General features: G+C 40.8%; 57 protein-coding genes, 1 tRNA gene, 1 other RNA gene and 1 pseudogene (2 of these 60 cut by a window edge). 31 read left to right on the top strand and 29 right to left on the bottom strand.

Going from position 1 to position 57,454, the window contains the following annotated elements:
* From mtnP to acs, 5 genes are all read right to left on the bottom strand, one after another.
* A protein-coding gene (mtnP, locus tag EHR06_RS15495; RefSeq protein ID WP_135757827.1) for an S-methyl-5'-thioadenosine phosphorylase crosses the window boundary here: on the bottom strand, positions 1-255 show its 5' end (the start). The gene continues 609 nt to the left of window position 1, outside the view; the window shows 255 of its 864 coding nt (coding positions 1-255); its start codon is at positions 253-255; its stop codon lies beyond the left edge, outside the window.
* 80 nt (positions 256-335) lie between these two features.
* Positions 336-1,925, bottom strand: a complete 1,590-nt coding sequence (locus EHR06_RS15490) for a methyl-accepting chemotaxis protein (RefSeq protein WP_135757826.1) — start codon at positions 1,923-1,925, stop codon at positions 336-338.
* 47 nt (positions 1,926-1,972) lie between these two features.
* On the bottom strand, positions 1,973-3,580 hold the full coding sequence (locus EHR06_RS15485; protein ID WP_135757825.1) for a methyl-accepting chemotaxis protein: 1,608 nt from the start codon (positions 3,578-3,580) through the stop codon (positions 1,973-1,975).
* Between the two features lie 59 nt (positions 3,581-3,639).
* Positions 3,640-4,437 (bottom strand): cobalamin-binding protein, encoded by a 798-nt coding sequence (locus EHR06_RS15480; protein ID WP_135757824.1) that lies wholly within the window; start codon positions 4,435-4,437, stop codon positions 3,640-3,642.
* Entirely contained in the window at positions 4,434-6,401 is a 1,968-nt protein-coding gene (acs, locus tag EHR06_RS15475) for an acetate--CoA ligase (RefSeq protein ID WP_135757823.1), read from the bottom strand. The genes EHR06_RS15480 and acs overlap by 4 nt, the downstream gene beginning before the upstream one ends.
* 154 nt (positions 6,402-6,555) lie before the next feature.
* Between acs and EHR06_RS15470 the strand changes: the two genes are divergently transcribed.
* Entirely contained in the window at positions 6,556-7,296 is a 741-nt protein-coding gene (locus tag EHR06_RS15470) for a lysophospholipid acyltransferase family protein (RefSeq protein WP_135757822.1), read from the top strand.
* On the opposite strand, the pseudogene folE reads toward EHR06_RS15470, so the two are convergent.
* Positions 7,253-7,816, bottom strand: a pseudogene (gene folE, locus EHR06_RS15465) (GTP cyclohydrolase I FolE); the annotation flags it as partial. The gene EHR06_RS15470 and the pseudogene folE sit on opposite strands and share 44 nt — an antisense overlap.
* A gap of 128 nt (positions 7,817-7,944) precedes the next feature.
* Between folE and EHR06_RS15460 the strand changes: the two are divergent.
* Positions 7,945-9,069 carry a glycosyltransferase family 4 protein gene (locus tag EHR06_RS15460; RefSeq protein WP_135757820.1) on the top strand — a complete coding sequence of 375 codons (1,125 nt, stop codon included), beginning with the start codon at positions 7,945-7,947 and terminating at the stop codon, positions 9,067-9,069.
* 1 nt (position 9,070) lies between these two features.
* Here EHR06_RS15460 and EHR06_RS15455 read toward each other — a convergent pair whose 3' ends face one another.
* From EHR06_RS15455 to rocD, 4 genes are all read right to left on the bottom strand, one after another.
* Entirely contained in the window at positions 9,071-9,262 is a 192-nt protein-coding gene (locus EHR06_RS15455) for a DUF1289 domain-containing protein (RefSeq protein WP_135757819.1), read from the bottom strand.
* A gap of 11 nt (positions 9,263-9,273) precedes the next feature.
* Positions 9,274-11,049, bottom strand: a complete 1,776-nt coding sequence (locus EHR06_RS15450) for a cation:proton antiporter (RefSeq protein ID WP_135757818.1) — start codon at positions 11,047-11,049, stop codon at positions 9,274-9,276.
* A 141-nt stretch (positions 11,050-11,190) separates the two neighbouring features.
* On the bottom strand, positions 11,191-11,520 hold the full coding sequence (locus tag EHR06_RS15445) for a hypothetical protein (RefSeq protein ID WP_135627835.1): 330 nt from the start codon (positions 11,518-11,520) through the stop codon (positions 11,191-11,193).
* Between the two features lie 26 nt (positions 11,521-11,546).
* On the bottom strand, positions 11,547-12,782 hold the full coding sequence (gene rocD / locus EHR06_RS15440) for an ornithine--oxo-acid transaminase (RefSeq protein ID WP_135757817.1): 1,236 nt from the start codon (positions 12,780-12,782) through the stop codon (positions 11,547-11,549).
* A 145-nt stretch (positions 12,783-12,927) separates the two neighbouring features.
* Between rocD and EHR06_RS15435 the strand changes: the two genes are divergently transcribed.
* From EHR06_RS15435 to EHR06_RS15420, 4 genes are all read left to right on the top strand, one after another.
* Positions 12,928-13,254, top strand: a complete 327-nt coding sequence (locus EHR06_RS15435) for a TRL-like family protein (protein WP_175284896.1) — start codon at positions 12,928-12,930, stop codon at positions 13,252-13,254.
* Positions 13,251-13,841 carry a hypothetical protein gene (locus tag EHR06_RS15430; RefSeq protein WP_135757815.1) on the top strand — a complete coding sequence of 197 codons (591 nt, stop codon included), beginning with the start codon at positions 13,251-13,253 and terminating at the stop codon, positions 13,839-13,841. The genes EHR06_RS15435 and EHR06_RS15430 overlap by 4 nt, the downstream gene beginning before the upstream one ends.
* On the top strand, positions 13,822-14,211 hold the full coding sequence (locus tag EHR06_RS15425) for a DUF423 domain-containing protein (protein WP_135757814.1): 390 nt from the start codon (positions 13,822-13,824) through the stop codon (positions 14,209-14,211). The genes EHR06_RS15430 and EHR06_RS15425 overlap by 20 nt, the downstream gene beginning before the upstream one ends.
* A gap of 133 nt (positions 14,212-14,344) precedes the next feature.
* Positions 14,345-15,160 carry a PhzF family phenazine biosynthesis protein gene (locus EHR06_RS15420; RefSeq protein WP_135757813.1) on the top strand — a complete coding sequence of 272 codons (816 nt, stop codon included), beginning with the start codon at positions 14,345-14,347 and terminating at the stop codon, positions 15,158-15,160.
* 5 nt (positions 15,161-15,165) lie between these two features.
* Here the strand turns inward: EHR06_RS15420 and EHR06_RS15415 are convergent, their stop codons facing one another.
* Complete coding sequence (locus EHR06_RS15415; protein ID WP_135757812.1) at positions 15,166-15,816, bottom strand: TetR/AcrR family transcriptional regulator; 651 nt, start codon at positions 15,814-15,816, stop codon at positions 15,166-15,168.
* Between the two features lie 121 nt (positions 15,817-15,937).
* On the opposite strand from EHR06_RS15415, the gene EHR06_RS15410 reads away from it, so the two are divergent.
* The 3 genes from EHR06_RS15410 (at position 15,938) to EHR06_RS15400 (ending at position 17,574) form a co-directional block, all read left to right on the top strand.
* Positions 15,938-16,363, top strand: a complete 426-nt coding sequence (locus tag EHR06_RS15410; RefSeq protein WP_135757811.1) for an ABA4-like family protein — start codon at positions 15,938-15,940, stop codon at positions 16,361-16,363.
* Complete coding sequence (locus tag EHR06_RS15405) at positions 16,350-17,159, top strand: hypothetical protein (RefSeq protein ID WP_135757810.1); 810 nt, start codon at positions 16,350-16,352, stop codon at positions 17,157-17,159. Before EHR06_RS15410 ends, EHR06_RS15405 begins: the two co-directional genes overlap by 14 nt.
* Positions 17,160-17,247: 88 nt before the next feature.
* Positions 17,248-17,574 carry a YnfA family protein gene (locus EHR06_RS15400; RefSeq protein ID WP_135757809.1) on the top strand — a complete coding sequence of 109 codons (327 nt, stop codon included), beginning with the start codon at positions 17,248-17,250 and terminating at the stop codon, positions 17,572-17,574.
* 13 nt (positions 17,575-17,587) lie between these two features.
* Here the strand turns inward: EHR06_RS15400 and EHR06_RS15395 are convergent, their stop codons facing one another.
* Both EHR06_RS15395 and EHR06_RS15390 read right to left on the bottom strand, forming a co-directional pair.
* A complete protein-coding gene (locus tag EHR06_RS15395; protein ID WP_135757808.1) occupies positions 17,588-17,932 on the bottom strand; it encodes a hypothetical protein in 345 nt (114 codons plus the stop codon).
* Positions 17,929-19,461, bottom strand: coding sequence for a carboxypeptidase M32 (locus tag EHR06_RS15390; protein ID WP_135757807.1), 1,533 nt, complete (start codon positions 19,459-19,461; stop codon positions 17,929-17,931). The genes EHR06_RS15395 and EHR06_RS15390 overlap by 4 nt, the downstream gene beginning before the upstream one ends.
* 64 nt (positions 19,462-19,525) lie before the next feature.
* Here EHR06_RS15390 and EHR06_RS15385 point away from each other — a divergent pair.
* Positions 19,526-19,597, top strand: a tRNA-Gly gene (locus EHR06_RS15385).
* A gap of 14 nt (positions 19,598-19,611) precedes the next feature.
* On the opposite strand, the gene EHR06_RS15380 is transcribed toward EHR06_RS15385, so the two are convergent.
* Positions 19,612-20,085, bottom strand: a complete 474-nt coding sequence (locus EHR06_RS15380; protein WP_208757809.1) for a ZIP family metal transporter — start codon at positions 20,083-20,085, stop codon at positions 19,612-19,614.
* 273 nt (positions 20,086-20,358) lie between these two features.
* Here EHR06_RS15380 and EHR06_RS15375 point away from each other — a divergent pair, with 273 nt between their 5' ends.
* The gene (locus EHR06_RS15375; RefSeq protein ID WP_135757806.1) at positions 20,359-20,979 is read left to right on the top strand and encodes a DUF6935 domain-containing protein; all 621 of its coding nucleotides are present in this window, start codon (positions 20,359-20,361) and stop codon (positions 20,977-20,979) included.
* Positions 20,980-21,031: 52 nt separating this feature from the next.
* On the opposite strand, the gene EHR06_RS15370 is transcribed toward EHR06_RS15375, so the two are convergent.
* Entirely contained in the window at positions 21,032-22,825 is a 1,794-nt protein-coding gene (locus EHR06_RS15370; RefSeq protein ID WP_135757805.1) for a monovalent cation:proton antiporter-2 (CPA2) family protein, read from the bottom strand.
* A 224-nt stretch (positions 22,826-23,049) separates the two neighbouring features.
* Between EHR06_RS15370 and EHR06_RS15365 the strand changes: the two genes are divergently transcribed.
* The 4 genes from EHR06_RS15365 (at position 23,050) to EHR06_RS15350 (ending at position 25,814) form a co-directional block, all read left to right on the top strand.
* Positions 23,050-24,354: a porin gene (locus tag EHR06_RS15365; protein ID WP_135757804.1), complete on the top strand. Its 1,305-nt coding sequence runs from the start codon at positions 23,050-23,052 to the stop codon at positions 24,352-24,354.
* A 96-nt stretch (positions 24,355-24,450) separates the two neighbouring features.
* A complete protein-coding gene (locus EHR06_RS15360) occupies positions 24,451-24,936 on the top strand; it encodes a glutathione peroxidase (protein ID WP_135757803.1) in 486 nt (161 codons plus the stop codon).
* A complete protein-coding gene (locus EHR06_RS15355) occupies positions 24,933-25,382 on the top strand; it encodes a MarR family winged helix-turn-helix transcriptional regulator (protein WP_135757802.1) in 450 nt (149 codons plus the stop codon). The genes EHR06_RS15360 and EHR06_RS15355 overlap by 4 nt, the downstream gene beginning before the upstream one ends.
* A gap of 69 nt (positions 25,383-25,451) precedes the next feature.
* Positions 25,452-25,814 (top strand): LIC13410 family lipoprotein, encoded by a 363-nt coding sequence (locus EHR06_RS15350; protein ID WP_100722467.1) that lies wholly within the window; start codon positions 25,452-25,454, stop codon positions 25,812-25,814.
* Positions 25,815-25,872: 58 nt separating this feature from the next.
* Here the strand turns inward: EHR06_RS15350 and EHR06_RS15345 are convergent, their stop codons facing one another.
* Positions 25,873-26,676 (bottom strand): LIC13411 family adhesin, encoded by an 804-nt coding sequence (locus EHR06_RS15345; protein WP_135757801.1) that lies wholly within the window; start codon positions 26,674-26,676, stop codon positions 25,873-25,875.
* A 131-nt stretch (positions 26,677-26,807) separates the two neighbouring features.
* On the opposite strand from EHR06_RS15345, the gene EHR06_RS15340 reads away from it, so the two are divergent.
* Entirely contained in the window at positions 26,808-29,228 is a 2,421-nt protein-coding gene (locus EHR06_RS15340) for a 1-acyl-sn-glycerol-3-phosphate acyltransferase (protein WP_135757800.1), read from the top strand.
* 18 nt (positions 29,229-29,246) lie between these two features.
* Here EHR06_RS15340 and purT read toward each other — a convergent pair whose 3' ends face one another.
* The 3 genes from purT to EHR06_RS15325 all read right to left on the bottom strand — a co-directional run bounded on the left by purT (position 29,247) and on the right by EHR06_RS15325 (position 32,704).
* Positions 29,247-30,410 (bottom strand): formate-dependent phosphoribosylglycinamide formyltransferase, encoded by a 1,164-nt coding sequence (gene purT, locus EHR06_RS15335; RefSeq protein WP_135757799.1) that lies wholly within the window; start codon positions 30,408-30,410, stop codon positions 29,247-29,249.
* A gap of 105 nt (positions 30,411-30,515) precedes the next feature.
* A complete protein-coding gene (locus EHR06_RS15330; RefSeq protein ID WP_135757798.1) occupies positions 30,516-31,628 on the bottom strand; it encodes a FecR family protein in 1,113 nt (370 codons plus the stop codon).
* 143 nt (positions 31,629-31,771) lie between these two features.
* Entirely contained in the window at positions 31,772-32,704 is a 933-nt protein-coding gene (locus EHR06_RS15325) for a glycosyl hydrolase family 18 protein (protein WP_135757797.1), read from the bottom strand.
* Between the two features lie 115 nt (positions 32,705-32,819).
* On the opposite strand from EHR06_RS15325, the gene EHR06_RS15320 reads away from it, so the two are divergent.
* Genes EHR06_RS15320 through EHR06_RS15295 form a run of 6 tightly spaced genes read left to right on the top strand, consistent with a single transcriptional unit; the run spans position 32,820 to position 38,210 of the window.
* A complete protein-coding gene (locus EHR06_RS15320) occupies positions 32,820-33,716 on the top strand; it encodes a fructosamine kinase family protein (protein WP_135758070.1) in 897 nt (298 codons plus the stop codon).
* Positions 33,717-33,776: 60 nt separating this feature from the next.
* Complete coding sequence (locus EHR06_RS15315) at positions 33,777-34,472, top strand: TetR/AcrR family transcriptional regulator (RefSeq protein ID WP_425269504.1); 696 nt, start codon at positions 33,777-33,779, stop codon at positions 34,470-34,472.
* A complete protein-coding gene (locus EHR06_RS15310) occupies positions 34,469-35,131 on the top strand; it encodes a rhomboid family intramembrane serine protease (protein ID WP_135757795.1) in 663 nt (220 codons plus the stop codon). Before EHR06_RS15315 ends, EHR06_RS15310 begins: the two co-directional genes overlap by 4 nt.
* Entirely contained in the window at positions 35,132-36,655 is a 1,524-nt protein-coding gene (locus EHR06_RS15305) for an alcohol dehydrogenase catalytic domain-containing protein (RefSeq protein WP_135757794.1), read from the top strand. It abuts the gene before it with no gap.
* A 50-nt stretch (positions 36,656-36,705) separates the two neighbouring features.
* Positions 36,706-37,173, top strand: a complete 468-nt coding sequence (locus EHR06_RS15300) for an NUDIX hydrolase (RefSeq protein WP_135757793.1) — start codon at positions 36,706-36,708, stop codon at positions 37,171-37,173.
* Positions 37,170-38,210: a hypothetical protein gene (locus EHR06_RS15295; protein WP_135757792.1), complete on the top strand. Its 1,041-nt coding sequence runs from the start codon at positions 37,170-37,172 to the stop codon at positions 38,208-38,210. Before EHR06_RS15300 ends, EHR06_RS15295 begins: the two co-directional genes overlap by 4 nt.
* Position 38,211: 1 nt before the next feature.
* On the opposite strand, the gene EHR06_RS15290 is transcribed toward EHR06_RS15295, so the two are convergent.
* Both EHR06_RS15290 and EHR06_RS15285 read right to left on the bottom strand, forming a co-directional pair.
* Entirely contained in the window at positions 38,212-39,312 is a 1,101-nt protein-coding gene (locus tag EHR06_RS15290) for a hypothetical protein (RefSeq protein WP_135757791.1), read from the bottom strand.
* Positions 39,313-39,335: 23 nt separating this feature from the next.
* On the bottom strand, positions 39,336-39,959 hold the full coding sequence (locus EHR06_RS15285; protein WP_135757790.1) for a hypothetical protein: 624 nt from the start codon (positions 39,957-39,959) through the stop codon (positions 39,336-39,338).
* Between the two features lie 40 nt (positions 39,960-39,999).
* On the opposite strand from EHR06_RS15285, the gene prfA reads away from it, so the two are divergent.
* Complete coding sequence (gene prfA, locus EHR06_RS15280) at positions 40,000-41,064, top strand: peptide chain release factor 1 (RefSeq protein ID WP_100704773.1); 1,065 nt, start codon at positions 40,000-40,002, stop codon at positions 41,062-41,064.
* Between the two features lie 77 nt (positions 41,065-41,141).
* On the top strand, positions 41,142-42,644 hold the full coding sequence (locus EHR06_RS15275; protein WP_135757789.1) for an aminotransferase class I/II-fold pyridoxal phosphate-dependent enzyme: 1,503 nt from the start codon (positions 41,142-41,144) through the stop codon (positions 42,642-42,644).
* Positions 42,645-42,688: 44 nt separating this feature from the next.
* Here EHR06_RS15275 and EHR06_RS15270 read toward each other — a convergent pair whose 3' ends face one another.
* Positions 42,689-43,582, bottom strand: coding sequence for a hypothetical protein (locus EHR06_RS15270; RefSeq protein WP_135757788.1), 894 nt, complete (start codon positions 43,580-43,582; stop codon positions 42,689-42,691).
* 165 nt (positions 43,583-43,747) lie between these two features.
* On the opposite strand from EHR06_RS15270, the gene EHR06_RS15265 reads away from it, so the two are divergent.
* Positions 43,748-44,677: an alpha/beta fold hydrolase gene (locus tag EHR06_RS15265; protein ID WP_244288621.1), complete on the top strand. Its 930-nt coding sequence runs from the start codon at positions 43,748-43,750 to the stop codon at positions 44,675-44,677.
* 9 nt (positions 44,678-44,686) lie between these two features.
* Here the strand turns inward: EHR06_RS15265 and EHR06_RS15260 are convergent, their stop codons facing one another.
* Complete coding sequence (locus EHR06_RS15260) at positions 44,687-45,313, bottom strand: TetR/AcrR family transcriptional regulator (protein ID WP_135757787.1); 627 nt, start codon at positions 45,311-45,313, stop codon at positions 44,687-44,689.
* Positions 45,314-45,358: 45 nt separating this feature from the next.
* Entirely contained in the window at positions 45,359-47,485 is a 2,127-nt protein-coding gene (locus EHR06_RS15255) for an MASE1 domain-containing protein (RefSeq protein WP_244288620.1), read from the bottom strand.
* 75 nt (positions 47,486-47,560) lie between these two features.
* On the opposite strand from EHR06_RS15255, the gene pabB reads away from it, so the two are divergent.
* The 5 genes from pabB to EHR06_RS15230 all read left to right on the top strand — a co-directional run bounded on the left by pabB (position 47,561) and on the right by EHR06_RS15230 (position 53,222).
* Positions 47,561-49,372 (top strand): aminodeoxychorismate synthase component I, encoded by a 1,812-nt coding sequence (gene pabB / locus EHR06_RS15250; protein WP_135757785.1) that lies wholly within the window; start codon positions 47,561-47,563, stop codon positions 49,370-49,372.
* On the top strand, positions 49,369-49,905 hold the full coding sequence (gene thpR / locus EHR06_RS15245) for an RNA 2',3'-cyclic phosphodiesterase (RefSeq protein ID WP_135757784.1): 537 nt from the start codon (positions 49,369-49,371) through the stop codon (positions 49,903-49,905). Before pabB ends, thpR begins: the two co-directional genes overlap by 4 nt.
* Before the next feature lie 33 nt (positions 49,906-49,938).
* A complete protein-coding gene (gene aat, locus EHR06_RS15240; RefSeq protein ID WP_167492312.1) occupies positions 49,939-50,598 on the top strand; it encodes a leucyl/phenylalanyl-tRNA--protein transferase in 660 nt (219 codons plus the stop codon).
* An 81-nt stretch (positions 50,599-50,679) separates the two neighbouring features.
* Positions 50,680-50,967, top strand: a complete 288-nt coding sequence (locus tag EHR06_RS15235; protein WP_100722490.1) for a hypothetical protein — start codon at positions 50,680-50,682, stop codon at positions 50,965-50,967.
* A gap of 197 nt (positions 50,968-51,164) precedes the next feature.
* Entirely contained in the window at positions 51,165-53,222 is a 2,058-nt protein-coding gene (locus EHR06_RS15230) for an AMP-dependent synthetase/ligase (RefSeq protein WP_135757782.1), read from the top strand.
* Between the two features lie 61 nt (positions 53,223-53,283).
* Here the strand turns inward: EHR06_RS15230 and EHR06_RS15225 are convergent, their stop codons facing one another.
* The gene (locus EHR06_RS15225) at positions 53,284-54,117 is read right to left on the bottom strand and encodes an MBL fold metallo-hydrolase (protein WP_135757781.1); all 834 of its coding nucleotides are present in this window, start codon (positions 54,115-54,117) and stop codon (positions 53,284-53,286) included.
* Positions 54,118-54,196: 79 nt separating this feature from the next.
* On the opposite strand from EHR06_RS15225, the gene ssrA reads away from it, so the two are divergent.
* Positions 54,197-54,543, top strand: a transfer-messenger RNA (tmRNA) gene (gene ssrA / locus EHR06_RS15220).
* Between the two features lie 77 nt (positions 54,544-54,620).
* Here ssrA and EHR06_RS15215 read toward each other — a convergent pair.
* The 4 genes from EHR06_RS15215 to EHR06_RS15200 all read right to left on the bottom strand — a co-directional run.
* A complete protein-coding gene (locus EHR06_RS15215; protein ID WP_135757780.1) occupies positions 54,621-55,562 on the bottom strand; it encodes an alpha/beta hydrolase in 942 nt (313 codons plus the stop codon).
* Positions 55,563-55,627: 65 nt separating this feature from the next.
* On the bottom strand, positions 55,628-56,512 hold the full coding sequence (locus EHR06_RS15210) for a patatin-like phospholipase family protein (RefSeq protein ID WP_135757779.1): 885 nt from the start codon (positions 56,510-56,512) through the stop codon (positions 55,628-55,630).
* 10 nt (positions 56,513-56,522) lie between these two features.
* Positions 56,523-56,897 (bottom strand): transmembrane 220 family protein, encoded by a 375-nt coding sequence (locus tag EHR06_RS15205; RefSeq protein WP_135757778.1) that lies wholly within the window; start codon positions 56,895-56,897, stop codon positions 56,523-56,525.
* Positions 56,898-56,955: 58 nt separating this feature from the next.
* Positions 56,956-57,454, bottom strand: the 3' end of a protein-coding gene (locus EHR06_RS15200) for an adenylate/guanylate cyclase domain-containing protein (RefSeq protein WP_135757777.1). It continues 1,445 nt past the right edge of the window; the window shows 499 of its 1,944 coding nt (coding positions 1,446-1,944); its start codon lies off the right edge, out of view; it ends in the stop codon at positions 56,956-56,958.

Raw genomic sequence — 57,454 nt, 5'->3', positions numbered from 1 at the left:
TACTATCTCTTCTACTCCTAAAATTTTAAGAGCACAAATATTCGCCTTCATTGGGACTTCGTGAGGCATGATAAAATGTCCCACACCATGGCGGGGTAAGAATGCGATCAGTTTGTCATGGATCTTTCCGATCTTGATCGTGTCGGAGGGTTTGCCCCAGGGAGTTTCCGGAAGAACTTCTTCTACAAGTTCCATTCCATCAAGGCTATAGAGACCCGTGCCTCCGATAACTGCAGCTTTTACTTTAGTCCCCATATCCTTCTCCTCTCAATCGGAATAAATTCCATATATCGAAATATGGGCTCGGTTGTAAAGAAGAAGGAAACGAAAAGGCCTTAGGAATTACCGCTCAATACTTTAAGTTCGGAGGCCTTTGTTTTGATCCGATCAATCTCAGAGTTTAAGTTGGCCGAATCTTCGTTAATTTCATTAATATCTTTTTCTAATTGGGACATGGTCCGTATCATTTCCTTTTGGCCCAAGGACTGTTCTTTTTCGGATTCATGGATCTCACTCGAAACTGATTTGATACTTTCCAATTCACTTAAGAATTTGCGGATAATATTTCTCTGTTCCAAATAAAGTTTATTCATCTGGACGATCCTGTCGGAAGTTTCTAAGATCTTAAATTTTTGTTTTTCAGTCAGATCTCCCGTTTCTGCAGAAGCGCTTTTTGCTTCTTGGATAAAACTCTGGGACTGTCTTACGATTGTGGAGATGGATTTTGCATTCTCTGAAGTGAAGTCCGCAAGTTTACTTACCTCGTTTGCTACTACTGCGAATCCTCTTCCTGCTTCTCCTGCTCTTGCCGCCTCGATAGATGCGTTTAATGCGAGAAGGTTCGTTTTATCCGCAATCTCTCCCATGATCTGGTTGATCTGATCCACTTTGTCGAATGAACCTGCGATGTCCGCCAGATAGGATTTTGTTTTTTCAGCGGCGATGGTAACATTCTCCATATCCGCTTTATTATCATTTGCGAATGTAGAAAGAGCCTCGCTGTAACCCGTGATATTTGAAACTATTTCTCCTAATTTTTTGGAATCATCCGCAAGTTCGCTTAAACTTGCATTCTGCGATTCAATAGATCTAGAAGTATTTGTAGAAGCAGCGGAAAGTTCTTCTAATACGGCGTTCACTTCTTCCAGGGCGGCTGCCTGGGATTCCATTTTCTCTCCGGTGCGATTGATGAATTCCGCGAATTTAACGATGGAATCTTCTAAACTAATCGCAGAATCTTTAATGATTCTTTGGTTCTCACTTAATTTTTCGAGTAGATCTTTGGAATCAGTATAGAGGCGGTTTCCTTCTACAGTTAACCTTAAGAACAATCTCATCAACTGAGCGAGTATCACACTCGCAACAAATATGAACGCAATTTTGATGATCTCGGTAGAGCCGCTTATATTATAGGGAAGTTTTGCTTCTTCTACATCCATCACGAATCCTACACCATTTTTAAGGGCGCATACAAGAGCAATTATTGCTCCCGCAGTGGAGAATGCTCCCACGATCAAAACGAAGATCCTTTCTCCTAAAAGACAGGAGTAGATCATGATATAAAAATAAATGAAGAATAATACCACGTTCTTCAAAGTTCCAGCCGCCACGTCCGGAGAAACGAAAGTATCCAAGATCAAGGTGGCGCTTAGAACATTCACATCGAATAACACGAAAAGTTTGTGGAATCCGATGGACATATTCCTTTTACGATTCACTACAAAATTGAAAATGCAGTAGATTCCCATGAAAGCAGTGCCGCCTGCATGGACCATAAATTGTAAGGGCTGGAAACTTTTATAAGCTCCCGCTAAGGAAATGATAAAAAGTATGACCAAACCTAATCGGATCCGATTGATCACAATAGCGCCATTCTTCCAGATCTGCAGGATCGTGGACTCTGTTTTTAGATGGGAAGTTTCCATCCATCAATAGACGGAATTTCCCGGACTAGACTAACGTTGTGTTAGGTTTATTCTGAAGAATGTCCACTCAATACTCTTAACTCGGAAGCCTGAGTATTGATCTTGTCGATCTCGGTGTTCAGTTTGTTGGATTCTTCACTGATCTCGTTTATGTCTTTTTCCAACTGGCTCATCGTCTTCATCAATTCGTTCTGACCCAAGGTTTGTTCCTTGGTGGATTCCAGAATATCAGTGGATGCGGATTTGATCGTATCCAATTCATTTAGAAAACTTTTAAGGATAAATTTTTGCTCCTTATAGAGCTCGTTCATTTGGACGATACGATCGGTGGTCTGGATCAGTTTGAATTTTTGTTTTTCAGTCAGATCTCCGGTTTCTGCGGAAGCAACCTTTGCCTCGTTGATAAAACTTTGGGATTGTTTTACGATAGAAGAAATGGACTTTGCGTTTTCGGAAGTGAAGTCCGCGAGCTTACTTACCTCGTTTGCCACTACGGCAAATCCTCTTCCTGCGACACCTGCTCTTGCTGCCTCGATAGATGCGTTCAATGCGAGAAGATTTGTTTTATCCGCGATCTCTCCCATGATCTGATTGATCTCGTCCACTCTGTTGAATGAATTTGCAATGTCTGCGAGATATGAATTCGTTTTTTCGGCCGCAATGGTAACATTCTCCATATCCGCTTTGTTCTCTTCCGCGAATACGGAAAGTGTTTCGCTGTATTCCGTAATATCTCCTATGATCCTGCCCAACTTTTGAGAATTAGAAGAGAGCCCCGAAATACTTTCGTTCTGAGTTTCAATCGATTGAGTATTATTGATGGAAGAAGCGGAAAGTTCTTCTAATACCGCGTTTACCTCTTCCAAAGCGGCGGCTTGGGATTCCATCTTTTCTCCGGTCCTTGCAATATAGCCTGCAAATTCTTTAATAGATGTTTCTAAGTTTTCTGCTGAGTTGCGAATGATATTTTGGTTATCTTTAATTTGAGTTAAGAATACCTGGGACTCTCCGAATAATCTGGAACCTTCTGCGGTTAGATTTTCGAATAATCTCATCAATTGGTACAAGATCACACTTGCAGTGATCATAAAACCGATCTTTACGATTTGAACCGAGAAGATCAAAGTGTCGGGATCTTTGGACTTGCTTGCATTTTCAGTCAGCACAAGCCCGCTTTTCCAGCCTACATAAAGTGCGATTGCGACTCCGATAGCTGTTAATAGACCGATTAGAAGTACGAACTTTTTTTCTCCTAGTAAGGAAGAATAGATCATTATATAAAAATAAATGAAGAATAGGATCATGTTTGCGAGAGTATCTCTTGCTACGACCGCATCTATACTACAGTCGGCAGCCATGATCGCGGAGAGAATGATCACGTCCAAAATCACCAGTGTCTTTTGGAATTTGATCCCGACCCTTCCTCCTCTCGCCAGGAAAAATTCGAAAATACAATACAGTGCCATCAAACCTGTTCCGACGGAATGAGCGATTACCTGAGTAGGGTGGTTTGTTTTAGAGACCCCGATCAATGTTAGGATAAAAAGAACTACTAGTCCTAAGCGGATCCGGTTGATAACGATAGCACCGTTCGTCCAGATTTTTGCTATAGATGATTCTTTAGAGATCGCGGAACTTACCATGGAATTCATCATTCACCTTCCGGCAGATTTGATTTTGATTTATTAAATTCGCCTAATATTATGTTCGGAACTTAAGAAAGAGAAGTTCTCACTTCTTCTAAGATCCGATCCATTACCAGGATACCTTCTTCAAATAAGGCAGGTCCCGGTTGTAAAATGATCGCAGGGTCCATTTCGAAAATTTTATCGTTTTTGACCGCAGGAATATCTTTCCATTCTTCTCTGGTGCGTACCCATTCGAAGTCCATAGGTTTTCCGCACCAGCTCCCGATGATCAGGTCAGGTTTTGTATCCGCTACTTCATGTAGACTTATGATCCTGTCTTTGGCCAAGGATTTTTCCTTCAAGTGGCCGAAACAATCTATTGCTCCTACGATCTCCAATAATTCGGAGACCCATCTGATCCCTGTGATGATCGGATGATCCCATTCTTGGAAAAACACTTTAAGTTTAGGTTTAGAAGAAGAACGTTCTTTGATCTCGTTTAATCTTTTTTTATAAGACTCCACGAGTTTAGAAACCTGTTCCGATTTTCCGATCAATGACCCCACCATCAAAATGGTTTGGAAAATTTCCTCCAAACTTCTTTGGTTGGTGATCAGAACATTCAGACCTTCTTTTATCAGATCATGAGAAAGTTGTGCCTGAATATCCGAGAAACCGACCACCAGATCAGGATTTAGCTCCTTGATCTTCTTTATGTTTCCGTTAATAAATGCGGAAACTCTAGGCTTTTCTTCTTTTGCCTGAGGAGGTCTTTCCGTATATGCGGAGATTCCTACGATACGATCTTCTTCTCCTAATAAATAGAGAAGTTCAGTAGTCTCTTCAGTTAAACATACGATTCTTTGCGGACCGATTTTATTCAACTGTGATACTTCTTCTTATCATCTATTAATTTTTCCACTACACTTGGATCTGCTAAGGTTGAAATATCTCCCAAACCTTCGAATTCACTTGATGCGATCTTGCGTAAGATCCTTCTCATAATTTTTCCGGATCTGGTTTTAGGAAGTCCAGGCGCCCAATGGATCACGTCAGGTCTTGCGATCTTTCCGATCATTTTTTCGACAGTAGCGATCAGTTCTTTTTTAAGAGAGTCATTCGTGGTCACACCTTCTTTCACTGTGACGTACGCATAAATTCCCTGACCCTTGATATCATGTGGAAATCCTACAACCGCTGCTTCCGCTACGGAAAGATTTTCCACAAGTGCGCTTTCCACTTCTGCGGAGCCGATCCTATGACCTGATACGTTGATCACATCGTCTACACGACCGGTGATCCAATAATATCCGTCCTTATCCCTTCTTGCTCCGTCTCCGGTAAAATAATAACCTTTATAAATGGAGAAGTAGGTATCGAAAAATCTTTTCGGGTCCTTAAACACTCCTCTCATCATAGAAGGCCAAGGAGATTTGATTGCAAGATTTCCCGAAACCTCTCCCTTAGAGTTGATCTCCTTTCCTTCATCATCTAAAAGAACAGGTTGTACTCCGAAGAACGGAAGAGTTGCAGACCCGGGTTTTTGAGCGATTGCACCAGGCAAAGGAGAGATCATGATCGCACCGGTTTCTGTCTGCCACCAAGTATCTACAACAGGGCATTTGGATTTTCCAACATGTTTAAAATACCATTCCCAGGCTTCGGGATTGATAGGTTCTCCTACGGATCCGATCAATCTAAGAGAGCTTAGGTTTCTTTTTTCGATAGGATCTGTTCCTTCTCTCATCAAAGAACGGATCGCTGTAGGTGCAGTATAAAATACTGTGACTCCATGTTTATCGATCACATCCCAGAATCTTCCCACATCAGGATATGTAGGAACTCCTTCAAACATGATAGAAGTAGCCCCGTTAGAAAGTGGACCGTACACTAGATAACTATGACCTGTTACCCAACCTATATCCGCGGTACACCAATATGTATCCGTAGGTTTAATATCGAAAACATAATGAAAGGTCATATTGACCCCTAGAAGATATCCTCCAGTAGTATGAAGAACTCCTTTCGGTTTTCCGGTAGAGCCCGAGGTATATAGAATGAACAAAGGATCTTCCGAATCCATTTGCTCCGGCTTACAATATGCAGGAAGATTTGGATCATTCATTAGATAATGCCACCAACGATCCCTTCCTTCTTTCCAATTCAGCTCCGTTTCTTGGCCGGTCCTTCTGATCACGATCACATTATTTACTTTTTCGGAAGATTGGTCCAAAGCAGTATCTACCGCTTTTTTTAGCTCCAGACTTTTGCCGCCTCTATAACCGCCGTCGGAAGTTATGATGAGTCTAGGTTTACAATCTTCTATCCTGCTTTGTAGAGCTTCCGGAGAAAAACCTCCGAACACCACCGAATGGATCGCACCGATCCGAGTACATGCAAGAATTGTAATGGCAAGTTCCGGGATCATAGGCAGATATACCATGACCACATCACCTTTTCTGATGCCTGAATTTTTCAGAACGTTTGCGAACTTATTCACTTCACGATACAGATCGTAATAAGTGTAAGTTTTGGATTCTTGAGGGTTGTCTCCTTCCCAAATGATCGCCGCCTTATTTTTTAAGGGGGTATCTATATAACGATCCAAACAATTATAAGAGACATTGATCTTGCCTCCCTCGAACCATTTTACTTTTGCATTCTTAAAATCGTGATCTAAAACCTTATTCCATTTTTTGAACCAGGTAAGCCGGGTAGAAGCTTCTCTGGCCCAGAACTTTTTAGGGTTCTCTATGGATTCTTTGTATAATGCCTTATAATCTTTGAGGTTGATATTTGCCGTTTTTTTGAAATCAGCGAACGGCTGGACGATTCTTTCTTTCGACATGGCTTATTCCTTCGCAATCGAATAAGAAACTTTTTAATTTCAGTATTGTCCACTCATTCTCCAACCTACTTATAAGAGAGTTTTTATATAAAATCCAGCCTGTTATGTAAAAAAAAGGAATGCTCCCCGACCGTATTACAGCAGGCTCGCCTCAATGTCGGAAAAATTGGATACTCGGGAAAGTTGGAAGCGTAGGTTCCTAGTATGGTTAGTGCCTACTCTGGTAGTTTTTTTACAAAGGATCATCGGACTCACCTCAAAAAAAGTGGAATTAGGAAAGGAACATTTTAACTCTCTTTATCCTCTAAAGAAGCCGTTTATCCTCTGCGTTTGGCATACGAATGTTCTCTACTCACCATATTTGAATAAAAATCGCAAATTAGCCGTTTTGATCTCTGAATCTAAGGACGGTGATTTTATCACCGGAGTAGTGCATAGATTCGGAAACGGTAGTATTCGTGGGAGTTCCTCTAAGGGCGGTTCAAAGGCTCTTAAGGCAATGATCGTTCACTTGAGAAAAAATCTTCCTGCAGCGTTCACTCCCGACGGACCTAGAGGTCCAGCTTGGATCGTTCAGCCTGGAGTGATCGCAGCAGCCCAAGTTTCTCAGGTCCCTATTTTGCCGTTTCATTATGAATGTACAAAACAATGGATTGCGGAGAAGTCTTGGGACAAACACAGGATCCCAAAACCTTTCACAACCTTTGTGATCTCTTACGGAGAGCCTATCATGATCCCTAGAGATCTAGATGAGGCAGGTTTCGAAAAAGAAAGATTGAGAGTGGAGAAAGCAATGCTCGAAAATAAAGATCGAGCAGAGCGGAAAGCGGAAGAACTTAGAGCTAAATCTTCTAGGTCGAACCGGTCCGAATTAGATCTAGAAACTCACTCCTAGTTACCATATTCGTTTTAAATTCTCCGAGCATACAAGAAGTGAAAAGTTCGGAGTTTTGTTTTTCAACTCCTCTCATCATCATACAAAGATGTTTCGCTTTGATGACTACCGCAACGCCCAAAGGATCCAGAACTTCCATAAGGGCATACGCTATTTGCTCGGTCATTCTTTCTTGGACCTGTAACCTTCTCGCAAAAACGTCCACGATACGAGGGATCTTGGAAATCCCTATGATCTTTTTATTCGGAATATAACCTACGTGAGCCTTTCCAAAAAAAGGAAGAAGATGATGTTCGCACAGAGAATACATTTCGATATCCCGGACAAGTACCATACCTTGGCTGTCCTCTTCGAAGATCGCTCCGTTTACTAAGGTATCAATATCGGCCCTATAACCGGAAGTCAGGAATTCATAAGCTTTTCGGACTCTTTTAGGAGTGTTTAAAAGTCCTTCTCTATTCGGATCTTCTCCGATCGCTTTTAATATACTCGTTACTTCGTTTTCCAAGTTGTCTCTCCGTTCTTCGCTTTGAAAATGTATGTAGTTAGACTCGTCTGGACAAGTCTTGGTAGTTTACTTCTCTTTTCAAGGGGAAAAGCGATTGGCTTGCCATTCCGACTTCATCCTATACGATGGTTTAATTTTCTATGAAGGCGAGAAGGATCAAAATCGGATTCGATGCAAGGATGATTGCCCATTCAGGGATCGGTTCCAGGATCAAAGGACTTTTGAATTGGCTGGGAGATATCGCCTCTAAAAAAGGGATCCGGATCGTTCTACTTGGAAATCCTGATCTTATTAAAAAGAATCTTTCCGCTAAGGTTTTAACTTCTTACGAAATTTTAGAATATAATGCAGGGATCTATTCTATCAAAGAATGGTTCGGAATTCCCGAGATGAAAGATTTCGACCTGTTGGATATCCCACATTTTAATGCTCCTTTAAAATTCTTAGATCTATGTGTTGTTACTATTCACGATATCATTCCATTCAGAATGAAGCAGTTCCATTCTTCTTTTTTGAAACAAGCTTACATGAAACTTGTGTTTTTGCTCATAAGAAAGAAGGCCAAAAAGATCATTACCGTTTCTGATTTTACTGCAAAAGATCTAACTGAAGTTTTTTCATTTTCCCAGTCTCAAATGAGAACCATCTATAACGGTTTAGATTCCAAGATATTTTCTCCTAAAAGTGATCCGGAAAAGAAGAAGTTCCTGAAACAGTATGGACTCAGACCTGGATATTTACTCAGCGTCGGTATCGGAAAGGAGCATAAGAATTTAGGATTCGTGCTTCAATCTCTCAAAAAACTTTGGTCCGAAAAAAAGATCAAAGCAGATTGGGTGATCGCAGGTTCCGGAGGAAAACTTCCTGACTATCTAGTGGAAGATGCAAAAGGTTGGGAAGATAGAATTAAATTAGTTCCATATTTGTCGGAACAAGAACTAGCAACTTTATATTCTGCAGCCAAGTTACTTATTTATCCTTCTTTGTACGAAGGATTTGGATTTCCACCTGTGGAAGCTCAGTCTTGCGGCTGCCCCGTATATTCTTCCAACTCGAGTGTTCTTCCTGAAATTTTAGAAGATACTGCATTCTTCTTTGATCCTAAAGATTCTAATTCTTTTGAAACAGGCTTAGTCCAATTATTGGATTCTCCCAAACTTCTAAGTTCTAAAACCAAAGCTGGTTTAAAAAATTCCAAAAGGTTCGATTGGAAGAAGTCCGCAACTGATATTGTGGAAGAATATTTGAAACTGGTTCAGAACTGATTTAAGGATTTTTGAAAGAAGGTTTTCCGAGGGAAATTTTTCTTTCTTCTATTTTGTGTCGGATCGTTTTTCTTTCGTCTTCCGTATACATGGTCCACCTGCCGATCTCTTCTAAGGTGCGGTAACAACCTTCGCAGAGACCGGTTTCATAGTCCATATTGCAAATCTTAATACATGGAGAACGAACAATCATCCTAAGAACTACTAGGTCTTTTTGACCTTCTTCTTATTCGACGCTGTTTTTTTAGGTTTTGCTTTTGCGGATTTTACGATTGTAGTGCTTCCGTTTTGATCTACCATTCCGGACAATTCGGTAAATAGAGAAAGTCCTGAAATTTTACCCGGAACGATTACGTGGGCCGCTCCGTTATTTCTAAGGACTTCCGCTTCTTTAGGATCGTCTGTGGTTAGAATGATCTTAGGTTGGTGATGTCTACAGATACTTTTTAAGGATTCCAGCAATCTACGGTTGGTAGTTCCTTTTAAGATCATATCGGAAACCGTACAAACGATATATCTTGCTTCTTCTATTCCTAGGTGATGAAGGCTTTCCGGATTTGCAAGATCTCCATAGGCCCAACGGATCCCTTTAGATTCCAGGGTTTGTCTATAGATCGGATTAAAATCCACTACCAACATTCTTTTGAGCCAAGAAGGTTTATCCTCTTCTATCCCATCGATCAAACCTTGCGCGATCCGGAAATATCCTAAGACTACGATATCTCTTTTTGTCTCACCGGTCACTTGGGACTCTAAAGGTTCTTTGTTTTCTCTCACTCCGAAAATAGATAAGAAGGAGATAATACCTCTAGCGATCGTATCATTAAACAGGATCACATAAGTGGAAATGATAGAAGCGATGATCATAGAAGTCAGAACGATCGCTTGTAGATCTTTTCCTATATGCTCCTTTTGCACTCCTAACGCCAGGATTACCAAAGAGAATTCCGAAATCTGCGCCAGGTTCAGGCCTGCAACAATCCCAGCTCTTAAACCTTTACCTGAGAAGAATACAGTTGGAGCAATGATCAAAACTCTGCTCACTAAAACGAATCCAACAGCTAGGAATGCGAGACCTAAGTCGCTCGCACTCGGGGCTTGGATCTTCATTCCAAGAGCTACGAAGAATAACGTAATGAAGAAGTCCCTGATCCCTGAAAGTTTACTGATCACATCCGCGCCATAAGGGAAGGCTGCGATACTCACACCTGCGATCAATGCTCCCATCTCTTTAGAAAGTTGGAGTTTTTCTGCGACACCGCATAAGAAGAAACACCAAGCGATGGAAGTGATTAAAACCAATTCAGGTTTGGAAGCTGCGAATAAAAAGATCCTAGATAGAATGAATCGACTGACAAGGAAGGAGAACACTACAAGAGCGATACCCTTGACCAAAGATCCAAGCACATTCAAGATCTGAGGATCTTGCAAATCAGGTTGGATCCCCATAAATAGAATGGCCCAAATATCCTGTAAGACCAAGACCCCGATCGTGAGCCGTCCCGCAACAGTGCTGATCTCAAACTTATCATGAAGAAGTTTGACTACGATCATTGTGGAACTGAGAGAGAGTGCGATCGCAAAGTAAAGAAGATCGAAATTGCCCGGTGCAGGAGGGAAGAATGTGCGGAATACAAACCAAGCCGCGGCGACACCCAAGAAGAATTGTAAAACTCCAAGAGCGAACATGGAGCGTCCCATTCTGGCTAATTCTTTCAGATCGATCTCTAAACCGATGATGAATAATAAAAGGATCAAACCGATCTCTGAGATCAGTTCTATACTTTCTTCGCTTTTAACGTAACCAATGGTCAGCTTTCCACCTACATAAGGTCCGAATAATGGGCCGATGATCAATCCTGCGATTACGTAACCTAAGACCAGAGGTTGTTTGAATGCTTTTGCGATGATTGCGAAGAAGGTCGCGAAAATAATACTAAGGGCGATATCAACTAATAAAGTAAGTGAATGATGTTCCATCTTTTCGGTATGAGTTCCCCTTAAATTAGTTTTGTCGGAAGGATATTACAAAAAGAAATTATTAAATGAATATAGTCCATTCACTTTTTATTACGGATTTTCGTATCCAGAGAATGAGGGAGCAATGCCCCGAGAGAAATTTCAGTCGTTGGACTTGAATAGATCCTTAACAGCGTCTTTTGCTTTGGATAAAGTATAATCTTCTCTATCGATCAGCACGAAATCTAAATTCTCTTTTTCTATTCTAGCCAAAACCTTGGCGATGTCGGCGGGAGATTTTAAGTTGGTAGCCAGGTATTTGAACTTGGTCCCGCATTCAGGACAAGACTTGTCCTTAGTGTAATTCAGCCCCAGATGTTTACATTTTCCGCAAGTTCCGTACAGATCGTCTATGATCATCAATTGGGAAGAAACTTCGCTGACGCTCAGTTTTTGCCAAACCCGGATGTACTTTTTGTCTTCAGCCGACATTCTTTTAAAAAAACGAATTCGAAAGATTAGTCAAGGGTTTTACGGATGGTTTGGAGAATGAGAGAAGTCGCCTCTTCCAATTCGGTTTTGGAAATACATAGAGGAGGAGCAAAACGGATCGTGTGATCGTGGGTTTGTTTTGCAAGAATTCCAGATTCTAATAATTTGTAGCAGATCTTTTTCGCTCTTGGTCCCGTTGCATCCGGAAAAAATTCCACTGCGTTTAACAATCCCTTTCCTCTGATCTCCTTCACTTTATCTGGATATTCGGATCTCAGAGCTTGCAGAGAAGAGCGGAATTCTGTCCCTCTTATATCCGAGTTCTCTGATAAATTTTCTTCTAATAAGACTTGGATCGCGGTTTTGGCGACTGCTGCAGCTAAAGGATTTCCTCCGAATGTGGAGCCATGAGTTCCGGGTTTTAGAGTAAGAATGATCTCATCAGAACTCAGTACCGCAGAAACAGGAAGAGTTCCTCCGGACAATGCTTTACCTAGAACAAGTAGATCCGGCTTTACATTTTCATGATCTGCGGCCAAAAGTTTTCCGGTTCTGCCAAGGCCGGTCTGCACTTCGTCCAAGATCAAAAGTACATTACGATCCGAACAAAGTTTACGTACTTCTTTTAGATAACCTTCTCTCGGAACGATTACACCTGCTTCTCCCTGGATCGGTTCCACCATGAATGCAGCTACATTAGGATCTTCTAATTCTTTTTTTAGGGCTTCCGTATCGTTAAATGGAATGATGGAAAATCCAGGAACAAAAGGACCGAAATCTCCTCTGCTTGTAGGATCAGTAGAAGCGGAAATTGCACCGATACTTCTCCCCCAAAAATTCCCGGAAGCAAAAACGATCTTAGCTTTATCAGCAGGGACTTTTTTGATTTGGTAAGCCCATCTTCTTGCGAGTTTGACGGAAGTTTCTGCCGCTTCTACTCCGGTGTTCATTGGGACCATTCTATCGAATCCGAATGTATCACATAAAAATTTTTCCATAGGACCTAGTTGGTCGTTATAGAAGGCTCTGGAAGTAAGAGTTAGTTTTTCGGATTGGGCCTTTAATGTTTCTATAATTTTAGGATGACAATGGCCTTGGTTCACTGCGCTGTATGCGGATAAAAAATCGAAATATCTTTTTCCATCCGTATCCCAAAGAAAGATACCTTTCCCTCTCTCCAGCACAACGGGAAGAGGTTCATAGTTAAATGCTCCGTACTCTTTTTCAGTATCGAAGTAAAATTGGGAAGTTTGCGTGTGCATCGTACTCGATTCTAACCGGTTCAAGAGTCACACAAGGAGATTTCGGTATTTTACCTTGACTTTTGTGTTTCAACTTGTTGAAATTTATCACATGCAATTCTCTTTTCCGAAAATATCAGCTTCTATACCGATCGTTTTTGCGATTATGTTCCTTACGAACTGTCTTTATACGAATATCAAATCTCCAGGTTGGTATTATTCTCAAAGTTATTCGGACGTAAGAGGAATGGAGCCGGTAGGAAAATTAGAAGGTACTTCCTGCGGAACTAGCTGGCTTTGGATGGTTTACACCGGAGACGAGAGTTACGAGGCTGCAGTCCAAAATGCGATCAAGGACAAAGCGGATCTTCTATTCGACGTTCAGACGGATTATAGTTACAAATCCTTTATATTCGCTCTTTATTTTGAAAAATGCACCCGAGTTACCGGGATCGGAGTGAAACTTCCTCAAAGACTTCTGAAAAAAGAATGAAACTCATTCCTTACAAACGGTTCCTTTTTCTAATTCTGATCTTAGCGCAGTTAGTCGGTTGTATCCAAATGGGAGCAAATGGCAGAGCCTTGGTTCGAAGGAATCCGGAACCTTATCCTACAGGCCTTGGTATTCCGCCGGACAACGACGTTCATTTGAACGGTGCAAATTTCAGGGACCCTTCCATCCATTATGGAGAATCTTCCACTAAGTTGAGGACCGGAGGTTTTGACGGTTATATCCGAACTACGACATCTTTTCCTCATAAGGATATGTTTCATGCTTCCTTAGATGGTTGGGATTGGTCCGAACATAGGATCGTTAAATTCGAGGGAGAAAGTAAAGGCTGCCAATTCGGAGTACGTTTGTTTCTTCCCATTAAACGAGGGTCTAACGATGCATTCATTCCGATCCACTTTACTTTCGGAAATAAAAGTTTTTACGAAGAATTGGGCGAGCAGATGAAGTTGAATTCTATTGAAGCCTTATTCGATAGTAGGCTGGACGTGGAGTACACCGCCTATATCTTCGGATTATTCAGAAGAAAATGTCTGAGGTTCCAAAGTTATGGCATCCAAAAATTCTAACTCTATTCCATTATTCTTATCGGCTATTTTAGGTTTTTTAGCAGTGGCTCTAGGCGCGTTCGGAGCACACGGATTAAAATCAGTATTAACTTCCGACCTGCTCGCGATCTACGAAACCGGAGCAAGATATCATCTCATCCACGCAGTAGTCTTGCTAGTATTAGCATTGAGCGGAAAACTTTCAGAGTCCAAGTTTAGAAGGATCGGTTTTTGGCTGATCTTTAGCGGGATCTTGATCTTCTCCGGTTCATTATACGCACTTTCTTTAACCGGGATCAGGGTTTTAGGTGCGATCACTCCTTTGGGAGGATTGGCATTTTTAACCGGCTGGGCTTCTATCGCGTATTCAGCTTTTTCTAATAAAGAATAAATTCTCTATCCGGCAATATGGAAATTAAAATCCGTATTACTGAAAGATTCGATGTATTGTTTTCTGTATTGGAAAAAAGAATTAAAACTGTCACTGTATTCCTTTGAAAAAATAGGGAATGATGCTTACGAACATGAAAACCGAATATACGATTTTCCAAATAGATGCATTTACAGATTCCTTATTCAAAGGTAATCCGGCAGCAGTTGTTCCCTGGGAGGGAGAATGGTTGCCAGACTCCAAACTTATCGATTTAGCGGCGGAAAATAATCTATCAGAGACCGCATTCTTTCGTCCCAGAAAAGAAAAAGGAGAATATGATCTAAGATGGTTCACTCCAGGTGTAGAAGTGGATCTTTGCGGTCATGCAACTCTGGCAACTGCATTTGCCGTTTACGAAATATTAGAAGATAAGCCGGGACCTTCTTCTTTAAAATTCCATACTAAGAGCGGGATCTTGGAAGTGTTTCGAGAGAATGGAAAATACTATTTGGATTTTCCTGCGAGACCTCCTGTAAAGACTGAATATTCTCCGGATGATGTTGCTTCTTGTTTTAATATAAAAGCAAAAGAGATTTGGAAGGCTAGGGACATCTTATTCGTTTTTGAAAAAGAGTCGGATATAAGAGATTTAGTTCCAAATCATGAAGCATTGAAAAATCTTCCGTTCTTTGCTGCGATTGTGACTGCTCCCGCAGACAATGGGAAATCATACGATTTTGTTTCCAGATTTTTTGCTCCTGCTAAAGGAGTTCCGGAAGACCCGGTGACCGGTTCTTCTCATTGTACATTGATCCCTTTTTGGTCGGATAGATTTGGGAAGAAGGAACTGAATGCATACCAAGCTTCCGTGAGAGGCGGACATTTGGTTTGCGAGAATAGAGGGGAAAGAGTCCGTATCGGAGGAACCTGCAAATTATATCTGCAAGGCTCCTTTTACTTAGAGTAGAAGTTCTACTTGTAAGATTTATTCCTCAAACCTGAATCCAGAATTTGTAAGATCTTCTCCGCTTCCCGCAAAGCATTACTCTTATCGATTTGTAATAGCGGATTATTCAGTTGGCATTCGTTTAGAAGAACCGAATATCCGTGAACCAAGGACCAGGCCGCAGTTGCCATTTCTCTTGCTTGGAATTTATTGATCTTTTGAGATTCGCAGAGAAGGATCGTTTCCCAAAGTTTTAAAAAGGAATTTTTACCTGCTTCCATCAGATCTTCCAGATCATTTACAGGTCCAAGATCAATATGCCACATCGCTCTGTAGTAACCTACATTCTCCAAACAAAAAGAAATATAAGCAAGGCCTAACTTCTGCAATCGATCGAACGGATCGGAAGGAGAAGAAGCATTCTCCGCTTTTGTAAATTCTTCAGTGATCTTTATGAATCCATCTTTTGAGATTTGGGCGAGAAGGTCCCTATGAGAAGGGAAATGTCTATAAGCTGCTGCATGGCTCACTCCCGCTTCTCTTGCGATCTCTCTGATGGTAAATGCGGAATCTTTGCTGATCTCTAAACGTTTTAAAGCCAGTGTTTTTAGGGTTTCCGCTAGATTTCCGTGGTGGTAGGAACCTTCCGGCTTTTTCATTTTTTTCTTTGCGGGCATAAAAAATTTCCTAAAAAATGTTGACGTTGGTAACATTAGGTGTTACCAATAGTAACATTCTCGGACCGACAATAGATTTTTCAAGTAAATCCCGGATCAAATCGGGAAAAGACGAGGTTTTATGACTCCAGAACTGACATTCAAACTGGCCAGCAATTTTGCCATTGTAGGCTGGTTATTACTCGCGGGCCTGCCAAATGCAAGAGTGACCAAGTTATTGGTAAGGAACGGGGTTTGGCCATTGATCCTTTCCGGATTGTATTTGCTGATACTTGTTTTGCATGCAAGAGGAGGATTCGATTTCGGGTCCTTAGAAGGTGTGACCAAACTTTTCTCAAATCCTTGGGTATTACTCGCTGGTTGGGTTCATTATCTTGCATTCGACTTATTTGTTGGTATTTGGGAAACTAAGGAAGCAGAGGTATTGGGAATTTCCAGATGGATACTGATCCCTTGTTTGTTTTTCACACTGATGTTCGGGCCGATCGGTTATTTATTATTTCAAATCGTTCGTTGGAGAAAAGGAGGAAGCCATGCAAGCATCTAACGTTTTATATCCGAATCATTCTCAGTCGGAAGGTTTTTTCCATACTTTAAGAAAAAATAGAAGCTTAAGCTTTTATACCGGGCTAGTATCTTTACTTTTAATACCGGTGTACATTCTTCTTTCCCAAGTCGATCCAAGAATCGTTGTAGGAGCCAATACTTGGATCAAACCTTTGAAGTTTGCCGTTTCGATAGGGATCTTTCTTTGGACTATGGCTTGGTTTTTGGAACTGTTGGAAGATTTCCCGACTTTCAGAGACAGAGTGGAAAAATACTTTGTGATCTCTACTGCGGTGGAATTAGTGCTGATCACTTTTCAATCCGCAAGAGGAGTTCAGTCCCATTTTAACCAATCTTCCGCACTTGATGGAGCGATCTATAGTATCATGGGAATGTTTATATTTCCGATGATCCCGGTTGCGATCATGATGGATAGAAAGTTCAGACTTCTGGGTTCCAAGTTGGATCCTAAAGTTTTAACTGCGGTTCGATCCTCTCTTTGGATCTTTGCAATTGCTTCCGTGGTTGGGGTCTTTATGTCAGCGAGACTGGCTCATTCTGTAGGAGTTCCTGACGGGAGTCCCGGATTACCTATCGTAAATTGGAGCAAGAACGGAGGAGATATTCGTATCGCTCATTTTGCGGGGATACATGCTTTGCAAATTCTTCCTTTGTTCGCTTTTATAGCGATCAAACAAAGTTGGGATGTTCTAAGCGTAAGAATTGTTTCGATCGGCTATGCACTCTTGGTAGGAGCAGTCTTTGTGAATGCAATGTTAGGTCGTCCTCTGATCTAATAGTTTTCAGATCCGAACCTGTCGTTTTGATGCGGTTCGGATCGATTTTCTTCTTCTAAAAAACCGCCTTTCAAAAAGAGATCATAATATGGAATATTTTAAATCTATAATGATCTTTATATTTGCAGGTCTTTGCGAAATAGGCGGCGGATATCTTGTATGGCTTTGGTATAAAGAATCCAAATCGGTAGTCTACCTTATAGCAGGAGGATTGATCTTGGCTTTGTATGGAGTAGTCGCCGCTTTACAGTCTTCTTCTTTCGGAAGAGTTTACGCAACTTACGGCGGATTTTTTATCGTGATGTCATTGTTATGGGCTTGGAAGATGGATGGGTTCCAACCGGACAGATACGATATTATAGGATCATTGATCGCTTTATTCGGAGTAGCGGTGATCTATTATACTCCTAGATAAGAATTGTCTTTATTTAAGAGCCGGCTCTTTCCGTTCCGAAATAAAATTTTCCTTGTTTGCGGATCAGGTTTCTCTGGATCAATCCATCTGCGATGATGAGTAATCCTTGGGCAGCTGCATGTTTTTTTTCGTCCGGAACATCGTTTTGTTTGGACATCAATTCGTGAACAAATGCTCTTCTCTTTGAATCCATAACCCCCAGCATGGAGCCGCAAACTTTTTTATCTCCCACCAAAAACGCAAGAGCCAAGGTTTGAGGAGGAGTTTCATTGCATAAATAAAACAACGCAAGATTATCAAAGAAGGACAATTCTTCGAAGGACTTTAAAGTTAATTCTTCCTTATCTTCTCCGCTCATATTTCCTCTTGTTCTTTGATCTTAGAATCCAAATATTCCACTAAGTATTTGGAATTCGGTTCTTCTCCGGTTGCTTGTCGGATGAGTTCCTTTGCTTCCAAACTTCTACCCTTACTGTGAACATGTTTTCTAAGCCAATTGAGGAGAGAAGAAGTTTCTCTGTTTTTCAATTCATCCTTAAACTTAGGATTCTGTTTCAAGAAGGCGGAATACAATTGGGCCGCGTAAATATTTCCCAAGGAGTAAGTAGGAAAATAACCGAAGGCTCCACCGCTCCAATGAACATCCTGCAAAAATCCTTTGGAATCATCAGGAACATCCACACCCAGCAAAGACTTCATTCCATCTTTCCAAGCACCTGAAAGATCTTTTAAAGCCAGTTCCTTTTTGAAGATTGCCCTTTCAATTTGGAACCTTAGGATCACATGTAGATTATAAGTGATCTGGTCCGCTTCCACACGGATCAAAGAAGGTTTAGATCTATTCACAAAAGAATACAATTTAGAAAAAGGAATAGAAGATTCTGAAATCCCTAAATTTTTCAGAAATAATGGATAGATCCCTTCCCAAAATTCTTTGGATCTTCCCACTTGGTTTTCCCAAAGACGGCTTTGAGATTCGTGAACACCTAAAGAAACGGAATCTTTTAAAGGAGAAGGACCTCCTGTGATCAAAGAGATCCCTGCTTCATACAAAGCGTGACCTGTCTCATGCAAAACGGAATACACGGAAGAAAGCGGATCCGATTCTTCATAACGTGTGGTGATCCTTTTATCAAAAGAACCTAATGAAGTGGAGAATGGATGAGCGCTTGCATCCAAACGAAATCCTGACTCAGGCAAACCCAAAAGAACGGGAAGACTCGTATTAAAAGGAATTTGAGAATCGATCGGAAAATTTCCCTGAAAAGGAAACTCAGAATCTTTTGCTTTTGCGATCAAAGGCACTAAAGATTTTCTAAGATCCGCAAATAGAACTTCTAGATCCGTCGCTTTTGCTTCCGGTTCATATTCATCTAAAAGAGCGTCATACACTTCCGTAGAATAACCGAAATAATCCGCCTTTTGAAAAACAAGATCTAGGATCTTTTGTAAGGTAGGAAGAAAAGAAGAAGTATCATTCTTCTTTCTTGCATCCACCCAAATAGAATGTGCCTGACTTGTGACCTTGGAAAATTCTTCGACCCAAGAAATTGGCAAACAAGAAGAGCGATCCAGATCTTTGAATAATAAATTCAGTTCTCTTTCTCTGAGAGATTTGCCCGGAGCATCAGAACGGGAGTTCTCTTCTCTTGCTTTCTCCGCCAGACTACGAAACGAATCACCTATAAAAGATTTATGAGCAAGCCCGGAAAGAAAACTAAGTTGGTCACCTCTTTCACCTAAGCCATCACTCGGGATACCGATCTCCATGTCCCAATGTAATACACTTCCAATATTCCTAAGATGATAGATATTACGGAATTCATCCCGATACGCCTTGAACGCCGGAAAGACATTTTCCCAATTTTGAAGTTCGGATTCCCACATACTTAAAAAACATTCTTTTCGATTGACATCCCGCCCACCAACCAAAAACTGACTTTTGTCTATCGCGGGCATGGTGTAATGGCTAGCACCGTAGCCTTCCAAGCTTCTAGTGAGGGTTCGAGTCCCTCTGCCCGCAAAAACTTCCCCCCATCAACCAAAGATCGTATCTAAATACATCATAAATACAAACCCGAAGATCAGGGTCAAAGCGGAGAAGTCGTGGAATCCTCTCTTATGAGTTTCCGGAATGATCTCACCGACTATGATAAACAACATCGCACCTGCTGCAAATCCCATTGTCCAGGGCATCATCGGTCCCGCGATAGATACCGCAAAACTTCCGACCAATCCTCCGATCGGTTCTATCAATCCCGTTAAAAACGCGATGCTGAAAGATTGAAGCTTGGAATATTTTACGGATAGAAGTGACACTGCTACCGCCAAACCTTCCGGAATATTTTGGATACCTATTCCTGTTGCAAGAGAAAGCCCGGAAGATAATCCGTCTCCAGCGATCCCGACTCCTACTGCCATTCCCTCCGGAAAATTATGAAGAGTGATCGCTACTACGAATAACCAGATCCTGCTAAGAGCTTTTGTATCCGGTCCTTCTTTTCCTGAAATGAAATGTTCATGAGGAGAATATTTGTGAATTAAAAATAGGATCCCAACACCGAATAAAAGTCCTAAGATTACGATGCCCGGTGCAGAGCCCCGCGGCTAAACTTGCTAAAAATCCGGAGAATATGATATTAGAAGACATGGAACCAGGTTTTGATTTTCTCAAAGGAATCCGCAATAGAATTTCTAAATCTTATTTTGTCAGAAAGTTTTTTCTGGACTTGTTTTTACTTCGTATTTAAATCTGACCTCACTCTTTGGACCAGTGGTGCGATTATGAACCGAATTCTAAAATATGTTCCTGTTCTATGGATGATCTTGTTTGTGGGAACCTTATCCGCTCAAAATGAAACCTATACAGTAACTGCAAATTCTTGGCCTGCTGATTTTTCTTCTTTCGAATCGTTTAGAGATGCGAATGCGGGCACTTCTCAAGGAGCGGTTATCGTTCTTTTGGCGGCTCTTTCTATTTATTCCAAAAATGCGGAAGAAGGTAAGAAGGCGCTGATCATCTGCTTGGATGCTAATTCTCTCATTTCCGATACTTCTTCCAATGGATACAAAGGTTTTAATATCAATCGGAACACGATCGATCTAGTGAAAAGACAGTTAGAGCAGCACCCTTATCTGATAGGTTCCTATCTTCCCGGTTCTTCTTTCCAAAATGGTTATAAACCTACTAACCCTCCTTATAATTTTACTCTGACTTCGAATCGTTTCAGTGGAACGGAAGAGTCGGGACAGAAAAAATTATTTCTTCCTTCTTCCGGAGCTGATACTCCAAGGCCTGTGACCGTAAAAAGAAATGCTAAGGGAGTATGGAAAGCTTCCGAGTTTTCCAGTTTATTAGTAGGTATTAAAAAGCCTGCGACTTCTAATCCTGCAGACGATCTTTGATCGTTTTTCCGGTATCTCAGATGGATCCCTAATGTTTATAGGGATCCATGTGCTAAGAAGCTTCTTTCTGTAACATATCCGCAGCGAAAGCTTCCTCTAACTGGCGGACTGCATTTTTAGAATAAGCGATCAGTTCTTTTTCGTTATGTCTGAGTTTGAATTGATCTTTGACCATTGCCTCATCATAATCCCTGAACTTTTGGATGAAGTATTTTACTTCCGAAGGTAAAAATCCCAGATCTTTTAAGGTTTCTTCAGCAAGTTCCAAGGAAGAAGCAAACGTATCTCTTCGTATTGTTTCAATTCCCAGTTCCATCAGATCGAAATAATGGGATCTATTTCTGGCCCTTGCAACGATCCTTAAGTTTGGAAAATTTTCTTTAGCGATTTTAGCGATCTTTACGGATAACTCTGCGTCTTGGATAGCAAGTACAAGTATTTCCGCTTGGGCTGCTCCTGCAGCAGTCAATAGATCTAGCCTGCTTGCATCTCCGTAATAGATTTTATGGCCGAATTTTCTGGCAGCATTTACCTGGTCTGCGTTATGCTCTAATGCAGTGAATCTGATCTTATGTAGATACAACATCCTGGAGATGATCTGTCCAACCCTTCCGAATCCTGCGATGATCACACGGTTTTTTTCGTAAATTGGATCCGCAGGTCTTTCCTCTTCTTCGTGTAAATAAGGATCTATTACTTTTTCCTTAATGATGCCTGCAAAAGGAGTGAGTATCATGGAAGCAGTAACGATTACGATGGAATAATCGGTGGTTTCTTTAGAAAGAACGCTGAGTTGTGCAGCCACATTCAGGATCACGAATGCAAATTCCCCACCCTGAGAAATGCTGACCGCAAGATTTGAAGAAGAATCGGAAGTAAGTTTTGCGATCTTTCCTAATACGAAAAGAACGATCCCTTTTACTGACATTAATCCGACCGCAAGACCTAAGATCAAGAATGGATGATTGATCAGAATTTCCAGATTCATGGACATTCCAACTGCAAGGAAGAATAGACCTAATAATAATCCCTTAAAAGGTTCTAAGTTCGCTTCTAACTCATGTCTGTATTCTGAATCTGCGAGTAACACTCCTCCTAAAAAAGAACCTAGTGCCATGGAAAGCCCTACCTTTTCCATTGCAAAAGAAACTCCAAGTACTAACACCAAAGAGAGAGCTACGAAAATTTCGTGATTTCCGGTGGCAGCGATCATTCTGAAAAGAGGTCTCATCAAAAAACGTCCGCTTAAGATCACCAAAAGAATAGCTGCAATCGCAGTTCCTAATTTATAAAAATTTAATCCACTATGAGCGGTTTGTCCCGGTTCTAAAGCTGCCAAAGGAAGAATTGCCATTACAGGGATCACTGCTAAATCCTGGAAGAGAAGGATTGCAAATGCGGATCTTCCGTAAGAAGTATTGAGCTGGTTTTTTTCCGCCAAGGATTGAAGAGCAAACGCAGTAGAAGAAAGTGATAAACTAATCCCTAATATGATCGAAGAGACAAGGCCTAATTGGAATAGATAACCGATCAATCCGCCTAATAAAAGTGAAGAAACCGCTACTTGGAAAAATCCCATTCCGAAAACAGGTTTTCGGAGCACCCAAAGAGTCTGAGGTCGGAGCTCCAACCCGATCAAAAAGAGTAGAAGGACCACACCGAATTCCGCAAAATGCATGATCTCGATCCCGCCGGTCACAAGTCGGACCCCATGAGGCCCGATCAGAATTCCTCCTACGACATAACCTATGATGGATCCTATTCCTAATTTTTTGAAAATAGGAACACATAAGACGGCTGTGCTTAGTAGAATTATGGCGGTAACGAGTAGACTTTTCTCTTCCATCAATGCTCTTCCTTTTGATTTGGATTAATTTTCATTAGACATTTTACGGATATGGAATAAAACCACTTTTCCTACGTATGATTTTTGTTCTCAAAGACGGAAACGCTATAACTATTTGGGATTAGTATGAGGAAAATACGGTTTCTTCATAAGATTTGCGTTAAGAAATATCTTTCGGGCAAAAATGAGTGGATGATAAACAATTCGAAAAAAATCAAAAATTTATGATCCGCAAATTAAGATTGTACAGATCCATTTTTTTACTTTGTGTTTATTCGTTTTCCGGCCCACTTTTTTCCCAAGATCTAAAGACCCAAGAGGCACCTGGAAAATCTAAAGAGAAAATCGTTCAAAGTAAAGAAGAGAATCCAAAAGCAGATGCTCAAACTTCTTTGGAAACACAAGAAGAAGAAAAAGAAGGTCTTAAAACCGAGGAGCTGAATCCTAAAAAGAAAGATGATCTGGTGGTCCCGATCCAATTCGGTTTTTTCATCGACGGTTATTATAATGCAAGTTTGAACCGGCCTGCATCCAAAGAACTATTATATACAACCCAAGCGACTCGAACCAACGAATATAATATCAACCTAGCGTATCTGGATGCCAAAGTAGAAACTGATAAATACAGAGGAAGATTTGCAGTCCAATTCGGTACATCGGTCGTAGCAAATTATTCGGGAGAAGGCACCGCAGGCAAAACTTCTAACGAGTCATCTATCCGAAATATGCAGGAGGCCTACGGAGGTGTTCGATTAGGAAAATCAACCTGGCTGGATGCGGGAATTTATTTCGGGCATCTAGGATACGAGTCTTGGATCTCTCATGAGAATTTTGTTTATACTCGTGCATTCTCTCTGGATTACGTACCATATTATGTTTCAGGAGCAAGATTGAGCGGTAAGATCAGCGATAAACTTTCTTACCAACTTCATTTAAATAACGGATACCAAGTAGTTACGGATAACAACAAGGATATCTCCGGAGGTTTCCGACTGGAATGGAATCCTTTGGGTAATTTAATGTTCCGTTGGAATACTTTTATAGGAAACGAACAACCGACTACTACTCCGAAAGAAACCAGATATTATAATAATTTTATCGCAGAATGGAAACCATTCCAACGGCTTACATTAGCTTCTTCCTTTGATGTTGCTTATCAAGAAAGAGCAAGCAGAGAAGACCTGGTCTATACACCTGAAGGTCCGATCTATCTTCGCAGAGACGGCACTGCATTTAGGCAAACCTATGTGGGAAATCTATGGCTTGCATATCGATTCTTGCCCGATTGGAGAATTGGTATGAGATTGGAAAGATACCTGGATCGGGAACAGATGATCATCGTTACAAATACAAAGGATGGTTTTCAGACGAGTGGTGCCACTGCTACTTTAGATTATCATCCGGATCCTGCCATTCTGGTAAGATTTACTTACCAATACAGAAGATCCATGGATTCAATCTATCCACATGAGAATAATACGTCCAAACTAGACCGTATGTTCATCTTCTCTCTTTCTCTTAAGATCTGAATTTTGCCCGGGGAAATTTTAGAATTTTTCTAAAAAAGATTGAACAAAATTAAATTGTATGCAATCTATTTATTACGTAACTAGGAGGTGCCCGCTGTGGCCCAGAATTTATACGAACTAACCGCTACTTTAAACAACGGATCCGAAAAAAAATTACAAGATTATAAAGGAAAGGTCCTATTGATCGTTAACACTGCGAGCCAATGTGGATTTACTCCTCAATACAAAGGACTTCAGGAGATGTACGACAAGTACAAAGGAAAAGGTCTGGAAATATTGGGATTCCCTTGCGACCAATTCGGCCACCAAGAGCCGGGAACAGACGCGGAGATCCAAAGTTTCTGCCAAGTGAACTTCGGTGTAAATTTCCCTCTTTTCAAAAAGATAGAAGTGAACGGGGACGGGACTCATCCTGTTTACCAATACCTCAAAAAACAAGCTCCAGGACTTTTGGGAAAATCCATTAAATGGAACTTTACCAAGTTTTTGATCGATAAACAAGGGAACGTGATCAAAAGATTCGCTCCTATGACTCCTCCGGAAAAACTGGACAAACAGATCGAGGAACTTCTTTCCAAGTGAATTACGAATCCTTAAAGTTAGAGAAACAGATCTGTTTCCCGCTTTACGCTTCTTCCAGGGCGGTGACTGCTTTATACAGGCCGCTTTTGGAGGAGTTCGATCTTACTTACCCTCAATATCTTGTTCTTCTGGTCCTTTGGGAAACGGATAAAATCCCCCTAAAAGAAATTGGGGATAAATTATTTCTAGATTCAGGGACCTTAACTCCTCTTCTCAAAAAAATGGAATCCTCCGGTCTTTTGACTAGAGACAGATCCGATCTGGACGAGCGTTCTCTTGTGGTTAGCCTGACTACAAAAGGAAAAAAATTGCAAAAAAAAGCGGTTTGTATTCCGGAACGATTGTTGGAAGAATCAGGTCTCACTACTGAAAAGGTGCAAGGCCTGAAACGGGATCTGGACGACCTTCTTATTATCCTAGAACAAAAATTAAGAAATTCGGCGTGACAAATCCGTTTTATCGAAAACTATAGAGCCGCTTTTTTAAATAGTGCGCTCGCGCTAAGGAGTTTAAAAATGAAACGCCAATTATCCGCAATATCATTTGCTGCGGTACTTATTTTCGGAGCTTGTTCTTCCGAACAAAAAAAATCGGAGCCAGCTTACGTTCCGAATTCTGATATTCGTGTTGTAGAAGCGAATATGATCAAGGAAGGAGATAAAAGAATTAAAGCAGAAGCTGTTTTAGGAACTCCTACTTTCGAAGAGAATACCCAAGACGGATCCGTTTTAGAATGGTATCTTGAATCTACTACTTACCAAAAAAATTCCTATAAAACTTTGGCTGAAAAACCTTCCAGAGTGGATGACAGCACTAAGTATATCAAAGTGATCGTTGATAAAAAAGGTGTGATCAAAAAGTACGAATACAAACTTTAATTCGAACTTAAGATCAATACCTGCAAAAAAGGCCGCGTTACAGCGGCCTTTTTTATTTTCAGATATCGTCTTCCATCAGATCGATCCCGGCAAACCCAAGAAGAAAGTCCAAAAATTCTCCGAAGTTAAATCCTAATCTGATCCCATATCGAATGGAAATATATAACTCCACTTCGAATAAAAACGCGGAAGGATAATCGTCTTTATTCTTAGGATTTTGCGCTAAGAACGTTTGGATCGCTTCGTTCCTTTTATCCGGATCTAGACTCTCTAAGTATTTTCGAAAGAAAGCTTCCTTTTTGGCCTTTCTTCTTTCGGAGACCGGATTATTATAAAAACGTAAATATCGTATTTCGTAACTTTTAGAATTTAATCTTTCGTCGGAGAGTTCTGGAGTAGGATTCGGGTCTTGTTCCGATTCGGGATTTTCCGGAAGTAATAAAAAGTCCTGACCTGATTTAGGATCCGATCCGGTTTTTTTGGTTTCTTCCTTTTGGGGAGAAGTTTCGGTCGGAGGCATGGAGTGGAACTTCTCCCCGCCTAAAAATCCAAAGATCAATTGTTGGGATCTATAAGGTCCGAAAGTTCCGCCTCTTAATCCATATCCGGTCCCTAAGTCTCTCTTTCCAGGTTCGGATTCTCCACCTTGAAAAACAAATCCGGTTGCAAGAGGTCCTATACGAACTCCGAGTCCGTAACCGGGAGTTTCTACTCCTGCGGTGAAAACGTCTCCTAAATCTTTTTTTCTATGAGACCAGTATGTTGAACAATCGATCACTATAAGACCCAAAAGAAAAATACAGAAAAAATGTATGATGAGTCTTTTTTTCATTTCGGGAAATAGTCTGACTTTAGTCGCCAAGATCGGCTTTCCGCTAAGCTCTCGGTTTCATCAGGAAACGCAATCGTAAAAGTGGAGAAATTTTATTGGTTTTCTTCCTCTAGTCTTATTGAAAAGTATCCCGATAGAAAAATGAAAATTGGAATGAATAGATGAACGAATTGGAAGAAACTCGAGTCCGTCATAAAAACATCGCCGTCTTCGGAGGCGGGCCGATGGGAGTTCATCTTTCCGTAGAGTTGGCAGAAAGAGCGGACAGACTTTTTCTTTGGTATTTCGATAAGAAGAAGGCGGATCGTCTTCAAAAAGATAGATCTGCAGAATTGTTGGAAGAATTTGTTCCTCTTGCTGACAATATTATCGTTACAAACGATTTCGATTTTTTATCACAAGGTTCCTGGATCATCGTTATCGCAGTCCCTTCCAGACAAAAAGAAAGTGTGATCGATAGGATCTCTTCTTATCTTTCCGAACAAGAAGAACATACGATCATTTCCTTTACCAAAGGTCTCGTTTCCACTTCTACTCGTAAAAAGACAAACGCTATTACTTTCTCCGACTATGTAATTAAAGTTAGGGAAATGAAAGAAAATCTGAACATGGAATATGTTGCTGTGGCAGGACCGAACCTTCTTGCTGAAATGGCTAAGGGAAAACATAGTTTCTTTTCGATCGCATCCACAGGTGAAAGAGCTTCCGAAGTCATGGAAGATCTTTTTTCCGGACCCAGAAATCATATTAAAACTTTTGAAGATATTAGGACCTTAGAATTATTCGGGGTTATGAAAAATCCGATCGCGATTGCATGCGGTCTTGTGAATGGAATTCCCGAATGCGGATCCAATTTTGAAGGAGAGCTGATCAGTTTAGGTTTTTCGGAAATATTAACTCTATTAAATGCATTAGATCTTCCGGTAAAACCCGCAATGGAATTCGGGCTTGCGGATCTAATAACGACTGCAACTTCCAGGGCCAGTCGTAACAGAGCGTACGGGCAAAGATTTATTCGCAAACTCATCTCCGGAGAAGACTCTCCGAATCTTCTCGAAAGGATTGAACTATTCTTAAATCCGAAAGAATTCATCCAAAAAGAAATGAGCCAGAGTGAAACACATGTAGAAGGAGCCTATGCACTTTCTACCATTCTGGATCTAGCAGAAGAGAGAAAAGTGGAACTCCCACTGTTTACTACACTCTTCGAAGTTCTTACTAGAAAAGTTTCTCCTACGGAAATGATCCGATTCGTTTCCAAATCGACTAGCGACGATATCAGAAATATTTCCAGAACTGCTCGCAAAAGATTCGGTTTGTCTCTGGCATCCGGAAAGGAATTCCAACAAGCGTTAAGAAGAAGGGTGCTTAGACATGTTCATTCCCAGCCCGGATTGTCGGATCGTATCTTAAAACAGTCCGGATTGCAGATCAAATCTTTGGAAAAAAGATATTCAGAAGCTGTGGAGACGGAAGCTGGAACAGATCTAATGCTTCTTCCTAGAGAAATTGCTTTATGGCAAGAAGCAGAGGCAGCATATGAAAATGGAAAGAGCAGGAACCTGGAACGTTTAGTAGAGTTTTATGTTTCTGAAATTGCGGACGAGTATAGTCCTCTTTTTAGAGAATCTCTTATCCATTTAGTAGCTCCAGCACGTTTTGCGATAGGTGGTTTCAAACCTGGAGGTGGACTTCCTAAGATCGGAGGAAATATAAAAGAGATCAAAGCTCTTGCTTCCAGATACGATATCTTATACACTCCGACTCATAGATCCCATTTGGATTCGATCGAAGTTGCTTTCGGTCTCCGATGGCTTGGGCTTCCTGTTCCAAGATATGCAGCTGATAAAAAAGTAATGGGGACTCCAGGACTTGCCAGGGTTTTAAAATCTTTGGGCGCTTATATGGTGGATCGAAAAAGAAATCGAAACCTTCTCTATTTAGAATGTTTGACCCAATATTCTACGATGATGCTCGAAGCTGGAATTCCAACATTAGTATATCCTGAAGGAACCAGATCCAGAACCGGCGGTATCATTCCGATCAAAACTGGAATTCTTTCCACATCAGTGGATGCATTTAAACATACTGGAAGCGAAGTGATCGTAGTTCCGATCGTTCTTTCTTACGAAAATGTTCCGGAAGATGTGGAGTTTGCAGGTAAAGACACTCATCTTTCTTTTAGGGACTTCTTATTTAAAAGAACGGAAGTGTATATGGATCTTTGTGAACCGATCCCGGTTTCCAGATATATACAAGAAGATGATCCTACTCTTTCTATTTCTATGGAGATCTCCAGATCTTGGCAGGCTCATCATAAAATCCTTCCGAACCATATAGTAGCAAAACTTTTAATGGAAGCCGGTGGAGATATCAGTTCTTCCGATCTAAGCAAAATGATAGAAGAAATGATCCTTACTAGAAAAGGAAATTATCTGACCAAGGATGTTCCTGAAATTTTAGATAGAGGACTCAAGGTTCTAAATTCCAGAAAGTTTATCAAAAAAGAAAACGGTCAGATCAAAGCATTAGAGCCTGAACTTTTGCAATATTATGGAAACATGGTACCGGACCCGACGTAATCGGGCCGGCCGGTTTTGTTAATCTACTTTTATCTTGGATGCGATCAATACCGCTCTTTTTCGGAGCATAGAAATGGATTCGTCCTTATCTGAATAAGTAAGAGCTACTCCCATTCTTCTGTATTTTTTGGTGATCGGTTTTCCGAAAATTCTAAGATCGGATTCAGGCATTTCACATGCTTTATCTAGTCCCTGGATATTCGGGACCTGACCTTCTGTCTGCGCAAGGATCACTGCGCTTGCTCCTTTTCTTACTAAAAGAATTTCAGGAATAGGGAGACCTAAAACAGTTCTGGCATGTAACTCGAATTCGTTAAAACTTTGAGTGCCTGCTAAGGTAACCATTCCAGTATCATGAGGTCTGGGAGAAAGTTCCGAAAAATAAACATCATCTTTCGTTAAGAAAAATTCCACTCCCCAGATACCTGCGCCGCCTAACTCTTTAGTGACCTTCTCCGCCATTTCTTGAGCGGACTTAAGCTGTGTGTCGCTGATCTCCGCAGGCTGCCAACTTTCTTGGTAGTCTCCTCTTTCTTGTCTATGACCGATAGGAGGGCAGAATAAGGTTCTTCCTGACTTTTGTGTTACCGTTAACAAAGTGATCTCAGATTCGAAAGAGATAAATTCTTCGACTATGATCTCGGATGCACCGGTCCTTCCTTTTGTTTGAGAAGCGATCCAGGCAGGTTCGATATCTAATTCAGTTTTGATCACGGACTGACCTTTTCCGGAAGAAGACATTAAAGGTTTTACAACGCAGGGAATTCCTATTGTCGTAATCGCTTCTTTCAATCCTTCTAAAGTGGAAGCATATTTATACTTTGCGGTTTTCAGATTTAAGGTTTGAGAAGCAAGGTCTCTGATCGCTTTACGATTCATCGTAAAGTTTGCCGCCTTTGCGCTCGGAACTACTTGGTAACCTTGTTTTTCGTATTCATAAAATCTTTCCGTTCGGATGGCTTCGATTTCCGGAACTATCAGATCCGGTTTATGTTTGGCAACGACTCTATCTAATGCGTCCCCATCCAACATATCGATGACTTCTTTTTCATGAGCGACCTGCATTGCAGGTGCTCCGTCATAACTATCGACCGTAATTACATATTGGCCTAATCTTTGGGCAGCGATTACGAATTCTTTTCCGAGCTCACCTGAGCCGAGCAGAAGTATTTTCTTTCTCATAGGTTCTTTTGAGAGAATTTCAGAATGGGAAGGAGAATGAAAAGGAAAAAACAAGGGTCAGGCCGATTTGCAATGAATACAAACCGACCTTCAGAACGTTAAGATCTACTTTTTCTTTTTAGTAACCACGTCGAAGTTTTTGTATTGGATATACTCTACTTCGGAAGTATCCAAACGAAAGATACCTTTGGTAGAATGTACCAACATCGTATTTCCCACCTGGGTCACCACTGCACCGTGCAAAATTGTTTTATCCAGCTTGTGAATGGATTCTAAAACGGTGTAATATTTTTTGATCTCTTCTTCCGACTCCAGCTTTTGAGAACCTGCAATCGACTCCACTTTGTCCAAAGCGATATTCAGTTTTTCACCCTGATCTTTCTCTATTTCTTTTGCTAAGGATTTGTTATCCAAACTTCCGGAGATCAGATCCTCATCTACTTTTACCAAGGTTTCCAGATCGGCACTTTCTCTAGGATCCCTTTCGAATTTTCCTTTTTGGACGGTTCTTACTAAATCAGTTCTAAAACTTTCGATACTTTGGGCAATGGCCGCGTCATCCAATCGATTCAAAATTGTTTGAGCGAGCTGGTCGAACTCAGGTTTGACTTCTGCCTCTTCTTCCTCGGAGATCACGATCTCGTTTTGTTCCAATAATTTTTGGAGCTTTTGGTAATTCGGATTTTCCGCAATTTTATCCGCTTGGATTACCTGACTGACTGGAGCCTTTAAGGTCATTGCAACCATTCCCTCATACACTTTGATCTTAGGAAGTGTGCCTTGTACTACTTCGAAGGAGAATGCGGTTCCTCGAACACCTGCGATTGCAGTTGGTGTGGAAATTTTGAACTGTTCTTTTTGACTTAACTTGTTTGTTTTTACGAGTAGAAGTCCCGTTTTCACAACAAGGGAAGTTTCTTCCGAAAGATCTCCATGAAGAGAATCGATACTTAGATTTGTATAAGGTTTTAAACGGATCACATGGCCGAGACCCGTTTGAAGATCTAGGGTCCCGTTATTCGTTTTGATGGTATCGTTCTTTTGAAGTACGTTTCCTAAGGAAATAGGGATGAGCTTTCCGTTTCTTTGTACTTCCACTTTTCCTGTTAGGAATATGACTACTAAACCTGGTTTGGATTTGGAAGCTTTGGAGCAAGAATAGTAGAAGGGCCCGATGAATGTTACGATTAGGAACAGAAGAAAGAGTTTACGATTCATTTGTTTATTCCGCCTGGAAATGAGATCTATTCGATCTACTTTAATTTAGAACGAATGAAATATATTTCCTTATGATAAATAACAAATTGAACTTTGTATTTTTGCAAAAACAGTGAAAATTATTTACGGATCCAGATAAAATTTCAAAAACCTAATCTCCAAAACGCAAGTCCTTTTAACTTTATATTTTTTGCATATTCTTCCCAGAGTTTTAGGTCCAGGATCAGGCTGCCTTCTCCTTTGTCCGTGCGGATCAGATAAATCCCTTCTTTTTCTTTTCCATGCCGGAGTGCGAAATTTTTATCCGAGGTTTGGGTTAGGAGTTTAGGTCGTTTTATATCCTTCTTCCAATAATAACCGTAAAGAGGGAGACCTAACCAGATCTGCTCCGGCTTATAAGTTTTAAGAAGAAGTCCCGCATTTTGTTTTGCCCAACCAAACTCAGTCACTGGTCCCGGTGAAGTTTTGGTAGAATGTAGATCGTAAGCCATGAGCACGATCTCATCCGCCAGATTTTCTTTATAAATTGCAGAATGAAAACCGGAAAGTTTAGGATCGAATCCTTCCGTTGGAAAGACTGCTAATGTAATAAGTTTTCCTTTCTTCTTTAGGACTGGTTGGAGTTCTAACAGTAGCTGTCTATAATGAGTAGAATATTCCGGACCGAATCCTTCAAAATCCAAATGGATTCCTGAATAGAAAGAATGATCCTCCAAATAGAGTTCTAAATTTCGAACGAGCACATTTCTGAGTTGGGGAGAAGTCAGGACCTTCTTCCCTATAGCTTCCGATCGAAAAGTAATGAGTGGAAACCATCGGATCTGATTCTTCTTTGCAATTGTTTGAAGGGTAGAAGGTACCGAAGCCCCGGAAACTTCTCCGCTACTTCCTATATAAGTCCCTGTAAAACAAATGCTGGTCCCGGGTTTGAATACCTTCTCCCAATAAGCCAAAGGTTTCGAGGTTAGATCCTGGCTTATAGTATACTTCCAAACGTTCTCTTGGGCCGATAAGGGACATAGGGAAATACAAATGACGCAGTTAAATATGGATCTGAGCCTTGAAAAGATCTTCATTTATCCGTCCTGTAATATTAAGGAAACCGATCCTTGATTTTTCTTCAATCCTGAAGGTTTGATCTCCGATTTTAAATACACAGCCAGGGTCGAAGAATTAGGTAGGATGCGAATGATGGCAATCACGAATACAGGAATGGGTGACTTGATCCGAGACGGATTAGATCGCCTTGGTATTTTATCCTCCTCTAAAAGGGCGGAGATCACCCACCATTCTACCAGTTTATTCGAACTGTATAAGGCAAGGCTGCCCGACGGTTCTCAGCTTGCCATTAAGATCATTCCTAAAAAAGAAATGGCTGAGACCGAGGCGGAAGGTCTGGAACAACTTTGCAGACTTGGTGTGAGGGTCCCTGAATATCTAGGAACTGTTCATTTAGGAAAAGTTTCTCTTCTCGCTATGGAATTTGTACAAACAGGTTCTTCTGCAGGGTTCAGAGAAGATCTGATTGCCAGTTTAAAAAATTTATACAAAAACGAATTCGGTTCCTGGGGTTGGAAGAAGGATAACTTTATAGGTTCTCTCAACCAAGCCAACGGATGGTTTTCTTCCTTCAGAGAGTTTTATTGGGAAAGAAGATTAAAACCCCAGATAGAACTTGCACAAACCAGAAAACTTCTGACGGACAAAGACCTATCAGCGATCCGTGGGATCTTCGATAAGTTTTCAGAAGATTGGGGATTGGATCATGTAAAACCTAGAATGGTACATGGAGATCTTTGGTCAGGGAATGTTTTACAAGGTAAGAATGGATTTGCGTATTTGATAGATCCGTCCGTGGCTTATTCTCATCCGGAACAAGATCTTGCAATGTTACAATTATTCGGAAGTCCTTTAAATCTGGAAGAGATGCAGGATATTTTAGCCACTGCAGGTCTGGATGATCCGGGCAATTTGAAGGATAGGATCCAATTCTGGCAGTTGTATCCGGTGCTTGTTCATATCAATCTATTCGGAGCTTCTTACCTGACTAGTCTCCGGCATATTCTTCGCTATTATGGCGTGAAATAGTTTTCTTGATAGAATCCAAGTTTTCTGTTCTTTAGTAAGAAACCGACTCAGAACCGGGGAATGTCTTTGCCCAAAATAGCAAAAAAGAAAACGCCAATATCCTCTAAACAAAAAGAGAAAAACTCTAAGTTAAATCTGAGAAAATCACCTTCTCAAAAAAGAGCTATAGAGAGGGTTCAATATATCCTGGATATAGTTGCCGATCTTTTGGATGAAGTCGGAACAGAAGGTCTCACTACAAATCTGATCGCGCAAAGAGCAGAGATACCGATCGGTTCCTTATACCAATATTTTCCGAATAAACATGCTATCTTAAAAGCTGTTGGGCAAAGGCATTTGGAAAGAGTAAATTCAATGATCCTGAATTTTCTGGATACTTCTCCAAATAAAACGGAGTGGGAAAATTTAGTAGATAAACTCATAGATGCGTTCGCTCAACTTTATAAATCCGAGCCTGGGTTTATACCTATGTGGTCGAATAAAAACCTAGATCCTGAGCTTGTTAGCATTGATAGAGAGAATAACAGAGCAATCGCCAATTTTATCGCGGAGTTATTTTTCGGAGTCATTCCTTGGATGAAGAAAAAAGAGGAAATGATGGTCATGTCCAGGATCATGGTAGAAGTATCCGATTCCGTTCTAAGCCGTTGGCTCAGAGAAAGACAGGACAGCGCGCTCGCAGATGGGATCTTACAAGAACTGAAAACAATGCTTAAAGCTTATATGAATTATTATATCCAGAGAGGGTCTAAATGAAGGCCTTTCTATTCGAATTTCCTCTCACTGCTTTTATCGTAGGACTCATAACTATTTCTCAGATCTTTCTTACCGTATTCGTTCCGGAAGAAATCGTAAATACGTTCTTCATCAGTCGTCCCGGAGAATTCTATCCTTGGAAATGGATCGGAATGGTTTTCTTACATGCGGACTTCACTCACTTATTTTGGAATATGATCTTTCTATTTTTTTTAGGAAGGATTGTAGAATATAAAGTTGGCCAAACAAAATGGCTTCTTTTCTTTTTTATGGGAGCACTTGTTTCAGGCGGTTTGGATTCTTTTGTAAGAGGAATGATCTTGGGTGAAAACCAACCTGCAATCGGTGCTTCGGGTGCAGTGTCCGGACTCGCTGCAGTTGCCGCTTTACTTTCTCCTTTTTCCATTAGAGTCAGAAAGAGAAGTTACCCTTTTCCTGTTTTCGCAGTTGCCTGGCTTATGGTATATTCTGATATCACCAATTTATTTTCCAGAGACCAAGTGGCACATTGGGCTCATTTAGGCGGATTTATCTCCGTGGTATTCACCGCATATTTTTTGAATAATAAGATCAAACGAGAACTGCATACTGGTTTTGCATTAAACTTGGTATTCGTAGTTTTACTTTTGATCCTGGGATTTTTTGTCGGGGCGAGATAATTGATAGAAGTTCGATTTACTGCTTACGAATACAACTCCAACGATTCTTTCTCCAATTCAGTCTATGAGATGAAAGGTTCGGAAGAATCCGGCTGGCAGATACTTCGAAATTCTTCTCCTTATTTAGAACTCGGAAAAGGGTATAGACTTCTTAAAACGGAACTTTGCGGGATATGTTCCACAGATTTAGATCGCAGATTTTTACCTTTTCCACTTCCTCAGATCATAGGTCACGAGGTGGTTGCTTCCGATTATCTCACAGGAAAAAAATACGTATTAGAAATCAATGATACAGTTATTTCCAGGGGAGAAGAGGCCGATCCTTTTTGCCAAGTTGGAATTCCAACACATAGTCCTACCAGAATGGTACTTGGAATAGATCGTCTTCCCGGAGGATTTGGTCCTTATATTCTCGCACCAAAAGGAAACTTAGTAGAGACCAAACAGCTAGAAGATATGGAAGCAGTTCTATTAGAACCATTTGCTGCATCTTTGCATGGTGTAGAAGTTTCTCTTCGCAGGGCAGGAGCCGAAATCAAAAAGATCGCAGTCTTGGGTCCTAGACGTTTAGGTTCCTTAGTGATCGCTGCTTTGGATCTATATAGAAAGAGAAATAGTCTAAACTACGAAATTGTTTCTTTTATCCGTCATGAAAACTTAGCTGATCTATCTTTGAAAATGGGCACAGATCGGGTCTTATACTTTTCCAATCTGGGAGAAGCAGGAGTAAAAGAAGGTCTTTTATTTGAAAAGAATGCAGGAGTTCCAACAACCGCATCTTGGTCCGATTACAAACATTCTTTCGATCTAGTATTCGATACTACAGGTTCCATTTCCGGGTTAGAAACTAGCATTCATCTTACCCAAAAAGAAATTCATAGAAAAACTACAAATGGTCAGGCATCTCTTGGAATTAAGCATCTCACAGAGTTGGTGGTGGATGAGATTTCTGTTACAAATCTCAGATCCGATTTTTTAGATCTGATTTGGGGGATTGAGGCTTCTTCTCCTGCTTGGGTTTTCATTTCTTCTTCCGCTTCCTTAAACAAAGAAGAAAAGGAACTGCTAAATGATCTGGAAAAGAAAGATAAAATCCGGATCTTTACCGGTTCGATCGAAGAAGGGAATCAATTCTTAGAGTCTGAAAAGTTTACCGGCACTCTTCCTAGATTCGATTTGGCAATTGTAGATTCTTCTTCCGAACTAGATTTAGTGATCCGTCCGGACGCAAAGGAAGAAAAATCCTTAGTTCGACCAAGAGGTTTTATTTTGATCTCTAAGTCTTCAGGGAAAGAATCCAATTTGTTTTTAGATTGGATTTCAGGCGGCGGAATTTTGAGCACAAGTAGATGTGGGGACTTTGTTCGAACCAGGGAGCTTCTGGCATCCGAACCTGGATTTTTAAAATCCGTTTCTGAAAACTTGATCAGTAAAGAATTTGATTCCGGATCCATACCGGAAGCGTATACGGACGCAAGAAAACCGGAGAATATAAAAGTGGTTGTCAGGCATAAAGCTTCCTGAGCGAGTATTTAGTGACTCGCTTCCTAAAGGTCGCTGAAAGGGATAAAACTTTGAGCAAACACGGTTTTTTTCAAATCACACAAAAGGTTTTTTTGAGAAAAGGAAAGGAACTTCTCATTCTTAGAGACCGCAAATCCGGATTCGGAGATCTTCCCGGCGGAAGAATGAACGAAGACGAATTTTACGGAGATTGGCTGGAAAGTTTATCCAGAGAGTTAAAAGAAGAAATGGGAGAAGCTTGCGAGATCAAGATCCACCCTCGACCGATCCTAATCCATAAACATAGAGTCAGTGATGGAAATCATCCATGTGTGATCGTTGCTTATCATGGAGAATTTGTATCAGGCGAGATTACCCTCTCCGACGAGCATGATTATATTTCCTGGGTCGACGCTGCCACTTACGATCCTAAACCTTTATTTTTCGAATATATGTTGGATGCTCTGCAATTGTACCAAAAGGAATATGTTCCTCTCATTCCTGACGGCAAATTAGATCCTAAAGGTTGGCTAGCATGAGCCCATTCGTAAGGAATGCACTCGCATCTTTGGTTCTTGTTCCGATTTTTGCATTTATCGGATGGCTTCTCTCCGGAGTTTCTTTAAGCGAAGAAGAGTTCCAAAAAAGGATCTCTAAAAAAGAAACCAAATCCGTTTCTTTGGGCTGGGACAGAAGGTCCGGAAATTTACTCATAGTTCAGTTGGAATTCAAACCTGAATATTTTACTAGAGAAGACAGATTCAGAGCCTGGTTAGAAGAGCCTCTTGCTCTTGCAAAGGAAAAAGGCTGGCTGCAAAACTCAACGATCGTTGTATTTCCTCCTGAGATAGGAAATTACTTTTTCCTAATGGATTCCAGAAAGGAACTTTTGGATTTTGAGAATATCGACTCTGCTTGGAACTGGGCCGTATTTTTCCAAAGGATCTCCATTAAAAACTTCTCCCATGTATTGAATGGAGAAGCGGTATCTTTCGAGATCGCTCAAGATTCTAAAGAAAGATACGAAAGGATCTTCGGTGATATAGCAAAGATGTACGGAGTTTCTATCTTAGCAGGATCGATTTGCCTACCTTCTCCTGAAGTGAAAGAGGGAAAACTTTCTATTAAACCGGGAGAATGGCAAGAAAGAGCTTACATATTCGACTCATCCGGAAAGTTTCTAGAAGGTTCTTTGCTTAGAACTTCTACTCAAAAACCAGAAGTCGCACAGGTTGCGGCCTCCGAAAAAGAAATTCTCCCGGAAGTATGGGTGGCAAATTTACCTTCCGGCAGATTAGGGATCTTATTCACAGAAGATCTAAAATCTTCTCAAATGGAAGAGATCGTTAAGAAAACTTACGTAAGCAAATTGATCGGACTTGGTTCTCAAGAAGACGAAGGCAAGTTTAGAGAGTGGATCAAAAATTCTTCTTTTGAATCCAGCGGACAAGTCCAGTTTTCCGGCAAAGGGTACAACCAAGAATTTCCGGCAAAAAGTTTCGCAAAGACACGTTATGGTTCCCCTGAGCCGATCGAAGGCCAAAAGGGAAACCTGATCATCAATATCTTTTTCTGAACTATTTGTCTCTGGCTTCTTCGTACAATTTGAGAATTCTCCAATCTTCTTCCGGAAAATCCAAGCCGGTTAGGTATAATCCGCCTTTTTCGTTCTCACAAAGGACCTTGTTCTGATCTACGAGCCAGATCCTTTCACAAAGTAAAGGTAAGACCTGGCTTTTGCGAGAAGGTCCCCAAAGATGGACTTTGCCGGAATAGTTGGAAACGAATTCGTTTTTACCAGGAAGTTTCCAAGGATTGATCTCTTTTCTGCTGATCGTAAATAGTTTACTGCTGGAAGGTTTGCCTTTTCCGAGTTGCAACCTTCTTAAATGAAGCCTGCCTATGGAACCTCCCAAATAGTATGCGGAGTCTCCTGTACCATAATAGATCAACGGACTGATAACTTCTTGGTCTATTTTCTCCACTGATTTTTTATCAGGTTGGAAATAGTATAAATAATAAGATCCTGCGTTTCCGGAGAAGAGTAAGAAATCTTTTCCGATCGGATATAAAAAGAATCTGGCTTTGAGTCCCGTAAAAGGAGGAGTGATCTTTTCTTTAGAGACGATCAACTTAGGAGTCCTAGGCTCTACTGTTTTTTCCTCATAGAGCTGATTATCTACGAAGTAGTAAATTTTAGAACCGTCGTCCGAGATCCCGCCTCTATTCCTACAAGAGATCTGAGCGCCTGATTCATATAGAAGATCATTATTTTTTAATGAAATAGCGAATAATCGGCAGCCGTTTGTCATCGGATATTCCGCCAATGCAAAGTTAGCGTTTAAGGAAACCGCAAGAGATGCAGGAACCTCGTCCAAACTTTTGGAACCGTTGGATCCATCGCTTGTATCTCTCCAAACTAGTTTGCTATCTTCTAGATAGACTAGTCTTTTTCTGTCGTAAGATAATTCGACTATCCTAGGAGTTTCCGGTTTTTCGGAAGAAAGAATATCGTCGTCTGATTTCGGTTTTACTAGATAGTCTTTTAAGAGACCGGAAGCCTTTTCATAATTCTGCTCTTCTAGTAGTTCTTGGATCTCTTCTATTAAACTTTCCTGTTTACTTTTACAATTCCAGGAAAGAAAAACCAGCAATAAGAAAGATAAAACTTTGATCATTCGATGGAACTTAGATTTTGAATTCAGGCAGTTTCCTCAGCCCAAGGCTCGTCCGATTGGACGCTGATAATATCTTTGGAAAATAATTTCTGGGCTCTGGACGCTACATTGCGAGTTTCCAAAAAGGAATATCCCCCGGAGAGTAAGGACCCGAAAATCGGGAGCCAAAATCCGTTTTTAGGTTTTGTAAACTTCTTCCCTTTAATCAATCCCTTTGCGATCTGATAGGTTGCTTCTTGCAAAAGATTCCAAGCCATCGGCCGGATCAAAACCCTTGCGCCGGCATCTTTCAGAACATTTCTGAAGAATGAGGTCTTATCCTTGAATAAACAATAAGCCATAAGTTCCGAAGTCACCTGATGCTCTTTTCCATATAAAGCGGCGATGTCTTTTACCAATTTACCTTGGAGCCTTAAGACTAAAATAATTTCGGGAGCCAATGTAACAAGTCCCAAACGTCCTTGGGGAAGGGCAAGTGCCGCACTTGCAGCTCCGGTTTGGAGAGAAGATTTTTGGGTTAACTCTTGGATGAGCTCATCCGGCGATCCTATGGTCTTAGCATAGGGGCTGCGATAGGAATGAAGACCGGATAAAAGATTCAGTATCTGATCGGAAACTGCTGAAAGAATCGAATTGTAGTTTTCCATGTAGAGGAGTAAGGTACCAAGGCAATGGGATACGGTTTCTATGTTAGACAGACTAGAAAAAATACAACAAAAATACCTCAAAATATCGGACGAACTCACAACCGCGTCCAATCCGGATGATTTAAAACGACTTTATAAGGAACGTTCCCGACTCACGCCCTTATTCGATAAAATTACCGAATACCAAAAATTAATTCAGAACAAAAAAGACGCCGAAGAACTTTTAAAAACCGAAAAAGACGGGGATATGCGCTCCATGTACGAAGAAGAGCGCAAAGAAGCGGAAGAAAGGATAGAAAGTTTGGAGAAGGAGTTGGAAATCCTACTTCTTCCTCCGGATCCTAATTCCGGCAAAAATATACTACTCGAGATAAGAGCAGGAACGGGCGGAGAAGAAGCAGGACTATTTGTTTCCGACCTGTTTAGAATGTACACCAAATACGCGGACAAACAAGGCATCCGTCATGAGATCATAGATTCTTCTCCCACCGGAATAGGCGGATTAAAGGAGATCATCTTCGCGATGGAAAATGATAAGGCTTACGATCTTTTTAAATTCGAAGCGGGAACTCATAGAGTACAAAGAATTCCTGCAACTGAATCCGGAGGAAGGATCCACACAAGCGCTGTTACGGTTGCGGTTTTACCAGAAGCGGAAGAATCAGAGATCAATATAAATGAAAATGATCTGAGAGTGGATGTGTATCGTTCTTCCGGATCCGGCGGTCAGCACGTTAACACCACTGACTCTGCAGTTCGTATCACTCATATTCCGACCGGGATCGCAGTTGCTTGTCAGGATGAAAAGTCCCAACACAAGAATAAAGCAAAAGCGATGAGGATCTTGAGCGCCAGGATATTGGAAAAGCAGGCGGAAGAAAAGAAAGCCGCAGCTGATGCTCTAAAAAAACAGATGGTCGGTTCAGGAGACAGATCCGAAAGAATACGAACTTATAATTTTCCTCAAGGAAGATGTACGGATCATAGGATCGGATTTACTAGTCATAATCTTTCTGCTATAATGGAAGGAGATTTGGACGACCTGATCAACGCCTTAACGGAAGAAGACAGAGTCAAGCGCCTCGCAAATTCACAGGCAAATTAGAACCGTTTTAGACTTCTGTTCGTCCAACCGAATAAAGTTGATGTTTCTGCCTAAAATTTTGCGATGGTAATCAGAGTATGATACTAGAGATAGAAGAACCGCATCGTAGGATCTGCGGGGAAAGAATACCATTTGAAAACATACATGCGGTTTCCATGAGCCTTCCGGAAGTCGCCGACGTAATCGGATACGAAGAAAAAAGAACCGAAACTCTTTCCAGACTCAAGGCAGGATATCCCCGCTTTGTTGCTCATGCTTATATAGAAAAAATCTTAGATTATAATAGAGAGACCAAGGGAGTAGACGGGCCTCAGTTTATCGTAAACTCCCGCAAAGCCGCAGACCATATCGTTTCATTTTTCCAGGTAGAAGGCGCAAGAATTATAGAAGACGAAGGGATCATCACCTTAACCATTCCTCCTCATAAAGAAAACGAATCCAAAATATTATCTTTTATCCAGCATACTGGATGTTTATTATCTTCTCGTAAGGCGGAAGATTACTTATTTAAAAAAGGACTTATCGATTCCATCTATCAGGAAGGATCCAGAAAAGAAAAACCGTACGAACGTGTAGAAGGATCGTTATCCTCCTTATATCCGGGCAAAAACTTACAAGTCTATCTGGCGACTTCCGGAATGAACGCAGTCTACGCGGCTTTCAGAGCATTGGACAAGATTCGCGCAGAAGAGGGAAAAGATATTTGGCTTAGACTCGGATGGTTGTACGTAGACAATATTAGAATATTAGAAAAATATTCTAGAGGTTCTCATATATTCCACGATGTAGTCGATCTAAAAGAACTGGAAGAATTCCTTTCTAAAGAAGGCCATAGAGTAGCCGCAATCCTTACCGAATCCCCGACCAATCCTCTCATCCAAGTACCTGATTACCCTGAACTTAAAAAACTTTTGGAAAAATACGGAATTCCATTGGTAGCGGATATATCCGTGGCAGGTTCCGCAGTTGTGGATCTCTCTCCTTATGCGGATGTGATCGTGGAAAGTTTAACCAAATTCGCGTCCGGACATGCGGATGTGATGATGGGAGCATTATTTCTGAATCCTTCTTCTCCGTACTTTGAAAGATTAAAAAAAGATTCCACTGAGTTTATAGAAACTCCTTATATCAGAGACTGCGAACGTATGTCCTTCGAGTTAGAAGGTTATATAGAGAGGGTCAAAGAGATCGGAAGGAATGCTGCGATACTTGCGAACTTCTTTTCGAATCATCCTAAGATCAAAGCCGTCCATTGGAGCGGCTCCGAAGAAAATCATGGGAATTTTTCTAAGATCGCAAGAGATAAGGACCTTCATTGTGGAGTGATCACGATCGAACCTGGAGTTCCTCTGGAACCATTTTACAATTCCTTAAGATTATTAAAAGGACCAAGTTTCGGAACCGAATTCACTTTGAACATGTTGTACATGTATTTAGCTCATTATGAGTTAGTTTCCACAGAAGCAGGAAGAGGATTTTTAAAAGAAGTTGGACTGGATCCAAGTCTGATCCGAATTTCTATCGGCCGAGAAAATCCGGATCTTCTAATCGCAGAATACAAAAAAGCTCTGGGAGATTAACTCTCCAGAGCCAAAAATTTGAACGGTTCTAAAGAAGGCGATTCTTAAGCCGCAGAACGAACACTTTGTAGTTTGCTGCCGGTTTTAGATTCTGATTGTAAAACACTCTTATAAAAGATCTGAAATAATCCAAATTTAGAAATTCCTAAAGTATAAATTACTAGAACGGAAGCAATTGTTCCTAGTATCCAGCCCAATTGGTGAATGATCACACTGGAAATAATCGCAAACCCTAACGCACCCACAAACACAGTCGCCAAGAACGCGATGGTAGAAGAAAAAGCGGATGGAGATTTTTTAACTGAAAATTCTCCGGAGCCGCCCAATTCCCAACCTTCTTTTTCGATCTTTAGAAGAGAAACGATCAGTACTGGAATTAAGATCACGCCCATTACATACAATGTGATTGCAACATCGGATATTAACCAGTTGGCTGCAGTTCCCCAGGTCCACGTTTGGAATTGCTCCACAGACTCTGAAAAAAATCTTTTATAACCTGTTCCATCCCATCCATGTACTAGGATGAAGAACATTCCGAAATAACCCGCGGGAACTTGCAGGTAAGCCAAGAAATTTTTTCCAGCTTCTAACAATTTCCAAACTACCCAAAAGCCCAAGATCCCTTGGGAAATATTCGTTAAACCGAATAAAGCCACAAGCCAACCAGGCATTGTCTTATCGCCGGCGTGCATTGTTTCCCAGCTAGTAAATTGCCAAACCAGGTACAGACCGGACGGAGCGAATAATAAACCTAAATAAAGAAGATTGGAGATGAAGTAGGTATTCTTCCAAAATGGGACCTTCTTCTCTTCTTTTTTGATGGAAGGAATAGAACCTGCTATGGTCTCACCTGCCTGCAATTTTTTTATTTGGCGAGCCGCGGCCATTGCATAACCGGCTCCCAGGCCATAGGCCCAAAAAACATCCACTTGAACCATTGGATTCTAACTCCTCACCTTGATTAAATATAAGAATGACATGTCATTCAGTTTTTGTCAATAGGGGAAACCGAAAATTTCAAAGAAAAACATGTTTTACTTTGAGGCCGGAATGACGTATCTGTCATTCCGATTGGATGGGAATTTTCATTAAATAGGGAAATTATGAAAAGAACAGCAATAAGCTTAATGTTACTTCTCATCGTTCTACTTGATTGTAGAGCTTTAGGGATCGGCTCCGATCCCTTAGAGGATTTGAAAACGAAGTATACGAACTCAGAGTCGAAGTTCGCTCCGATCGGGGATCTGAATATCCATTATAGGGACGAGGGCCAAGGTCCTGTAATCATACTGCTGCATGGGGTATGTTCTTCTTTACATACTTGGGATTCATGGGCGGAGCTATTAAAATCCCGTTATAGAGTGATCCGTATCGATCTTCCCGGTCACGGTCTTACGGGCCCTCCTGAAGATCTGGAAAAGTTAAATTTGGAAGAAGGTGTAGAAGTACTAAACCGATTCCTGAATTATTTAAAAGTGGATTCTTTCTATTTGGTCGGAAATTCCATGGGTGGTTATATCTCCTGGAATTATGCATTAAAATATCCTAATAAAGTTCAAAAGCTGGTATTGATAGATGCTGCCGGTTACGCGCAGCCTATGCCTCCTATGATCGCTTTAGGAAGTAATCCTATCGTAAGTCCGTTTGCGCGTCATATGCTTCCTAGTTTTATGGTGGAAAAAAGTGTGGATGAGGTTTACGGAGATCCTTCCAAGATCACTCCTGAGATCAAAACAAGATATGTGGATCTTTCCAGAAGAGAAGGGAACAGACAGGCCTATAATTATTTTTTCAGGACTGCCAGGGAGAAGTTTACCGATCCTAAAATTTCAGCAGGGATCAAGTCGGTAAAAACTCCTACATTGGTCATGTGGGGAAAAGAAGATCATTGGTTAAAATTGGAATACGCACAGAACTGGACTAAGGATCTTCAGAATTCTAAGTTTATCACTTATGAAGGCGCGGGTCATATTCCTATGGAAGAAATTCCGGATATCACTGCAAAAGATCTAGTGCAGTTCCTTACTTTATAGAGGTAGAGTTTAACGTTTGCCCATTCCTTCCAACATAAGGGTGGGCATTTCTTCCAGCCAACGTTTTGCAAATTTGGAATCTACCTTAGAAGACAGATTGATACGTATGCCTTCGAACATCATTGCGTTGACTGCTTGGGATGCGATACGGGTATCCAATTCTTTTCTTAAAAATCCTTTTTTCACACCGTTCTTCAGATACAACTCTGTGAGCCTGGCGCTTTTATCTATTCCTAACTGCACCTTTCTTTTTACGGTCTCGTCCAAGGCCATTGCTTCGAAAAAAACGATCTTTGCCTGTCTTGGGTCCTTACTGAAAAGTTGAAATAGTTCCAAGCCTATATTTTTGATTTGGTTCCTGTATTCTTCTATCGTGTTTGATTTTTCAGGACTTTCTTTACGAACCACTTCTAATAATCCTAGAAGGATGCGATCCACTAATGCATGTAAGATATCTAATTTATTTTTAAAATAACGGTAACAGGTCCCATGACCTATATTTAATTTTCCGGCTATGTCCGCGATCCCTGCCTCATGGTATCCTTTTTCGGAGAATACATCCAGCGCTGCTTCCAGGATTTGTTCTCTTCTTGCTTCTGCCCTGTTGGCGATCGGACTAGGAGGCTTTGTTCTCATGTTCTACTTACTCCGATTTGGAGAACTAGTTCGCAAGGAATTTTCCTAATTTGGAAGTTCAAAACGGATTTGGAAACTGGCTCCATGATCTTTGGAACTGGAAAAATCCAATTTTCCCTTTAGTTGTTTGGTTAGTACTTGGACCAAGGTTAGCCCGAAAGAATGAGTTGCGATCGGATTCAACTCGTTGGGTAAACCGACCCCATTGTCTGAAACTTCTAAAATTACTAGATTCTCTTTTTTCTGAAGTCTGACTTGGATCTTTGGTCTTTCATCTGAAGGAGAAAAATTATGGGGGAACGCATATTTGAAAGAATTTGTGAGTAATTCATTCAACGCAAGTCCGAGCGGAATTGCAATGCTGATCTCTAAATGGATAGGATTAGATATCACATCCACTCTCGTTTCCGCTCCGATCTTATAAGCGGACCTGATCTTCTCCGCAAGCCTTTTGGAATATCCTGAAAATTCCACATTTCCCAGATCGTTGGATTGGTACAACTCATCGTGGATGAGCGCCATAGTTTGTATCCTGTTTTGGCTTTCGGTAAATGCCTCGTGGATCTTAGGATCGTTTTCGTATTCTGACTGAAGATTGAATAAACTGGAAATCACCTGCAGATTGTTTTTTACTCTGTGATGGATTTCCTTCAGCATCACTTCCTTTTCTTTTAAGGAAGATTTTAACTGTCTCTCCGCCTGTTTTTTATCGGTGATCTCTGTAACCGTTATAATAGTGGAAGAGAATGTGTCTTCGAACTCCGGCGCCAAAGACCAGCGAATGGATGCCTCAAATTGTTTTCCGTTGCAGGTGGATAATGTGGTTTCTGTATGAAGTACTCTTGCTCCATAACGGATTCTGGTCAGGAGTTTTTTGAAATAATGATCGTTTCCTTTTCTGAAAAAATTTCGGGCTAGGAATAGGACTTCTTCCTTTGAACTTGCTTCGAATAATCGAACTGATTCTTTATTCGCATCTATTACATTTACCGTTTCATAACATTCTGAAACGAATTTGGGATTCATCTTCAGGAATTTAGCGAATTCCTTTTGGGACATCTCGGGCAATTCGCCCATCATTCTTCTTACTTCCGAGTAATCACATTCTAAAATTGCGATTGGAATATTCTCGAATAAACCCTTATAAATTGCTTCACTTGCTCCTAAAAATCGATAAGAACGATCCAGTTCTTGGGTCCTTTCCGCAACTAGATCTTCTAATCTTTTATGAGAGTGGTAGATTTCCTCTTGTGCATCTACTCTTTCACGTATTACTGATAAGGCGAGAAGAGAAGCAATCGAGATCGCAGAAAGAAAACTTTGTAATAGAAGAAGAGAAACTTCTTTAGAAGCGGGGAAATTATAAGAATGTCCTTGGGCGGTCCCTAAGATTGCCACGATAGAAGCGATGATGAGAACAAGAGAAGATTCTCTTCCTCCGAATTTGAGAGAAACAAGTGCGATGACTACGATCAGAAGATAAGAAAGCGGGAAATATGCAGGAACTTCATTGATACTAAAGAAGTAAAAGATCCCTCCACCTAATAAAATTAAGAAGGAGACAAGCCCTGCACTTTCTTTCCAAGAATGGACTTGGAATCTTGCGACTCCCGGGCCCAACCAACTTAAGAAAAACGGAAAGTATACGAATACTCCTAATGAATCTCCCATCCACCAAATGATCCATGTAGAAAAAAGTTTTTCTAGATCTAAAATTCCTAAAAATAAAAGTCCGAAACAAGCGATAGTTGCTGCGATGATACAGACTAATGTTTCTATCCAAAGAAATCTAAGAACGAAGGATGTTTTCTTAGTAAGATCCAATTCCGGAATAAACTTTTTGTATAAATAAGCTCCGGTGAAAGATTGTAGGGTGCTTCCGAATGCGATGAGCAATGCTGCCCCGAAATAAATACTTAGATCTTGTCCCGGAAGATTCTCATGTCGGATCTGACAATTGTATAAAAAGGAACCTGCAAATATCCCGAAGAAAGAAATTCTTCCGAATAATAAAGGAGTGACCAGTCCCCAACCGGATGCGGGCCAGATCGGAGAAGCGTAATCCGAAAAAGTCCCGAAGGATTCTCCGAATTTTCCTAAAAGAAAATAAACGGAAGCTACCAGAAGAAATTTCGCGGCAGTTTGGACGAATTTTAGGGATCGAGATAACATTAATCTTGGAATCTTATTCATTTCGCTTTTAGGATTCGGAAGATCCTGAGAATAAGGTTTTAAGACCTTTTCCAAATGATTTCCGATCTATTTCAAAACTCCAGGAAACCCTTTATTTATTTAGGAGAAGGTTTCTCTGCAGAAGGACGCCTAGTTCTAACTGAGCCGAATGAGATTCTTACTACTAATCGACGAAGTGAAGCAAGGAAATTCCTCTTAGAAATTCAAAACAAGGTCTCTCAAGGATCCCATGCGGCCGGTTGGATTTCCTACGAAGCAGGGGATTTATTTTTAAATCCTGACAATATGGAAGAAGTTTCGGAAGATCCACTTTTCTGGTTCGGGATTTTTTCAAAACCTAAGACCTTGAGCCAGGCTGAAATTTCGGAATGGGAATCCAAATTTAAGGACAAAGGTTATTCTGCAAAAATCGGATCTGAAACGGATCTAAAAGAATACGAGAGAAATTTTCATAAAATCCGCAACTTTCTATATGAAGGAGATATTTATCAGGTCAATTATACATTTCCTTTGGAAATAGAATTGGAAGGTTCTCTGGAACGATTGTTTTTTGAGCTTAGAAAAAAACAGCCTGTTCCATACGAGGCTTGGATCCACACGGGAGATTCTCTCCCTATACAAAAGGATATTCTTTCCTTTTCTCCGGAATTGTTTTGGGAAAGAAAATCAAATCAAATCAGAACCGTTCCTATGAAAGGAACCAGACCCAGAGGAAAAGATCCGGCGGAAGATCAAAAATTGAAATTGGAACTTTCGGAATCTGAAAAGGATAGAGCGGAAAATTTAATGATCACCGATCTTCTCCGCAACGATTTGGGAAGGATATCTTTGCCCGGCTCAGTCGGAGTTTCTAAACTTTTTTCCATCGAAGAATATCCTACAGTTTTCCAAATGACCAGCGAGGTAAGATCCGAACTTTCTTCGGATATAAAATGGACAGATATTTTAGAAGCATTGTTTCCGGGAGGTTCCATCACCGGGGCTCCTAAAAAAAGATCTGCAGAGATCATAGCTAGTTTGGAAAAAAAGAGAGGAGTTTATACCGGGGGAATATTCTATCTGTCTCCTCAAAAAGAAATTTCTTCCATTGCGATCCGTACTCTTGAATTTTTGCAGGGTACTTCCGGGCAAAAAAAAGGAAGAATGGGAGTAGGCTCCGGAATTACGATCGGTTCCGATCCGAATGCGGAATGGGAAGAATGCTGGTCCAAAGCAAAGTTTTTGAATGATACGAAAGAAAATTTTCACTTGTTTACAACTACTATCTGCAAAAGAAAAAAGATCTATTTTTTAAAAGATCATAAAGATAGGATGAAAACATCCGCAAAGGAACTCGGGTTCGTTTGGAAAGAAGAAGGATGGGAATCCGCAGTTAACGAAGTCGCAGGCAAGGTTTCTTCCGATAAAAAATATAGAGTGAAAATGATCCTTTTGCCTAACGGAGAATTCCAATCAGAAGTTTCCGAATTTCAGCCGGGTCCAAAAGAGGGGAAGGTACTGTTCAGCGGAACTTCTACCGATAAAAAAAATCGGTTCTTTTATCATAAGACAAATATCAGGGAAATTTATTCGGCCGGTTATGAGTCTGCAGTTTCCAAAGGTTATTTGGACAAGATCTATACAAACACGGATGGTTATCTAACGGAAGGATCCATTCATTCTATTTTTATTTTGTTAAATAGTGAATGGATCACACCTTCTTTGGAAGAAGGAATTCTTCCTGGAGTAGCCCGTAAACAATGGATCCGAAAATTAAAAGCGAAGGAAAAGAAAATTTCTAAACAAGATCTGAGTCTCGCCTCTAAGATCATTTTGGTGAATTCTCTCAGAGGAGCTAGAAGAGTTTCCGGAGTGGATCTCGAATGAGAAGTTTTTTAGGATTGGTTCTTCCGGATCCTATAAAATCGGATCTGGAAAAGATCTGTTTCGGGCTGGAAGAGATTCGCTGGGTTTCTCCCGAAAATTTTCATACCACCTTGGTTTTTTTAGGAGAGTTAAAACCGGAAGAGATTGAAAGGGCCTCCGAGATCTGTAGTCAAGTCTCTGAAAAAAGTTTTTCATTAGAGATCGAAGGTGTAGGATTTTTCGGTAATAAATTTCCCGAGATCCTATATGCGGGTGTGACACTTTCTGAAGAATTGAAAAAGCTCCAAAAAGTTTTGGAATCCACTCTCAGAAGAGAAGGTTTCTCCATTGATAAAAGGGATTACAGGCCTCATATTACTATAGGTAGATTCAAAAGAACCCCGGAAAAACGTTTAGATCTATACTTGAATGAATTCTCCCAATTCAAAACCGACATAGTTCCAGTGTCGGAATTCCATCTATTTTCTAGTCGCAGCGGAGCGAACGGTCAGATATACTCGGTCGAAGAATCATATCCTCTTCTCTTGGAATAAATGGAAAACCCCAGACAAAATCAATATTCTCCTATCCGGGACTTTTCCGATTTTTTCGCAGATCCTAGATATTCAATAGAGGAGGTCGTAGGAATTGGCGGAGACCTAAAACCGGATCGCCTTATATACGCTTATACCCGAGGTATCTTTCCTTGGGCGGATAGACCTTTACTTTGGTTTTCTTTGGATCCGAGGGCTATCTTTGACCTAAATGTTCTTCATATTAGTTCCAGAGTTCACAGAAGAATTCGCCAAAAAAAATTCACAGTCACATTCAATCGTGCATTTGAACAAGTTATGCGTTGCTGTGCATTTAGAACGGAAGAGCAAACTTGGATAACGGAGAACTTTTTACAGGGTTTTACGAACTTTCATAAGGAAGGTTATGCTCATAGTGTAGAGGTTTGGGACGAAAACGGACGGTTAGGCGGGGGAGTGTATGGTGTTGCCATCGGTAAATTTTTTGCCGGAGAGTCCATGTTCTCCTTTTTACCTGATTTCGGGAAGATCGGGCTCTACTTTCTATTTGAAGCATTGAAGAAGGACGGTTTCACATTATTCGATACCCAGCAGATGAACCCGGTCACTTTGAATCTGGGAGCTTATGAGATCCCGAAAGATAAATTTTTGGACCGTCTGTCACTCGCTGTAGCAATCCCGAGCAAATGGGTCCCTCCTGTGGATGAAATCTGATTTTTATGTAAAATGGATTTGATTTGCTTCGCATAATAATAAAATTACGACACAAACCAAAGTTTCTATAGGAAGATCATAATGAACCTATTCAAAAAAATTCTTGTTACCCTTCTTGTGTCTGCAATCGCTCTTTTCGGTTTCACCGGAGTAAGCGCTCAAGAGACTACCGGCGATGCTCCTGCAAAGACTGAAGATGCTGGCGCTTCTAAAGCTGAGAAAAAAGAAAAGAAAGCTAAGAAGAAAAAAGGTAAGAAAAAACACCACAAGAAGCATAAGAAAGATTCCAAAAAAGGAAAAGAAGAAGGAACCAAGTCTGACTCTACTCCTGCTCCTGCAGAAGAAGGCGCTGGCGAAGAACAACAGTAATATTTTTCCTTTCTCACTCCGTTCGAGGTCCTCTCGAGCGGAGTTTTCTCCTTTTATATATCTCTTCTTCGATTTTGCACTGCACCTACGCTTTGACTTCTTCTAAAATTTAGTTGACGGGTCGACTTCTCACATTAACGTAAACGCGCTTTATTGAGATAAGCGAAATATATCCCTTCTTCAAAGGAATAACTCCAATGTACAAGAATTTAGCAGACATGTACCTTAAGGCCGCTGAGTCTTATGGGGACAGACCGGCGTTTTGGTCGAAGGATGAAAATAAAGAATATCAACCGACCAGTTTTAAACAATTAGTGGATCTAGGTCTCGCTTTATCAGAAGCGCTAATAGATTTAGGCGTGAAGGCCCGCGAACATATCGGAGTGTTAGCGGATAACCGTTTGGAATGGATCATAGTTGATGCGGGAGTTTTACTCTCCGGTTGTGCAAACGTTCCAAGAGGAACTGACGTAACCGATTCCGAGATGGAATATATCTTAACTCACTCCGAAGCTTCCGTAGTTTTCTTAGAAAACGATAAGATGTACGAGAAGTTTGTTAAGAACAAAGCCAAATTGAAAGGCGTGGAAACCGTCATCATTATGGATAAAGATAGCAAAACAAAAGCGAAAGGAGTTTTGCATCTTTATGATCTGATTGAAACAGGAAAAGAGTTAAGATCTAAAGGCGGACACAAGACTGAAAAAAGGATCGAGGGTATCAAACCTGATGATCTATTCACTTTGATCTATACTTCCGGAACAACCGGGATGCCTAAGGGTGTAATGCTCATGCACTCCAACATGGCTCACCAGATGGAACATGTTGTTCCTTTGATCCTAAAAAAATCGATTATTCGCGATGACGACAGTATGCTGTCTATTCTACCTGTATGGCATATCTTCGAAAGAGTTGTAGAATATTCTGCGATCTCTCTTGGGATTTCCACTTTCTATACCAAGGTTTCGGATCTAAAAAATGACCTGGCAAAAGCCAGACCTTCATTCATGGCTTCCGCTCCAAGGGTTTGGGAAAGTATTTATACTGGGATCTATAATAAGATCAACGACCCTAAGCAGACCCCTCCTGTCCGTAAATTCCTCTTCAATACCGCGTATCTGTTCTCTAAGAACTATAACGCAGGGGTTCGTTTCCTAACCGGAAAAGAAGTGGATTATGAAAACCGTAATATCTTCCAATCTTTGGCTCTTGCAGTCAAAGCGATCGCTCAAGTGATACTATTTGGACCATTCACGGTTTCTTTGATCAGTGCGGTGGGATATTCCTATATCAAGATGTATAAGCCTGAGTTGGCATTCTTAGCGCCGGTTCTGCTGACCATTGCGATTTTAGGGCTTATCTTCAACTTCAAAACTTTGGACGCTATCGTTCTTTCCAAGATCCGCCAAGCAACTGGTGGACGTCTGAGAGGAACCTTATCCGGCGGTGGAGCTTTACAACGTCACGTGGATAATTTCTTCAATGATATCGGACTTCTAGTATTAGAAGGTTACGGAATGACTGAAAGTGCTCCTGTGATCTCAGTTCGTCATTACGATCATCCGATCATCGGTTCCGTAGGATATGTTGTTCCTAAAACTGAACTTCAGTTGAGAGACGATCATGGAAACGTGCTGACTCATATCAGCGATGAAAGACAACTTGTTGCCGGTAAACTTGGAGTAAAGGGTATCGTTCATATCAAAGGGCCTCAAGTGATGAAAGGATATTACAAAAATCCTGAAACCACTAAGAAGACCATTGTAGACGGATGGTTGAACACCGGTGATATCGGTTTCATCAACTACAAACATACTCTGACACTTACGGGAAGAGCAAAAGAAACCGTTGTATTGTTAGGCGGAGAAAACGTAGAGCCGGTTCCAATAGAAAACCGTATGGACGAATCTCCTTATATCAAACAATCCATGGTATTCGGTCAGGACCAAAAAGTTCTGGGAGCGATCATCGTTCCGGATCTAGAAGTTCTACAACCTTGGTTGTCTCAAAACGGTATCGAAGCTAAGGATATCAAGGATCTGATCGACAATCCTAAAGTGATCGATTTCTTCAAAAAAGAGATCAGAGAGTATAATAGCACTAAACACGGATTCAAGTCTTTCGAATTGATCCAACATGTGGTAATTGCTCAAAAACCTTTCGAGATAGGTGATGAATTAACGAACCTACTCAAAATGAAAAGACACGTGATTACTGAAAAATATCAGAAGAGAATCGATAAAGTTTATAAATAAGAACTAAGATCCTGATCAGTGTTTTAGAAAATCCCTCGGCCAAAAATCCGGGGGATTTTTTTTAATCTAATTTATAGATCCTCGGAAATATCTCTTCTCCAAAAGATAAAACGGCAGGATCATGCATTGTTAAAATTTTAGTCCCGTTGCCAGACAGAACGGAAACATAGTCTAAAAATTCTTTATTATTGGAAAGGGAGAAGGTCCCCTCCGAAGAAAGACTTTGTCCTTGTTTGCAAAATTCTACCCAATAACATTCATCTCCTGTGATCAGGAATTTTCTACCTGGAGAGACCAACCATTCTACGGCAACTGAACCTTGGGTATGTCCTCTAGTTAATAAGATCCTAAAATTCTTAAAAACTTCTAAACTTGAATTTATGAATTGGATTTTTCCCGATCTCTCTTTAGCCGCGAATTTACTGCCTGCAGATCGGTTCGATTTTTTAAGAGAATCCCAGTCTTCCGGTGTAATATAAACTTTTGCATTCGGAAAAAGACTTATACCCCCTGAATGATCAGAATGAAAATGAGTGAGAATGATCTCTCCTATCATTCCAGGTTTGATCCCAGCTCCGCCTAAAATTTTATCAGGAGAGATCCAATTATGTGCAGTGATCTCAGGTGTCGATATGGAAGAAGTCCCGGTATCGATCAAAATATAACGTTTTTCTAATTTTATCAGATAGAATAAAAATGCGATTTCGGATTCCCCATCCTGTTTGTCCGAATTTGTAAGACGATTTGGATAAACTGATTTTCCGACTAGGACCGCATATAATCCATCCTGCAATTCGCTGGGAGGTAACCTGGAACCTGGATTTTTAATTTTTGGGGCAGAAGAAGTCCCGCAATAGAACAATAAAACCGAGGCAAGTAGAATGAAAATTTTCAAAATAGAAGCACCAACCGATCTACTTTTTCTTGATTTCCTGACTAGCTCAACGGATTTTTAGTCTAATCATTAAATCTACGGGGACGAATTAGGTTTCGACTGTTGTAGTTAAGATGTGGTGGCATGTAGGGGTGAGGGGCCTCTTAAAAACCTTCAAAACATTAAACGCTAACAACGAATTAGCACTAGCAGCTTAATCGCTACTACGGAAGAAAGGCTTACTCTCCCGGTGGTTTTTCTTCTGCCTTAAACGGGAGACTTTTTAGATCGGTTTTCGGTTCACGATTTAGAGAGTATTTGGATCGAATAGGAAGGACACGCCTGCTTGTGGGCTAAGGCCTTTCGAGATTTAAAACATAAGACAAACATGTAGAGGCCCCATTGAGGCGCAATAGGACCCGGGTTCGAACCCCGGCGTCTCCATTGAAATTTTTCAAATAAAATAAAATCTGAGGGGTTCGAAGTGAGACTGCGTAACGCCGAACCCATTCTAATCTTTCAAATCATTTTAAACGATCCAAAAAGGCATTCAACCTTCTCTCATATTCACCCGGATCTATCTTCCGAGCGGAACCATGGTCTCCTTTTTCCAAAAGCCAAAGTTCTTTCGGTCCTTTATAAATATTGGCTAAGTCCTGGCTTTGTTGAAAAGGAACTACCCGGTCTTCTTTGCTATGAATGAATAAGATCGGAGCGGAATTGACGTTCTCTAAAGAACTCGCGGGGCTTGGAATAGATTCGAATTTACCTCTGAATTGAGTGAGTCGGATCAGAAGATAAGAAAACAAAGCTGGAATATCTTTTGAGGTTCCGGGAAATTCTAAGATCAATCTTTCAAAATTATACATTGGATTTTCGGCGATTACCGCAGATAGTTTTTGCATCTCAGGCAAAGAGATCAGAATGGAAGAAGCTCCTACGGAACTTCCCAATGCGTAGATCCGGTCGTATCTTTCTGAAAGATACCGATAAACAGACAGCACGTCTTTGGATTCTCTATAACCGTAGCTGAGTCCTGGGATCGCGCAGCCTGCTTCTCCATGACAACCGAAATCAAAACTAAAAACATCCAATCCTCTTTTCAAAAAGAAGCGGATATGTTTTGTCATTTCCCTCTTGTCACTTCCTCCTCCGTGTACTAAAAGGACGGCACCTTTTGGTTTTCCTTTTCCATTTTTGAGTGTGCCGATTTTCCAAGCAGGAAGATCGAATCCGTTTATAGATTTTATCTTGAGTTCTTCGAATCGGAATTCATTAGAATTTCTTAAATTTCCACAGGATGGCCCCCAATGTTCTTCCGTTTCAGGGCTGCACGCGGAGAATTCCTGGTTATCTCTCCAAACAGGAAATAATAACTGATTGCTTGCGGACCAAATCCCAAAGCTCATAAATATTGAGATGAGTAGTAGAATGGTCAGGATGGACCATAATAAGATACGTTTCATAAAACCTCTTTTGATATCTTTATATCAATTGAGGTTTTAGAAATTGGACAGACCTAAGGGGATTTTTACTTAGTAAAAACCTTTTTTCCGAGCTCTATTCCTAAACGAACATTTTCGGTTAGCAGGTTTGCATTTGTGGTCATTCTTCCCGCAGGGAGTGTTTTTTCGGGGGCTATAATTTCGAAACGGATCCCTTTAGGCGGATTGTTCAGTATTTCCATAGCCCGGTTATAACGATTAAATCTTTGTTCTATAAATGCCTTTCCCATTTCCGGAAATTTAGGAAATGCCAAACTTCCCAGCAAAGGACTTGTAGGAGTTAATCTAAAATCCATAGGTTTTGTAAGAATGACCGTAATATCTTTATAACCTGCGGATAATACAGCTTCTACCGGAATAGGATCTAAGACCCCGCCGTCCGTATACTTTGAGTTTTCCAATAGGCCATATCCTTTGGTTGCGATTGGCAAAGAAGTCGCGGCTCTTAATAGAGGAAAAAGGTTTTGAGAAGTGGCTCTTATGTATTCAGGCTGTAAGGTTCTAAAATTACTGACCACAATATAGAAGGGTACGGTCTTCTTTTGTTTCAATACCTCTACTTTGATCGGTACCTTCTCTTGGAAAATATGATCTATTAGATAATCTTGGTCTAATATTCTTTTGCCTCTAAAAAGATTCCACAAAGAGATGAGATGATTTCCTGCTAATTCTTTTCTCCAAATATCAAGTGCTCTTTCTATATCTTCGGAAGAAGGGTTCGGTTCCGTAACATAATATGCGGAAGAACAAGAACCGGAAGAGACTGCAACGATCAGATCGAATTTACTAGGAGGGTAAGTAGGAGCCATTGAAGAAAGTACTCCCCCAGCAAAGGAACCTCTCATTCCTCCACCTTCTATGATAAGGGCTTTTCCTTTTTTCTTTTGGGTAAATTTTGGAAGAGATGACATGGGGAATCTGCTACTTAGAATTTTTAGGACGTTTTCTATACCAAAGCCAGGTAATGACTACGATACTGATCAACGCTCCTAAAAACTCTCTTCCTAATTCTATATACGGTTTTTCATCGGTCATCTTTGCAGTGATCAGATTTTCATTTCCTGTTCGTAGCCAATCGAAGAACCCGTCAACCGTAGCTGCGATCTCAATTCCAGCCATACCGATGACCGCATACAATAAAGGAAGTTTGTCCTTATCAAGAGCTGCGAGTATACAAGCTAAGGAAGAAGTGAAATATAATAACATCCAATGCAGCGGGTCGGGATCATTATACTGAACCGCACCTGCGAAAATGAAATAAGCGGCTAAAAGAAAAGAGACTATTTTAAAGATCATAATTTTGCTCTATGGTTCGGGTATTATCCGGTTTGTTTGAGTTCTTGCAATTCGGTTTTTATTTAGTTTCTTCCGTCGAAGTTAAACCGCTAAACACCAATTTATAAGCTTGGGTTTCCTCATTGATCCAGCTTTGGTGGAATTTCACTCTTTTTACTTTCCAACCTTTTTCTGTCATCAATTGGCGGAGCTGTTTTTCTCTAAAGACCGTTTCTGAGAATACCACTTCTCCTCCGTCTGCGATCGCTTGTAACTTTGCTGCAAAGTTTACCGTGTTCCCGAAATAATCTATATTACTATTTAGGTTCACAGCCAAACAAGGCCCTGTGTGTAAACTGATTCGAATTCGGATTGGAGTCTCAGTGTTTTCTTCCGAGAAAAATTCTTGGAGTCTTACGGAAGCTTCTACAGCAGCACTGGGAGAAGGAAAGGCTGCCATCACAGCGTCTCCTATCGTTTTGACAACTGCTCCTTGGAATTCTCTCACTACTTTATAAACTTCGACAAAGTGGTATCTGACTTCGGAGAATGCGCCGGAGTCTCCCTTATTATAATAG

The sequence above is a fragment of the Leptospira dzoumogneensis genome, from assembly GCF_004770895.1.
In the GTDB taxonomy this organism is placed as follows: domain Bacteria; phylum Spirochaetota; class Leptospiria; order Leptospirales; family Leptospiraceae; genus Leptospira_B; species Leptospira_B dzoumogneensis.
Note: the sequence above shows the minus strand (reverse complement) of the source record. Positions and strands in the feature narration are given on the sequence as shown.

Excerpts from the sequence above, each read along its gene's own strand:
- EHR06_RS15490 (WP_135757826.1), bottom strand. The coding sequence starts at position 1,925 with ATGGAAACTTCCCATCTAAAAACAGAGTCCACGATCCTGCAGATCTGG.
- EHR06_RS15485 (WP_135757825.1), bottom strand. The coding sequence starts at position 3,580 with ATGATGAATTCCATGGTAAGTTCCGCGATCTCTAAAGAATCATCTATA.
- acs (WP_135757823.1), bottom strand. The coding sequence starts at position 6,401 with ATGTCGAAAGAAAGAATCGTCCAGCCGTTCGCTGATTTCAAAAAAACG.
- EHR06_RS15470 (WP_135757822.1), top strand. The coding sequence starts at position 6,556 with ATGTCGGAAAAATTGGATACTCGGGAAAGTTGGAAGCGTAGGTTCCTA.
- EHR06_RS15460 (WP_135757820.1), top strand. The coding sequence starts at position 7,945 with ATGAAGGCGAGAAGGATCAAAATCGGATTCGATGCAAGGATGATTGCC.
- EHR06_RS15455 (WP_135757819.1), bottom strand. The coding sequence starts at position 9,262 with ATGATTGTTCGTTCTCCATGTATTAAGATTTGCAATATGGACTATGAA.
- EHR06_RS15450 (WP_135757818.1), bottom strand. The coding sequence starts at position 11,049 with ATGGAACATCATTCACTTACTTTATTAGTTGATATCGCCCTTAGTATT.
- EHR06_RS15445 (WP_135627835.1), bottom strand. The coding sequence starts at position 11,520 with ATGTCGGCTGAAGACAAAAAGTACATCCGGGTTTGGCAAAAACTGAGC.
- rocD (WP_135757817.1), bottom strand. The coding sequence starts at position 12,782 with ATGCACACGCAAACTTCCCAATTTTACTTCGATACTGAAAAAGAGTAC.
- EHR06_RS15435 (WP_175284896.1), top strand. The coding sequence starts at position 12,928 with ATGTTCCTTACGAACTGTCTTTATACGAATATCAAATCTCCAGGTTGG.
- EHR06_RS15430 (WP_135757815.1), top strand. The coding sequence starts at position 13,251 with ATGAAACTCATTCCTTACAAACGGTTCCTTTTTCTAATTCTGATCTTA.
- EHR06_RS15425 (WP_135757814.1), top strand. The coding sequence starts at position 13,822 with ATGGCATCCAAAAATTCTAACTCTATTCCATTATTCTTATCGGCTATT.
- EHR06_RS15420 (WP_135757813.1), top strand. The coding sequence starts at position 14,345 with ATGAAAACCGAATATACGATTTTCCAAATAGATGCATTTACAGATTCC.
- EHR06_RS15415 (WP_135757812.1), bottom strand. The coding sequence starts at position 15,816 with ATGCCCGCAAAGAAAAAAATGAAAAAGCCGGAAGGTTCCTACCACCAC.
- EHR06_RS15410 (WP_135757811.1), top strand. The coding sequence starts at position 15,938 with ATGACTCCAGAACTGACATTCAAACTGGCCAGCAATTTTGCCATTGTA.
- EHR06_RS15405 (WP_135757810.1), top strand. The coding sequence starts at position 16,350 with ATGCAAGCATCTAACGTTTTATATCCGAATCATTCTCAGTCGGAAGGT.
- EHR06_RS15400 (WP_135757809.1), top strand. The coding sequence starts at position 17,248 with ATGGAATATTTTAAATCTATAATGATCTTTATATTTGCAGGTCTTTGC.
- EHR06_RS15395 (WP_135757808.1), bottom strand. The coding sequence starts at position 17,932 with ATGAGCGGAGAAGATAAGGAAGAATTAACTTTAAAGTCCTTCGAAGAA.
- EHR06_RS15390 (WP_135757807.1), bottom strand. The coding sequence starts at position 19,461 with ATGTGGGAATCCGAACTTCAAAATTGGGAAAATGTCTTTCCGGCGTTC.
- EHR06_RS15375 (WP_135757806.1), top strand. The coding sequence starts at position 20,359 with ATGAACCGAATTCTAAAATATGTTCCTGTTCTATGGATGATCTTGTTT.
- EHR06_RS15370 (WP_135757805.1), bottom strand. The coding sequence starts at position 22,825 with ATGGAAGAGAAAAGTCTACTCGTTACCGCCATAATTCTACTAAGCACA.
- EHR06_RS15365 (WP_135757804.1), top strand. The coding sequence starts at position 23,050 with ATGATCCGCAAATTAAGATTGTACAGATCCATTTTTTTACTTTGTGTT.
- EHR06_RS15350 (WP_100722467.1), top strand. The coding sequence starts at position 25,452 with ATGAAACGCCAATTATCCGCAATATCATTTGCTGCGGTACTTATTTTC.
- EHR06_RS15340 (WP_135757800.1), top strand. The coding sequence starts at position 26,808 with ATGAACGAATTGGAAGAAACTCGAGTCCGTCATAAAAACATCGCCGTC.
- purT (WP_135757799.1), bottom strand. The coding sequence starts at position 30,410 with ATGAGAAAGAAAATACTTCTGCTCGGCTCAGGTGAGCTCGGAAAAGAA.
- EHR06_RS15330 (WP_135757798.1), bottom strand. The coding sequence starts at position 31,628 with ATGAATCGTAAACTCTTTCTTCTGTTCCTAATCGTAACATTCATCGGG.
- EHR06_RS15325 (WP_135757797.1), bottom strand. The coding sequence starts at position 32,704 with ATGAAGATCTTTTCAAGGCTCAGATCCATATTTAACTGCGTCATTTGT.
- EHR06_RS15320 (WP_135758070.1), top strand. The coding sequence starts at position 32,820 with ATGGCAATCACGAATACAGGAATGGGTGACTTGATCCGAGACGGATTA.
- EHR06_RS15315 (WP_425269504.1), top strand. The coding sequence starts at position 33,777 with ATGTCTTTGCCCAAAATAGCAAAAAAGAAAACGCCAATATCCTCTAAA.
- EHR06_RS15310 (WP_135757795.1), top strand. The coding sequence starts at position 34,469 with ATGAAGGCCTTTCTATTCGAATTTCCTCTCACTGCTTTTATCGTAGGA.
- EHR06_RS15295 (WP_135757792.1), top strand. The coding sequence starts at position 37,170 with ATGAGCCCATTCGTAAGGAATGCACTCGCATCTTTGGTTCTTGTTCCG.
- EHR06_RS15290 (WP_135757791.1), bottom strand. The coding sequence starts at position 39,312 with ATGATCAAAGTTTTATCTTTCTTATTGCTGGTTTTTCTTTCCTGGAAT.
- EHR06_RS15285 (WP_135757790.1), bottom strand. The coding sequence starts at position 39,959 with ATGGAAAACTACAATTCGATTCTTTCAGCAGTTTCCGATCAGATACTG.
- prfA (WP_100704773.1), top strand. The coding sequence starts at position 40,000 with ATGTTAGACAGACTAGAAAAAATACAACAAAAATACCTCAAAATATCG.
- EHR06_RS15275 (WP_135757789.1), top strand. The coding sequence starts at position 41,142 with ATGATACTAGAGATAGAAGAACCGCATCGTAGGATCTGCGGGGAAAGA.
- EHR06_RS15270 (WP_135757788.1), bottom strand. The coding sequence starts at position 43,582 with ATGGTTCAAGTGGATGTTTTTTGGGCCTATGGCCTGGGAGCCGGTTAT.
- EHR06_RS15265 (WP_244288621.1), top strand. The coding sequence starts at position 43,748 with ATGAAAAGAACAGCAATAAGCTTAATGTTACTTCTCATCGTTCTACTT.
- EHR06_RS15260 (WP_135757787.1), bottom strand. The coding sequence starts at position 45,313 with ATGAGAACAAAGCCTCCTAGTCCGATCGCCAACAGGGCAGAAGCAAGA.
- EHR06_RS15255 (WP_244288620.1), bottom strand. The coding sequence starts at position 47,485 with ATGTTATCTCGATCCCTAAAATTCGTCCAAACTGCCGCGAAATTTCTT.
- pabB (WP_135757785.1), top strand. The coding sequence starts at position 47,561 with ATGATTTCCGATCTATTTCAAAACTCCAGGAAACCCTTTATTTATTTA.
- thpR (WP_135757784.1), top strand. The coding sequence starts at position 49,369 with ATGAGAAGTTTTTTAGGATTGGTTCTTCCGGATCCTATAAAATCGGAT.
- EHR06_RS15235 (WP_100722490.1), top strand. The coding sequence starts at position 50,680 with ATGAACCTATTCAAAAAAATTCTTGTTACCCTTCTTGTGTCTGCAATC.
- EHR06_RS15230 (WP_135757782.1), top strand. The coding sequence starts at position 51,165 with ATGTACAAGAATTTAGCAGACATGTACCTTAAGGCCGCTGAGTCTTAT.
- EHR06_RS15215 (WP_135757780.1), bottom strand. The coding sequence starts at position 55,562 with ATGAAACGTATCTTATTATGGTCCATCCTGACCATTCTACTACTCATC.
- EHR06_RS15210 (WP_135757779.1), bottom strand. The coding sequence starts at position 56,512 with ATGTCATCTCTTCCAAAATTTACCCAAAAGAAAAAAGGAAAAGCCCTT.
- EHR06_RS15205 (WP_135757778.1), bottom strand. The coding sequence starts at position 56,897 with ATGATCTTTAAAATAGTCTCTTTTCTTTTAGCCGCTTATTTCATTTTC.